Source organism: Streptomyces sp. NPDC046909 (assembly GCF_040644695.1).
GTDB lineage: Bacteria > Actinomycetota > Actinomycetes > Streptomycetales > Streptomycetaceae > Streptomyces.
In genome coordinates this window covers 790,091-847,761 of record NZ_JBEYXC010000002.1, presented here as the reverse complement: position 1 = coordinate 847,761, position 57,671 = coordinate 790,091, and the positions used below count along the sequence as shown (strand labels likewise).

52 protein-coding genes (2 of these 52 running past the window's edge) are annotated in these 57,671 nt (G+C 70.1%); 28 read left to right on the top strand and 24 right to left on the bottom strand.

Annotated features, from left to right (window positions below):
* Window positions 1-746, top strand: partial view of an FxSxx-COOH system tetratricopeptide repeat protein gene (gene fxsT / locus ABZ928_RS08080; protein ID WP_361515934.1) — the 3' portion only. Its footprint begins 3,328 nt before the window's first position; 746 of the gene's 4,074 nt are visible here — the last part of the coding sequence; its start codon lies beyond the left edge, outside the window; it ends in the stop codon at window positions 744-746.
* An 11-nt stretch (window positions 747-757) separates the two neighbouring features.
* Here fxsT and ABZ928_RS08075 read toward each other — a convergent pair whose 3' ends face one another.
* The 10 genes from ABZ928_RS08075 to ABZ928_RS08030 all read right to left on the bottom strand — a co-directional run bounded on the left by ABZ928_RS08075 (window position 758) and on the right by ABZ928_RS08030 (window position 14,291).
* Window positions 758-1,651 carry an alpha/beta hydrolase gene (locus tag ABZ928_RS08075; protein WP_361515932.1) on the bottom strand — a complete coding sequence of 298 codons (894 nt, stop codon included), beginning with the start codon at window positions 1,649-1,651 and terminating at the stop codon, window positions 758-760.
* Between the two features lie 140 nt (window positions 1,652-1,791).
* Entirely contained in the window at window positions 1,792-2,613 is an 822-nt protein-coding gene (locus ABZ928_RS08070; protein WP_361515930.1) for a PaaX family transcriptional regulator C-terminal domain-containing protein, read from the bottom strand.
* A 23-nt stretch (window positions 2,614-2,636) separates the two neighbouring features.
* Entirely contained in the window at window positions 2,637-3,491 is an 855-nt protein-coding gene (locus ABZ928_RS08065; RefSeq protein WP_361515929.1) for a hypothetical protein, read from the bottom strand.
* Complete coding sequence (locus ABZ928_RS08060; RefSeq protein WP_361515927.1) at window positions 3,491-5,164, bottom strand: histidinol-phosphatase; 1,674 nt, start codon at window positions 5,162-5,164, stop codon at window positions 3,491-3,493. Before ABZ928_RS08060 ends, ABZ928_RS08065 begins: the two co-directional genes overlap by 1 nt.
* A gap of 11 nt (window positions 5,165-5,175) precedes the next feature.
* Window positions 5,176-7,002 (bottom strand): LamG-like jellyroll fold domain-containing protein, encoded by a 1,827-nt coding sequence (locus ABZ928_RS08055; RefSeq protein WP_361515925.1) that lies wholly within the window; start codon window positions 7,000-7,002, stop codon window positions 5,176-5,178.
* 49 nt (window positions 7,003-7,051) lie between these two features.
* A complete protein-coding gene (locus ABZ928_RS08050; RefSeq protein ID WP_361515924.1) occupies window positions 7,052-10,078 on the bottom strand; it encodes a glycoside hydrolase family 2 TIM barrel-domain containing protein in 3,027 nt (1,008 codons plus the stop codon).
* Window positions 10,075-10,914 (bottom strand): carbohydrate ABC transporter permease, encoded by an 840-nt coding sequence (locus ABZ928_RS08045; protein ID WP_361515922.1) that lies wholly within the window; start codon window positions 10,912-10,914, stop codon window positions 10,075-10,077. Before ABZ928_RS08045 ends, ABZ928_RS08050 begins: the two co-directional genes overlap by 4 nt.
* A 12-nt stretch (window positions 10,915-10,926) precedes the next feature.
* Entirely contained in the window at window positions 10,927-11,877 is a 951-nt protein-coding gene (locus ABZ928_RS08040; RefSeq protein ID WP_361515921.1) for a sugar ABC transporter permease, read from the bottom strand.
* The gene (locus tag ABZ928_RS08035; RefSeq protein WP_361515919.1) at window positions 11,877-13,163 is read right to left on the bottom strand and encodes an extracellular solute-binding protein; all 1,287 of its coding nucleotides are present in this window, start codon (window positions 13,161-13,163) and stop codon (window positions 11,877-11,879) included. Before ABZ928_RS08035 ends, ABZ928_RS08040 begins: the two co-directional genes overlap by 1 nt.
* Before the next feature lie 81 nt (window positions 13,164-13,244).
* Window positions 13,245-14,291 carry a carbohydrate kinase family protein gene (locus ABZ928_RS08030; RefSeq protein ID WP_361515918.1) on the bottom strand — a complete coding sequence of 349 codons (1,047 nt, stop codon included), beginning with the start codon at window positions 14,289-14,291 and terminating at the stop codon, window positions 13,245-13,247.
* Between the two features lie 128 nt (window positions 14,292-14,419).
* On the opposite strand from ABZ928_RS08030, the gene ABZ928_RS08025 reads away from it, so the two are divergent.
* Genes ABZ928_RS08025 through ABZ928_RS08010 form a run of 4 tightly spaced genes read left to right on the top strand, consistent with a single transcriptional unit; the run spans window position 14,420 to window position 20,882 of the window.
* On the top strand, window positions 14,420-15,184 hold the full coding sequence (locus tag ABZ928_RS08025) for a DeoR/GlpR family DNA-binding transcription regulator (protein WP_361516160.1): 765 nt from the start codon (window positions 14,420-14,422) through the stop codon (window positions 15,182-15,184).
* Window positions 15,181-16,518 (top strand): 6-phospho-beta-glucosidase, encoded by a 1,338-nt coding sequence (locus ABZ928_RS08020; RefSeq protein ID WP_361515917.1) that lies wholly within the window; start codon window positions 15,181-15,183, stop codon window positions 16,516-16,518. Before ABZ928_RS08025 ends, ABZ928_RS08020 begins: the two co-directional genes overlap by 4 nt.
* A gap of 50 nt (window positions 16,519-16,568) precedes the next feature.
* Window positions 16,569-19,628, top strand: a complete 3,060-nt coding sequence (locus ABZ928_RS08015) for a glycoside hydrolase family 38 C-terminal domain-containing protein (RefSeq protein ID WP_361515915.1) — start codon at window positions 16,569-16,571, stop codon at window positions 19,626-19,628.
* Between the two features lie 3 nt (window positions 19,629-19,631).
* Window positions 19,632-20,882: an alpha-L-fucosidase gene (locus tag ABZ928_RS08010; protein WP_361515913.1), complete on the top strand. Its 1,251-nt coding sequence runs from the start codon at window positions 19,632-19,634 to the stop codon at window positions 20,880-20,882.
* A gap of 71 nt (window positions 20,883-20,953) precedes the next feature.
* Here ABZ928_RS08010 and ABZ928_RS08005 read toward each other — a convergent pair whose 3' ends face one another.
* Together ABZ928_RS08005 and ABZ928_RS08000 are read right to left on the bottom strand one after the other, a co-directional pair.
* Window positions 20,954-22,633: a carbohydrate binding domain-containing protein gene (locus tag ABZ928_RS08005; protein WP_361515912.1), complete on the bottom strand. Its 1,680-nt coding sequence runs from the start codon at window positions 22,631-22,633 to the stop codon at window positions 20,954-20,956.
* A 144-nt stretch (window positions 22,634-22,777) separates the two neighbouring features.
* Entirely contained in the window at window positions 22,778-23,911 is a 1,134-nt protein-coding gene (locus ABZ928_RS08000) for an ATP-grasp domain-containing protein (protein WP_361515911.1), read from the bottom strand.
* A 334-nt stretch (window positions 23,912-24,245) separates the two neighbouring features.
* Here ABZ928_RS08000 and ABZ928_RS07995 point away from each other — a divergent pair, with 334 nt between their 5' ends.
* A complete protein-coding gene (locus ABZ928_RS07995) occupies window positions 24,246-25,154 on the top strand; it encodes a metallophosphoesterase (RefSeq protein WP_361515909.1) in 909 nt (302 codons plus the stop codon).
* Window positions 25,102-25,776: a 4'-phosphopantetheinyl transferase superfamily protein gene (locus ABZ928_RS07990; RefSeq protein ID WP_361515907.1), complete on the top strand. Its 675-nt coding sequence runs from the start codon at window positions 25,102-25,104 to the stop codon at window positions 25,774-25,776. Before ABZ928_RS07995 ends, ABZ928_RS07990 begins: the two co-directional genes overlap by 53 nt.
* 48 nt (window positions 25,777-25,824) lie before the next feature.
* On the opposite strand, the gene ABZ928_RS07985 is transcribed toward ABZ928_RS07990, so the two are convergent.
* Complete coding sequence (locus ABZ928_RS07985; RefSeq protein WP_361515906.1) at window positions 25,825-26,052, bottom strand: hypothetical protein; 228 nt, start codon at window positions 26,050-26,052, stop codon at window positions 25,825-25,827.
* 223 nt (window positions 26,053-26,275) lie between these two features.
* Between ABZ928_RS07985 and ABZ928_RS07980 the strand changes: the two genes are divergently transcribed.
* Window positions 26,276-27,319, top strand: a complete 1,044-nt coding sequence (locus tag ABZ928_RS07980; RefSeq protein WP_361515904.1) for an alpha/beta fold hydrolase — start codon at window positions 26,276-26,278, stop codon at window positions 27,317-27,319.
* Between the two features lie 78 nt (window positions 27,320-27,397).
* On the opposite strand, the gene ABZ928_RS07975 is transcribed toward ABZ928_RS07980, so the two are convergent.
* Together ABZ928_RS07975 and ABZ928_RS07970 are read right to left on the bottom strand one after the other, a co-directional pair.
* Window positions 27,398-27,928, bottom strand: coding sequence for a toxin-antitoxin system, toxin component (locus ABZ928_RS07975; RefSeq protein WP_361515902.1), 531 nt, complete (start codon window positions 27,926-27,928; stop codon window positions 27,398-27,400).
* 32 nt (window positions 27,929-27,960) lie between these two features.
* On the bottom strand, window positions 27,961-28,617 hold the full coding sequence (locus ABZ928_RS07970; RefSeq protein ID WP_361515900.1) for a helix-turn-helix transcriptional regulator: 657 nt from the start codon (window positions 28,615-28,617) through the stop codon (window positions 27,961-27,963).
* 237 nt (window positions 28,618-28,854) lie between these two features.
* On the opposite strand from ABZ928_RS07970, the gene ABZ928_RS07965 reads away from it, so the two are divergent.
* The 3 genes from ABZ928_RS07965 (at window position 28,855) to ABZ928_RS07955 (ending at window position 32,427) form a co-directional block, all read left to right on the top strand.
* Entirely contained in the window at window positions 28,855-29,511 is a 657-nt protein-coding gene (locus ABZ928_RS07965; protein ID WP_361515899.1) for a hypothetical protein, read from the top strand.
* Between the two features lie 147 nt (window positions 29,512-29,658).
* On the top strand, window positions 29,659-30,723 hold the full coding sequence (locus ABZ928_RS07960) for a substrate-binding domain-containing protein (RefSeq protein WP_361515897.1): 1,065 nt from the start codon (window positions 29,659-29,661) through the stop codon (window positions 30,721-30,723).
* A gap of 102 nt (window positions 30,724-30,825) precedes the next feature.
* Entirely contained in the window at window positions 30,826-32,427 is a 1,602-nt protein-coding gene (locus tag ABZ928_RS07955; RefSeq protein ID WP_361515895.1) for a beta-N-acetylhexosaminidase, read from the top strand.
* Here ABZ928_RS07955 and ABZ928_RS07950 read toward each other — a convergent pair.
* Complete coding sequence (locus ABZ928_RS07950) at window positions 32,421-33,182, bottom strand: hypothetical protein (protein WP_361515893.1); 762 nt, start codon at window positions 33,180-33,182, stop codon at window positions 32,421-32,423. The two genes, ABZ928_RS07955 and ABZ928_RS07950, sit on opposite strands and share 7 nt — an antisense overlap.
* A 42-nt stretch (window positions 33,183-33,224) precedes the next feature.
* Complete coding sequence (locus tag ABZ928_RS07945) at window positions 33,225-33,983, bottom strand: GntR family transcriptional regulator (RefSeq protein ID WP_361515891.1); 759 nt, start codon at window positions 33,981-33,983, stop codon at window positions 33,225-33,227.
* Window positions 33,984-34,086: 103 nt separating this feature from the next.
* On the opposite strand from ABZ928_RS07945, the gene ABZ928_RS07940 reads away from it, so the two are divergent.
* The 16 genes from ABZ928_RS07940 to ABZ928_RS07865 all read left to right on the top strand — a co-directional run bounded on the left by ABZ928_RS07940 (window position 34,087) and on the right by ABZ928_RS07865 (window position 51,976).
* A complete protein-coding gene (locus ABZ928_RS07940; RefSeq protein ID WP_361515889.1) occupies window positions 34,087-35,136 on the top strand; it encodes an ABC transporter ATP-binding protein in 1,050 nt (349 codons plus the stop codon).
* Window positions 35,137-35,188: 52 nt separating this feature from the next.
* The gene (locus tag ABZ928_RS07935; RefSeq protein ID WP_361515887.1) at window positions 35,189-36,385 is read left to right on the top strand and encodes an ABC transporter substrate-binding protein; all 1,197 of its coding nucleotides are present in this window, start codon (window positions 35,189-35,191) and stop codon (window positions 36,383-36,385) included.
* A gap of 4 nt (window positions 36,386-36,389) precedes the next feature.
* Window positions 36,390-37,253, top strand: coding sequence for an ABC transporter permease (locus ABZ928_RS07930; protein ID WP_361515886.1), 864 nt, complete (start codon window positions 36,390-36,392; stop codon window positions 37,251-37,253).
* A 10-nt stretch (window positions 37,254-37,263) separates the two neighbouring features.
* A complete protein-coding gene (locus ABZ928_RS07925; RefSeq protein ID WP_361515884.1) occupies window positions 37,264-38,079 on the top strand; it encodes an ABC transporter permease in 816 nt (271 codons plus the stop codon).
* A 79-nt stretch (window positions 38,080-38,158) separates the two neighbouring features.
* Window positions 38,159-39,319: an FAD-binding oxidoreductase gene (locus tag ABZ928_RS07920; protein WP_361515882.1), complete on the top strand. Its 1,161-nt coding sequence runs from the start codon at window positions 38,159-38,161 to the stop codon at window positions 39,317-39,319.
* Complete coding sequence (locus tag ABZ928_RS07915) at window positions 39,316-39,618, top strand: (2Fe-2S)-binding protein (protein ID WP_361515880.1); 303 nt, start codon at window positions 39,316-39,318, stop codon at window positions 39,616-39,618. The genes ABZ928_RS07920 and ABZ928_RS07915 overlap by 4 nt, the downstream gene beginning before the upstream one ends.
* On the top strand, window positions 39,608-41,008 hold the full coding sequence (locus ABZ928_RS07910; protein WP_361515878.1) for an NAD(P)/FAD-dependent oxidoreductase: 1,401 nt from the start codon (window positions 39,608-39,610) through the stop codon (window positions 41,006-41,008). The genes ABZ928_RS07915 and ABZ928_RS07910 overlap by 11 nt, the downstream gene beginning before the upstream one ends.
* Before the next feature lie 31 nt (window positions 41,009-41,039).
* Window positions 41,040-41,936, top strand: a complete 897-nt coding sequence (locus tag ABZ928_RS07905) for a dihydrodipicolinate synthase family protein (RefSeq protein WP_361515876.1) — start codon at window positions 41,040-41,042, stop codon at window positions 41,934-41,936.
* Window positions 41,937-41,991: 55 nt separating this feature from the next.
* Complete coding sequence (locus ABZ928_RS07900) at window positions 41,992-42,993, top strand: proline racemase family protein (RefSeq protein ID WP_361515874.1); 1,002 nt, start codon at window positions 41,992-41,994, stop codon at window positions 42,991-42,993.
* A 54-nt stretch (window positions 42,994-43,047) separates the two neighbouring features.
* Window positions 43,048-43,755, top strand: a complete 708-nt coding sequence (locus ABZ928_RS07895) for a GntR family transcriptional regulator (protein ID WP_361515872.1) — start codon at window positions 43,048-43,050, stop codon at window positions 43,753-43,755.
* A gap of 69 nt (window positions 43,756-43,824) precedes the next feature.
* On the top strand, window positions 43,825-44,820 hold the full coding sequence (locus ABZ928_RS07890) for a LacI family DNA-binding transcriptional regulator (RefSeq protein ID WP_361515870.1): 996 nt from the start codon (window positions 43,825-43,827) through the stop codon (window positions 44,818-44,820).
* A 144-nt stretch (window positions 44,821-44,964) separates the two neighbouring features.
* Window positions 44,965-46,314: an extracellular solute-binding protein gene (locus ABZ928_RS07885; protein ID WP_361515868.1), complete on the top strand. Its 1,350-nt coding sequence runs from the start codon at window positions 44,965-44,967 to the stop codon at window positions 46,312-46,314.
* Between the two features lie 5 nt (window positions 46,315-46,319).
* Window positions 46,320-47,276 carry a sugar ABC transporter permease gene (locus ABZ928_RS07880; RefSeq protein ID WP_361515866.1) on the top strand — a complete coding sequence of 319 codons (957 nt, stop codon included), beginning with the start codon at window positions 46,320-46,322 and terminating at the stop codon, window positions 47,274-47,276.
* Complete coding sequence (locus tag ABZ928_RS07875) at window positions 47,276-48,136, top strand: carbohydrate ABC transporter permease (RefSeq protein ID WP_361515864.1); 861 nt, start codon at window positions 47,276-47,278, stop codon at window positions 48,134-48,136. Before ABZ928_RS07880 ends, ABZ928_RS07875 begins: the two co-directional genes overlap by 1 nt.
* A 32-nt stretch (window positions 48,137-48,168) precedes the next feature.
* Complete coding sequence (locus ABZ928_RS07870) at window positions 48,169-49,740, top strand: glycoside hydrolase family 13 protein (RefSeq protein ID WP_361515862.1); 1,572 nt, start codon at window positions 48,169-48,171, stop codon at window positions 49,738-49,740.
* A 73-nt stretch (window positions 49,741-49,813) separates the two neighbouring features.
* The gene (locus tag ABZ928_RS07865; RefSeq protein WP_361515860.1) at window positions 49,814-51,976 is read left to right on the top strand and encodes a discoidin domain-containing protein; all 2,163 of its coding nucleotides are present in this window, start codon (window positions 49,814-49,816) and stop codon (window positions 51,974-51,976) included.
* Here ABZ928_RS07865 and ABZ928_RS07860 read toward each other — a convergent pair.
* Genes ABZ928_RS07860 through ABZ928_RS07845 form a run of 4 tightly spaced genes read right to left on the bottom strand, consistent with a single transcriptional unit; the run spans window position 51,945 to window position 55,307 of the window.
* Window positions 51,945-52,757 (bottom strand): ABC transporter ATP-binding protein, encoded by an 813-nt coding sequence (locus ABZ928_RS07860; RefSeq protein ID WP_361515858.1) that lies wholly within the window; start codon window positions 52,755-52,757, stop codon window positions 51,945-51,947. The genes ABZ928_RS07865 and ABZ928_RS07860 overlap by 32 nt on opposite strands.
* Before the next feature lie 20 nt (window positions 52,758-52,777).
* Window positions 52,778-53,557: an ABC transporter permease subunit gene (locus ABZ928_RS07855; protein ID WP_361516158.1), complete on the bottom strand. Its 780-nt coding sequence runs from the start codon at window positions 53,555-53,557 to the stop codon at window positions 52,778-52,780.
* Window positions 53,558-53,565: 8 nt separating this feature from the next.
* Complete coding sequence (locus ABZ928_RS07850; protein ID WP_361515856.1) at window positions 53,566-54,339, bottom strand: ABC transporter permease; 774 nt, start codon at window positions 54,337-54,339, stop codon at window positions 53,566-53,568.
* On the bottom strand, window positions 54,336-55,307 hold the full coding sequence (locus ABZ928_RS07845; protein ID WP_361515855.1) for an ABC transporter substrate-binding protein: 972 nt from the start codon (window positions 55,305-55,307) through the stop codon (window positions 54,336-54,338). Before ABZ928_RS07845 ends, ABZ928_RS07850 begins: the two co-directional genes overlap by 4 nt.
* Before the next feature lie 138 nt (window positions 55,308-55,445).
* Between ABZ928_RS07845 and ABZ928_RS07840 the strand changes: the two genes are divergently transcribed.
* Window positions 55,446-56,300: an IclR family transcriptional regulator C-terminal domain-containing protein gene (locus tag ABZ928_RS07840; protein WP_361515853.1), complete on the top strand. Its 855-nt coding sequence runs from the start codon at window positions 55,446-55,448 to the stop codon at window positions 56,298-56,300.
* Here the strand turns inward: ABZ928_RS07840 and ABZ928_RS07835 are convergent.
* The 3 genes in view from ABZ928_RS07835 to ABZ928_RS07825 are tightly spaced (each overlapping or abutting the next) and all read right to left on the bottom strand, a layout consistent with a single transcriptional unit that may run on beyond the window.
* A complete protein-coding gene (locus ABZ928_RS07835; RefSeq protein ID WP_361515851.1) occupies window positions 56,215-57,159 on the bottom strand; it encodes a PDR/VanB family oxidoreductase in 945 nt (314 codons plus the stop codon). The genes ABZ928_RS07840 and ABZ928_RS07835 overlap by 86 nt on opposite strands.
* A complete protein-coding gene (locus ABZ928_RS07830) occupies window positions 57,156-57,329 on the bottom strand; it encodes a hypothetical protein (protein WP_361515849.1) in 174 nt (57 codons plus the stop codon). Before ABZ928_RS07830 ends, ABZ928_RS07835 begins: the two co-directional genes overlap by 4 nt.
* Window positions 57,326-57,671, bottom strand: the 3' end of a protein-coding gene (locus tag ABZ928_RS07825; protein ID WP_361515847.1) for an aromatic ring-hydroxylating dioxygenase subunit alpha. Its footprint extends 728 nt past the window's final position; the window shows 346 of its 1,074 coding nt (coding positions 729-1,074); the start codon falls outside the window, past its right edge — the gene reads right to left on this strand; the stop codon is at window positions 57,326-57,328. Before ABZ928_RS07825 ends, ABZ928_RS07830 begins: the two co-directional genes overlap by 4 nt.

The following is a 57,671-nucleotide window of genomic DNA, read 5'->3' as shown; positions in this document are numbered from 1 at the left end:
TGCGCTCCGGATTCCAGTCCTACGTCGCCCTGTTCGGCGAGGCCCATCCGGACACCCTGCGCATCGCGAAGTGCCTCGCCGTGTCGTTGCGCAAGGCCGGCCTTGTGGACGAGGCGCGCGCGGTGACCCAGCAGACCCGTGAGCACTATCGGCTGCGGGGTACGCCACCGGCCACCCCGGACGTGCTGGACTGCGCCCTGAACTACGCGACGGACCTGTACGCCACCGGGGCCCGCGACGAGGCGCTCAAGCTGGCCCAGAGCACCGTGAGCAAGTACCGGATAGCGCCCGGCGACCGGCATCCGGCGACCCTGGCCGCCGCCAACAACCTCGGCATCTTCCAGCGCGGAGCCGGAGAGGCGGGCAAGGCGAGGAACCTGCTGGAGAAGAACTACACCCTGCTGCGCGAGGTGCTCGGCGACCAGCACCCCTACACCCTGTCCTGCGCTGTCAACCTCGCGAACACACTGGCGGAGCTGGGCGTGCTGCGGGAGACCGAGGACCTGGAGCGCAAGGCCATCGCGGGGTTCCAGGCGGCCCTGGGAATCGACCACCCGGACACGGTCGTCGCCCGCGCCAACCTCTCCGTGACCCTGCGGGCCCTGGGCCGCATCCCGGAGGCGGACCAGCTCCAGTCCAGTGCGCAGGAGGATCTGGCCCGCAGGCTCGGAGCGGAGCATCCGCATACGGTGACGGTGCGCGGGGGCAAGCGGATCCACCGGGATCTGGAGCCGCTGACGGTCTGACCCGAGCAGGCTCAGGCGTGGTCGGCCGCCAGCGGGGAGCGGCCGCCCAGCAGCCAGGTCACCATCTGCGGCAGGACCCGGAGCGACGCGAAATGCGCCTCCTTCGGATGCAGCACGGCCCGCACCCCGGGAATGTGCTCGGCCAGCCACTTGGTGTGGCTGGCCGGTGAGAACACGTCCTGTTCTCCGTGCCACAGCAGCACCGGTACGGAGATGTCGTCCAGGGAGAAGCCCCAGGAGGTGCAGAAGGACAGGGCGTCGTCGACCCAGCCGTCGGCCGAGACGCTCAGCGCCTCCCGGTAGTTGCGCTCCAGCATGGCCCGGATGGCGGCGTCGGCGACGACTCTGAGGTCGGACTCGGTCAGCTCCCACCGCAGTTGGTCGAGGAGCTGACGCGGATCGGCGCGAATGCCGTCGGAGCGCTTGCGCAGACTGTCCGCGAGCTGATCCGGGCCGCTCAGGGCCTCGGCGTACTCCTTGACGTTGGAGGCGGTCATACCGGCGAACCAGTCGAGACCGTCGGCGTCGCAAGGAGCGAGGCTCACCAGGACCGCGACCCGGGTCACCCGGTCGGGCAGCAGCGCGGCACAGGCCAGCGCGTGGGGACCGCCGCCGGAGCGGCCGACCACGGCGAAACGCTCGATACCGAGGGCGTCGGCGATGGCCGCGACATCGGCGGAGACATGGGAGACCTGTCGTCCGGGCAGCCGGTCGGAGGCGCCGTAGCCGGGGCGGTCGTAGGTGATCAGGCGGACCTGCTGGTGGTAGAGCCGCATGGGGCGGGGTGCCGGGCCGAGCCGACTGCCGGGTGTGCCGTGCAGGAGGAACACCGGGGTGCCCGTGAGATCGCCCGCTATCTCGACGGCTAATCGTCGCCCGTCGCCCGCATACACCTCGGTGCGCATCCGCGGCCTCCTCGAAGCCCCCGTCAACTGCGGTATGCCTGCTGGTCGTGCAACGGCCATTCCCCCTAGAGTCCCAGATCATCCCGGTGCGCGGGGCATTTACGACAGTCCGCGCCATCAAGGTGCGCCGCCGTCACAGCTCAGTCGTGCGCGGGCACCAGATCGATCAGCTCCCGGGCCGCCGCGTCCGCGAGCGGGGTGAGGCGTTCGTGCACGTGGCGGAACGTCTTCTCCGCCTCTTCGGCCGGCCAGTCGTCCGGCAGGTGCTTCACCGGGAGCCGGGGGTCGCGGCGGATGACGCGCAGCCACTCCGCCTGGAGCAGCAGCCGTTGGGCGAGCGCCTCGTCGGCCTCGGGGGCCCTGGTCTCCCAGGGCTGCCAGCGTCGTACGAACTGCTCGTAGCGCTCGGCCAGTTCGGCCAGTTCCCAGGTCTCCTCGATCATCGCGCCGATGTCCATGCCGGAGTCGGCGTGCGCGCGGAAGACCTTCACATGGGCCGACAGGCCGAGATCGGCGACCAGTTCGGCCACGTCGACCTCGCCGGGGGCGATCCACAGGCCGCTGAAGAGGGGGCCGAAGCCGCTCCAGGTCAGCTTGGAGCGCAGGTCGTGGCGCTGGCGCTGCCAGGACTCGGGGAGGGAGAAGCCGAGGAGGGTCCAGGTGCCGTCCCAGTGGCGGTTCACCGCTCCCGTCTGCCAGATGCGGCGTTCGCCGTCCCGCAGGACCGCCGCCGAGTGCTCGGTCAGACCGAAGTACATGCGGCGGCCCTCGCGCTGGCGGCGCAGCAGGCCGCGGTTGACCATGCGGGTCAGCGTGGAGCGCGTCGCCTGCTCGCCGACGCCGACCCGGGCGAAGACGTCGATGACGCTGCCCGAGTACACGCAGACGTCACGCCCGAGCACCTGGTCGCCCAGGAACGTGAGCATCAGGGACTGGGGCCGCAGCGACTCTTCCGTGGTCACGCGGCCACCGTACCTCGCCCCGATCAGCCTGTGAGCTGCCGGTACGAGTACACGGCCGTCGCCACCGCGCAGACGCCCGGCGGAATCACCTCCGCGCGGAGCGTGCCGGTGTGCGCGTCGTAGTCGACGCCCTCCGTCTCGAAGGTGCCCGTGCACACGCTGCGCTGCGGCAGGGCGAACAGGCTCTTCACGGCGCCCGTGATCGGCTGCCCGTCCAGCTTGCGGGGCAGGTCGACCTGGAGGAGCGGGCGGAGCTCAGGGAAGAGGGTGCCCGTCGCGTCGTTCGAGGCGCACACCAGGCGGGTGTCCGTCACGAAGTCACAGCCCTGGATGTCGCGCACCGGCTTGTCCAGGGTGATCTGCCAGGCTTCCTTGAGCGCCCCGCCGGTGGGCGGAGTGGCCGGGTTCAGGAGGGGAGCGGGGAAGACCTGGAGTCGGTTCTGGTCGCCCCACTCGCCCGACACCAGCCACTGCCCGTCCGGCGAGACGGTCGCGAAGGAGTTGTTCAGCTTCTCGCCCGGGTTGAGCTGATGGACGTACTCGTACCGCTGCCCGGCCGGTGTGGTGACCGCGAACATCTTCGACGTGGCCGTGTCCGGGCCCTGGTAGGCGTCGAACGTGTAGCCGTTCCGCGAGATGTCCGGGTCGCCCACGTGGTTCCAGCCCTTGAGGCGCAGGTCCAGCGGGATGGAGGCGAGCCCGCGGTACAGCAGGGTGCCGTCCGCGCGGCTCGCCAGCCCCTGGCCGCCGCCGAGGGTGTCGGTGTAGGCGGTGCCGGTCTCCACCCAGCGCGGGTCACCGGTCGCCGACGCGGTGCCCGCCGCTCCGAGCACGAGTGACACCGATAAGCAGCCCAGAGACAGTAGATGACGCTTCATCAGGCACCTGCCACGTCGATGAATACGGGGTTGGAATAGAACCACGTATCCGCCCACGGGTCACCGTTGCCGGGCTCGTGCGGGATGGGCCCGTTCGGGTCGATCGAGGCGCCGAGGTAGCCCGCACCATGGCGGTTGCCGTCGCTGCCGCGCAGCCGGACGTAGAAGGACTCGTCCCCGGCGGTCAGCGGGATGCGCAGGGTGTACGTCCCCTTGCGGCCGCTGACGTCCTTTGTCTGTACGACCTTGGTGTCCGGCGCCTTCCAGGAGTCCCGGTCGGTGACGGGGCCGCGCACCGCGCCGCGGATCACGTCGACGTGCGCCAACTCGGGCAGGATTCCCTGCGCGTTGGGGCGGGACGCGGTCGTGACGGTGACGTACAGGCTGATCTTCTCGCCCTTGCGGACGCGCAGCCGGCCGCCCAGGGTGACGCCCCGGCCGAAGTCGCAGTCCCGCTTGACCCGGACGTCGAGTCCGTCGAGCAGATGCCCGTGGTCGAGCCAGACGCGGCCCGCGCGCAGGCCCGCCATGACCGCGCGGTAGCCGTAGCGGGTGACGCCGACGTGGGTGCGGCTGAACTGGCCGGGCCAGAAGTCGCTGCCGGGCTGCGGGGTGTCGGTGTTCACCGGGTCGGGGAGCTTGCCGGTGTTGTCGAAGTTCTGGCCGGTCGGCCAGTCGCCGTTCTTCCAGGTGTCGAAGACCGTGCGGTGGTTGTCGGAGTTGGTGGTGATCGAGAACAGGCTGCCTTCCGCCAGCATCGAGTCCCACAGCCCGCCGACGGTCGCCGTCGCCCAGTCGAAGCCGCCGTACGTCAGATACGCGTCCGTCGGATAGCCCGCCCAGGACTGGGCGGACGGCTTGTTCTCGTACTCGCCGCGGATGGAGGTCGTACCGCGCCAGCCGGGGATGGCCGCGCCCTGGGCGCCCGGTGCGCCCTCCATGCCGATCATGATCTCGGGGGCCGCGTCCCGCCAGTTGCGCATCTCGCGCGGGGAGTCGATGCCGAGCCGGAGGGGGTGGTTGGCGAGGACGAGGACGTCGTCCACATAGCCCGAACGGCGTTGCTCCGCGAGCCACTTGATCGCCTTGACGGCGTGCGCCTCGTTGCGGGCGGTGTCCGTGCCGGTCGCGGAACCGTCGGTGTAGCCGAGCAGCTTGCCGTCGTAGGCGAGCTCGAACTGCGTGAGCAGGTCCACCTCGTGGGGGCCGGGCGCGGCGAACACCGTGCAGTGCTCGGCGGCCGGGATGTACCACTCCAGACCCTGGAAGATCAGCTGACGCGGGTTCTCCGCACGGGCCTTGAGGATCTCCTCGTGCTCCAGCTTCGCGCCGTAGGAGGCGTGTCCGAAGTTGGAGTGCTCGTTGAACACCATCCAGTCCAGGCCGTAGGTCGCGGCGGCCTTCGCCTGCTGGGAGAACGTGTACTTGGCATCGTGGCTGTAGACGGAGTGGACGTGGTGGTCGCCCACCAGGTACGCCAGCCGCGGGTCGTCCTGGTTGTCGTCCGCCGCCATGGGGGTGGCCGCCGCGGGGGTCGCCGCCGACCCCACGGCGAAGGCGGCACCGAAGAGTCCGGCGCGCCGAAGAAGTTGGCGCCTCGACATGCCCTGGGCGTCGAGGAAGGCAGGGGAGACGGACGGATCGGCCCAGGCGGGCAACTGTTGCTTGGTCATCGTGGTCCCTGTCAGTGATTCATGAAGGAGGTGACGGGCAGCGCCCGTTCGACGATGCGCACGTCGCCGAGGCGGCCGTGCAGGATCTGGTCGATCTGGCCGCCGTACTCGTAGCCACCGAGCAGCCACGGCAGCCCGACCGAGGTGATGCCGGTCGAGACCGCCTTCGGATTGCGGACCACCGGGCAGCCCTCGACGTACAGCGTGGTGTGGCGGCCGTCGTTGACGACCGCGAGGTGCCACCAGGTCTCCAGTGGTGTCTCCTGGCCCCAGTTGGTGGCGATGCCCTCCTGGTTGAGGGGGCGCATCGCCCACTGCGGTTCGCGGTCGTTGGAGAGCGACAGCGTGGCCAGCGGCTCGTCGGGGTCGTCGCCTGTCTTTCCGGCGGCGCCGCCCGTGCCGGTGCGGCTGACGATGCCGGACCAGGCGTGGTGCGAGGGGTCCCAGTCGGCGGGGAGACGGTAGAACGCCTCGATGGTGTAACCCGCCCTGAACGTCGCCGAGTTGAGGGGCGCCCCGTCGACCGTGCGCAGATACGCGCCCTTCAGCGGGGACTTGTAGCCCTGGAACTCCAGGCTGCCGTGCCCCGGTTGGTCGGGATGGTGGTCGGAGGACCAGCCGAGCGTGCCGCCGCCGACCGTGACCAGGGAGAGGTCGTTGCCGCGGCCCGAGAGGTCACGGACGGTGTCGCTCGCGGCACTCTCGAACCGCCAGTAGGCGACCGTACCCGGGATCAGCATCTTCGACGCGGGGCGTGCCGGACGCGCGGGCACCGGGTCGAACCCGGAGAAGCGGTCGGCGAAGTCGACCTCGACGGTGAACCGGTCGGCGTCACCGCTGAGTTCGATCTCCTGCCGCTCCAGCTCGTTGAGGCCCTTCCCGGCCCGGCCCAGGATCCACGGCGAGACCGTCTCGACGTCGATGACGTTCCGGTCGAGGTCGAAACGGTAGAGGCGGATCATCGCCGCACCGCCGAAGTAGCGGTTCTGGTAGTTCGTCAGATGCAGGTGGACGTCGTTCCCCGCCGCATTCTTGCGGGTCGCCCGTCCCGCGGGCCAGTAGTGGCCGTTGAGGGTGAGGAAGATCTGGTCGTGGTCCTCGATCAGCTGGTCCCACAGCTGCTGACCGTAGGCCGACAACGTGTCGTCCTCGACGACCAGTTCGTGGGTGGTGAGGATGACGGGCGTCCTCGGGTGCTGGGCGAGGACGTCCTTCGCCCACGCGTAGCCCTTCGCCGAGAGCCGCCAGTCCAGCGCCAGGACCATCCACTCCCGGCCCGCGGCCTTGAAGAGGTGGAAGGTGTTGTATCCGTCCGAAGAGGCGCCGCCGTACGTCGGCTTGCCCTTGAAGCGGTCCGGCCCGAAGGCGTCCAGATACGGCGTCGCACCGCGCTGGTCGTCCGTCGAGGACTTCACGTCGTGGTTGCCGGCGAGGACGCTGTAGCCCACCCCGCGCCGGTCCAGCAGCCTGAACGCCTCACTGATCGCGACGACTTCGGCCGTGGCGCCGTTCTGGGTGAGGTCGCCCAGGTGGGACAGGAAGACGAGGTTCTCCTCCTTGCCCTGCTCCAGCAGATAGCGCAGGGACGCTTCGACGGGCGCCTTGTCGATGCTCGGCCCGTCGAAGAGGTACTGGGTGTCGGGCATCACCGCGAGGGTGAAGCGCCGGCTGTCGGTGTCGGGTTTCCAGCGGCTGCCCGACGTGGCGGCCTCGGCCACCGTCGGTACCGCGATGCCCGCCGTGGCGGCGGCACCGAGCAGCGCGGTGGCTCTCAGGAAACTGCGTCGTCCGGCGCCCGCCTGGGCATGCTCGGACCCGTGTTCAGGCGAAGTGCACACGTGTGCTCCGTAAAGGGGGGAAAGCAAAGGGGGTGAAAACAGCGGGAGTTCAGAGCGCGCGCAGGGTCCAGCTCCAGCGGTGGGTGCCCGGTGCGACGAGGTAGGAAGGGAAGGTGTCGGGGCCGCACGACGCCGTGCCGAGACCCCGGTGTGCCGCGTCGAGGTGCACCACGCACCCGGCTCGCGGGACCAGTTGGTCGTGATGGGTGACGGCGGTGAGGTCCTCGGTCCGGTAGCGGGTCACCGATACCTGGCGCGGTTCATCCAGCGTGACCGCGAGACCGGTCGCGTCCGGCGCCGACAGCGTGAAGCGCCGTACGCCGTGGCGACCGCCGCTCTCCTGCGGACGCAGGTAAGGGGTGAACAACTCGTCGACGGGGACCGAGTGATGGCCGACGGGCGCGCTGCTCCGGTCGGGATACGACTCCCAGGGCCCCTGCCCGAACCACTCCAGCAGGTCGAGCCCGGGTACGGTCTCGAAGACCGAGCCGACGCGTGCCACGTCGTCGAACTCCGGGGGCAGCTCGGCCTCTTCGTCGACGCGGATGCCGCCCTCGACCGGCGTGAGGACCTGCCGGTGCCGCACGACACCGACGGTGCCGGCGTACTCGGCGTCCACGGTCACCCGGCCGCCGTCCTCGCGCACCGACACCGCCTTGCGGACGAGCGAGTCGAGCCCCCAGGTCCGCCAGCGCAGGGCCATGCCGCCGAGCTCGTCGTTGTCGGTGGGCGCACGCCAGAGGGAGAGGGTGGGGGCGGCGGTGAGGAGGGGGTGGACGAGCAGGCCGTCGGCGTCGACCTCGACGGAGGTGAGGGCAGACGCCGAGGAGGGCGTGGACGTGGAGGCGAAGGCGGAGGTGGAGGCGGACGCGGAGGCGGAACGATTCGCCACAGCCGGGGGCCCGGCGACCGGCACCGCCCCCTGCACCGCCCCCCGCTCCTCCCGCAACCGCACCTGCGGCAGACACACCACCGTCCCTCGCGGCGCCCACGCCTCGTCCCACGCGGTCGTCACCCGCAGCGTCAGCCACGCCTCGCCACCGTCACGCGGCACCTCGAAGGGCAGCGGCACGGCCGCCGTCTCCCCGGGCCGCAGCTCCGGGAGCTCGGCGGGCGCGGTCAGCGTGCGGCCGTCGGCCAGGGACAGCTCCCACGCACCGGCCAGCCAGTCAAGGCCGCGGAAGTGCTGGTGGTTGCCGAGCACGATGCCCTCGTGCCGGAAGCACTCGATCCGCAGCGGCGCCGCGATCTCGCGGTGCTCGTACATCGCCGGCTTGGGCGTGCGGTCGGGGAAGACGACCCCGTCCGCGATGAACGCGCCGTCGTGGATGGTCTCGCCGAAGTCGCCGCCGTACGCCCAGCGCAGGCCGGGCGCGGCGACACCGTTGTCATAGAGCCCGGCGCCCCCACGCCCGACCGGTCTTCCGTCGTTCACACGCTGGAGAATGCCGTGGTCCCAGAACTCCCAGATGAACCCGCCCTGAAGTCCCGGCGTTGACTCGATGGCCGCCCAATGGTCCGCGAGCGTGCCGTTGCTGTTGCCCATGGCGTGCGAGTACTCGCACTGGATGAGCGGCCGGGTCTGCTCGCCGGACAGCGCGTGCGCGACACAGTCCTCAAGGGGCGCGTACATGGGGCAGGCGATGTCGGAGGCGTCGTCCGTCGCCGCCCAGTCGAGCTTGGCCGCGCCCTCGTACTGGATGGGGCGGGTCGGATCGTGCCGGCGCACCCAGCCCGCGGCGGCGTCGTGGTTGGCGCCGTAGTCGGACTCGTTGCCGAGCGACCAGATGATGACCGAGGGGTGGTTCTTGTCGCGCAGCACCATTCGTGAGACGCGGTCGACGAAGGCGTTCAGATAGCGCGGGTCGTCGGCGATCTCATGGGCGTGGTCGTGGGACTCGATGTCCGCCTCGTCGACGACGTAGAAGCCGAGCTCGTCGGCGAGGTCGTAGAGCGTGGGGTCGTTCGGGTAGTGGGCGGTGCGGATCGCGTTGAAGCCGAAACGCTTCAGCAGGACGAGGTCCGCGCGCATGTCGTCGTACGACACCGTCCGCCCGGTCAGTGGATGGAAGTCGTGCCGGTTCACGCCCCGGATGTACACGCGCTCGCCGTTGACGAGGAGGTCCCGGCCGACGATCTCGACGTCCCGGAAGCCGATGCGGTGCCGCGAGGTGTCGGCGACGGTTCCGTCGGCGCGGTGGAGGCGGACGGTCAGGTCGTACAGCTCGGGTGTCTCGGCGTTCCATGGATGCACATCACTGACGACTGTATGCAGTCGTGCTTCACCCAGGAAGTCGGAGATCCGGTCGTCCTCGATGTTGGCCCGGTCGAACTCCGCGTCCTGGGCGAGTACGTCGTCGTCGAGCTCGCCGGTGACGTACCACCCCTCGGGCAGGGCACCCGTGCCACTGGCGTCCCGCACCCGGCAGTCGACCCGCAGCTCCCCGCTGTACGCGGCCCGCACGGTCACGTCCGCGAGATGGAGGGGGTCGGTGGCGTACAGCAGCACCGAGCGGGTGATCCCGCCGTGCCACCACTGGTCCTGGTCCTCGATGTGGGAGGCGTCGGACCATTTGACGACCGTGAGCCGCACCGTGGCGGGCGAGCCGGGGCGCACCACCGGGGTCAGGTCGAATTCGGCGGCGAGGTGGGAGTCCTTGGAGATGCCGACCGGGCGTCCGTCCACCTGGACGAGCAGCACGCTCTCGGCGGCGCCGACCTGGAGCACGATCCGGCGGCCGGTCCACTCGGCGGGGATGTCCACCGTGCGCTCGTACACACCCGTCGGGTTTCTGTATGCGGGCGACAGTGGCGGGAATTCCGTATACGGCATACGGACGTTCGTGTACTGCGGAAGGTCGTCGGTGTCCTGCATGGTCCAGGCACCCGGCACCTGGGCCGTGGACCACGCACCGCCGACCGGCGCGTCCGGAGCCGGAAGCAACTGGAAGCGCCAGTCGCCGTCCAGGGGGAGTACTCCGGAGCGCCGGTCGACGGCGTTCATGGGCAGCCGCCCCCAGGAGGTCACCTCGGGTGCCTCCCAGGGGCGCAGGGCGAGCAGCGGTTCGCTCGTCATCCGCGAACGGCTCCCTTCGCGAGGTCGCCGATGATCTGCTTGGCGCCGACCGCGAACACGATCAGCAGCGGGATGAGGGCGAGCAGGGCGCCGGTCATCACGATGCCGTAGTCGGTGGTGCCGTGGGTGCCGTTGAGCTGCGAGAGCGCCACCTGGAGGGTGACGTTGTCCGGGTTGGTGAGGGCGATCAGCGGCCAGGCGAAGTCGTTCCACTGGCCCATGAAGGTGAAGATGCCGAGGAAGGCGAGGCCGGGGCGGACCACCGGCAGCGCCACATGCCAGTACTGGCGGAGGAAGTTCGCGCCGTCGAGCTTGGAGGCGTCGAGGAGTTCGTCGTGGATGGCGCTCTTCATGTACTGCCGCATCCAGAAGATGCCGAAGGCGTTGGCGGCGGCCGGCACGATCAGCGCGGTCATCGAGCCGATCCAGCCGATCTTCGCCATGATCACGAACTGCGGGATGACGGACAGCTGCGCGGGCACCATGAAGATGACCATGAGGAGCCCGAACAGCACGTTCTTGCCGGGGAACTCGAACTTGGCGAAGACGAAGGCCGCGAGTGAGTCGAAGAGCAGGACCAGGAAGGTCACCGAGGCCGCGACGAGGAACGAGTTCCACATCGACCCGAAGAAGTCGATGGCGTCGAACAGGTTGCGGACGTTCTCCAGGAAGTGCGTGCCCGGCAGCAGCTTGGGCGGGTAGGAGAAGATCTCCGTCGAGCTGTGCGTCGACATGATCACGGCCCAGTAGAACGGGAAGGCCGAGATCAACGTGCCCACGATCAGCGGGAGATGCAGCGCGATCCCTCTGCGGCGGGACCCCTTGATGGAAGACATGGCGGGCCCTTCCTAGTCGCCCCGGCGCTGCACGAGGCGCCAGTTGATGATCGAGAAGAGGACGACGACGAGGAAGATGCCCCACGCCACGGCGGCGCCGTACCCGAAGTCGTTGTTGTCGAAGGTCTGTTGGAAGAAGTAGAGGACCATCGTCTGGCCGGAGTGGCCCGGACCGCCCGCGAACGTCGAGTCGTTGGAGGAGGTCTGGAGCAGGACCTGCGGTTCGGAGAAGCTCTGGAGGCCGGTGACCGTCGAGACGACGAGCACGAAGAGGAGTGTGGGGCGCAGCAGCGGGAGGGTGATCCGGAAGAAGGTCTGGATCGGTCCGGCGCCGTCCATGCGGGCCGCCTCGTAGAGGTCGCTCGGGATGGTCTGGAGGCCGGCGAGGAAGATGATGGCGTTGTAGCCCGTCCACTGCCAGGTCATCAGCGCGGCGATGGTGACCTTGATGCCCCACGGTGTGTTGAGCCAGGCCACCTGGTCGATCCCGAACCCGTGCAACACGGCGTTGATCACACCGTTGTTGGTGGAGAAGATCGAGCCGAAGACGATCGCGATGGCGACGACCGAGGTGACGTTCGGCAGGAAGTACGCGACGCGGTACAGGCCCTTGAAGCGGACCGCGGAGTTGAGCATCACGGCCGTGACCATCGCCAGGAAGATCATGGGGAAGGTGGCCAGCGCCCAGATGATGACCGTGTTGCCGATCGAGTTCCAGAAGTCGCTGTCGCTCAGCAGGTATTGGTACTGCGAGAGCCCGGCCCACTCCATCGTGCCGAGGCCGTCCCAGCGGTGGAAGGAGAGGTAGAGCGAGAAGCCGACGGGGAAGAGGCCGAAGCCGAGGAAGATCAGATAGAAGGGGGAGATCGCGGCATACAGGTGCCAGTACTTGCGGAAACCCTTCTTGGGCCGGGACGGGGAGGGCTGCGCGACAGCGGGCGGGGTCTGCTCCAGTACGGCCATCAGTAGCTCACCCCCAGGTGCTTCGCGATGCGACGGCATTTGCTCATGGCGTCACTCCAGGCCTTCTTGGGGTCCTTGCCGAGGACGCCGACGTTCTTGATCTCGTCCTTGATGGGCTGCCCGAGCGCGACATCGAACGGGCTGTTGTAGGCGACGGCGATCTTCTGCGCGGCAGGTCCGAAGATGTCGGTCGTGACCTGGCCGCCGAAGAAGTCGTCCGGCTCCTGCATCTGCTTGAGGCCGTACGAGGCGGGCGTGGAGGGGAAGAGGCCCGCGTCGACGTAACCCTGCGCCTGGTTGGCCGCGTCGAGCATCCAGGTGATGATCTGGAAGGCCTGCTCGGGCTCCCGGCACGCCTTGGTGATCGACAGGAACGAGCCGCCGTTGTTGGCGGGCCGCACCGGCATGTCGGCGACCCGGTACCTGCCCTTGGTCTTCGGCACACCGTTCTTGATGTCGAAGGCCGCCCAGGAGGCGCCCAGTTCGCTGGGCAGCTTGCCGTCCTGCTTGGCCGACAGCTGGTCCGGGGTGCCGTTCACGAGGTCGGAGACGATCCCGCGGCGCTTGGCCTCCACGGCGAGCGCCCAGGCGTCGCGCACATGCTCCTGGTCGCCGATGAAATGACGGTCCTTGTCGACGTACCGCTTGGAGCCCTGCTGCACGACGTTCTCGAAGACGGAGTTGACGTCGGTGAGGAGCATCGTCCCCGGGAGCCGCTTCTTCAGCTGCTCACCCGCGGCGAAGAAGTTCTCCCAGGTGTTCAACTCCCGGGACACGTCCGCCGGTTCGTACGGCAGTCCGGCCTTCTGGAAGATGTCGTACTGGTAGAAGTGCGCCACCGGCCCGCAGTCGATCGGGAAGCCGACCATCGTGCCGTCGTCGGCGATGCCCTGGTCCCACTTCCAGGACAGGTACTGGCTCTTGTACTTCTCCGCGCCCAGCGTCCGCAGATCGATGAACTGGTCCGCGTTCGGGAGGTAGGCGGCCATGTCCTCGCCCTTGAGCCCCGCGATGTCGGGGATGTGGGCCCGGCCGGTGATGGTGGTGATGAGCTTGGAGCGGTACTGGCCGCCGATCTGGATGGCCTGGAGATCGACCGAACTGTCGTACCGGGCCTTGGCGTTCTTCACGACGGTGTCGCTCAGACCGCCGCTCCAGTACCACAGGACCATGTTCCGGCCGGTCGAGCCGGTCGGAACGGCACAGCCGGACGCCAGGCCGCCGAGCGCCGTGGCGGCCGTACCGGCCAGGCCCGCGCGGAGCAGGCCTCTTCGTGAGAGCCGCACAGCTCCCACCGCCTTTCGGGTCTTTTCGGGTCTTCGCATGAGGGGCGTTGAGTGGGGGGCGTTGCGTGGGGCGTGGGGGAGTCAGAGGTGCCGTGCGGGTGGGGTCACGGGGGCGTACCGGACGGGAGGGCCGGGATCCGCCGGGATCCGGTCCGACAGAAAACCGTATGCAGTCTTCAGTTCACGGTCGGCCGCGGACAGTCCACGGTCGGCCGCCGACAGCGACCGCCACCAGCGGTCGACGCCGTACCAGCCGGGCGCGGCCAGCGCCCCGCCCGCCCGCTGGACGGACAGCCCGGCCGCGAGCACCGCGAACCGCAGCCGCTCCGCCAGCGGCCAGCCGCCGAGCGAGGCGGCGACGAAGCTCGCGCCGAACACGTCACCGGCGCCCGTCGCGTCCAGGACATCGATGTCAAGGGCCGGGACGTCCGCGTACTCACCGGTCGTCTGGTCCACGGCGACCGCGCCGTCCCCGCCCCGCGTGACCACCGCGACCGGCACCAGCTCGGAGAGCGTGCCGAGCGCCGCGACCGCGCTGTCGGTGCGGGTGTAGGCCATCGCCTCGGTCTCGTTGGGGAGGAAGGCGTGGCACAGCTTCAGCTGGTCCAGCAGGTCCGTGGACCACTGCTGGGTGGGGTCCCAGCCGACGTCGGCGTAGATGTGGGTGCCGTTCGCGGCGGCCCGGGCGATCCACTCGCGGGGTTCGGCCTCGAGGTGGACGAGGGCGGTGCGCGCCTCGGGCGGGTCGCCCATCAGCGTGTCCTGCGAGTACGGGGGTTCCTGGCCGTGGGTGACCAGGGCACGGTCGCCGCCGTGCGCGAGGGAGACGGTGACGGGGGTGGGCCAGCCGTCCGCGGTGCGGGAGAGCGAGAGGTCGACGCCCTCCTGGTCGTCGAGGACGTCACGGCAGTACTCGCCGTAGAAGTCGTCGCCGAAGACCGTCGCCAGGGAGGTCTTCAGGCCGAAGCGGGACGCGGCGACCGCCAGGTTGGCGATGCCGCCCGGCCCGCAGCCCATGCCGGCCGTCCAGATCTCCTCGCCCGGGGTCGGGGGCTTCCCCAGCCCGGTGAGGACGAGGTCGTAGAAGAGCAGCCCGGTCAGGAGCACGTCGGGCCTGTCGTCGTCCACGCGCACAGCCTCTCGTCAAAACGCGTCAATTTCGATGACCGGAATCGTGCGCCGCTCTGCGAGATTGGTCAATACCCGAGCAGAACTGAGCATGGATTTGATTGAAGATGACGAGTAGTGTTCACGGCGTGCTGGCAGAACGACGACATCAACTCATCCTGCGGGCCCTGCGCTCCGGCGGCCCCGCGGCCGTGACCGACCTCTCCGAGCAGCTGGGTGTGAGCCCCGCCACGATCAGGCGTGACCTGGTCAAACTCGAGGAGGACGGGCTGCTCACCCGGGTCCACGGCGGCGCCCGCGCCGAGGAGGGCGACCAGCCCTTCGCGGAGGTCGCCGAGGTCCGGGTGGCCGAGAAGGACGCCATAGCCGTGCGCGCGGCGGGACTGATCAAGGACGGTCAGTCGGTGCTGCTCGACATCGGCACCACCGCGTACCGGCTGGCCCGCCAGCTGCACGGCCGCCGGCTCACCGTGATCACCAGCAACCTGGTGGTCTACGAGGAGCTCGCCGACGACGAGGGCATCGAACTGGTCCTGCTCGGCGGCATGGTCCGCCGCGAGTACCGCTCGCTGGTCGGCTTCCTCACCGAGGACAACCTCCGCCAGCTGCACGCCGACTGGCTCTTCCTCGGCACCAGTGGAGTGCGCCCCGGTGGGCAGGTGATGGACACGACGGTCGTCGAGGTGCCGGTCAAGCGCGCCATGATCAAGGCGAGCGACAAGATCGTGCTGCTCGCCGACGCGGCGAAGTTCCCGGGTACGGGGATGGCGAAGGTCTGCGGTCCCGAGGACCTGGACGTGGTGGTGACGAACGCGCCGGTGGACACGGCGACGCGGGCCTCCCTGGAGGAGGCGGGCGTCGAGGTGGTACTGGCAGGAAAGGCTCAAGTGTGAAGCTGACGATTCTGGGCGGCGGCGGATTCCGTGTGCCGCTCGTGTACGGGGCGCTTCTGACGGACCGCGCCGAGGGGCGGGTCACGGAAGTCGTTCTGCACGATCTGGACGACAGACGACTGTATGCAGTCGCCCGTGTACTGGCTGAACAGGCGTCGACCGTCGACGACGCCCCCACGGTCACCGCCACCACCGACCTCGACGAGGCCCTGCGCGGCGCCGACTTCATCTTCTCCGCGATCCGCGTGGGCGGCCTGGAGGGCAGGGCGAACGACGAGCGGGTGGCCCTCGCCGAAGGCGTCCTCGGCCAGGAGACGGTCGGCGCCGGCGGCATCGCCTACGGCCTGCGCACGGTCCCGGTCGCCGTCGACATCGCCCAGCGCGTCGCCCGCCTCGCCCCCGACGCCTGGGTCATCAACTTCACCAACCCGGCGGGCCTGGTCACCGAGGCCATGTCCCGGCACCTCGGCAACCGCGTCATCGGCATCTGCGACTCCCCGGTCGGGCTCGGCCGCCGTATCGCCCGCGTGCTCGGCGCGAACCCGAAGGAGGCCTGGATCGACTACGTCGGCCTCAACCACCTCGGCTGGGTCCGCGGCCTGCGTGTCGCCGGGCGCGACGAACTCCCGCGCCTGCTCGCCGACCCCGGACTGCTCGGTTCCTTCGAGGAGGGCAAGCTGTTCGGCGTCGACTGGCTCCAGTCCCTCGGCGCGATCCCCAACGAGTACCTGCACTACTACTACTTCAACCGCGAGGCCGTCCGCGCCTACCAGCAGGCCGACAAGACCCGCGGCGCCTTCCTGCGCGACCAGCAGGCGAGCTTCTACGACGAGGTCGGCGCCCCCGGCGCGAAGGCACTGGACCTGTGGGACCGCACCCGCGCCGAGCGCGAGGCGACCTACATGTCCGAGAACCGCGAGACCGCCGGCGCCGGCGAGCGCGACGCCGACGACCTCTCCGGCGGATACGAGAAGGTCGCCCTCGCCCTGATGCGGGCCATCGCCCGCGACGAGCGCACCACCCTGATCCTCAACGTCCGCAACCAGAGCACCCTCTCCGTGCTCGACAACGATGCCGTGATCGAGGTCCCGTGCCTCGTCGACGCCAACGGCGCCCACCCGGTCGCCGTCGACCCGCTGCCCGACCACGCCTCGGGCCTGGTCTGCGCGGTCAAGGCGGTCGAGCGCGAGGTGCTCGCCGCCGCGGAGTCCGGGTCCCGTACGACGGCGGTGAAAGCCTTCGCGGTGCATCCGCTCGTCGACTCCGTGAACGTCGCCCGGCGGCTGGTCGAGGGCTATGCCGAGGTCCATCCGGGACTGGCGTACCTTAAGTGAGCCCCTCGCAGTAAGCGCTTTCCCCTCTCTTCTCCTCTCTGGAGCTCTCCATGCACGACGAACGCCGCCGCATCGAGGAGCGCGTAGAGCGCCTCCACACCCAGCGCATCAAGCCCGCGATCTACGCGGCCACCGTCCCCTTCGAGGTGGAGGCCTGGCAGGCGCCGGGGGAGCCGGTCTCCTTCGAGGAGGCGGCCGCCGCCCGGTACACGCCCTTCGCGATGGACACCCCGTGGGGCCCGCCGTGGGGCACCACCTGGTTCCGGATGCGGGGCGAGGTGCCCGCCGCGTTCGCCGGGAAGCGCGTCGAGGCGGTCATCGACCTCGGCTTCGTGGGCGACTGGCCGGGGAACCAGGCCGAGGCGCTGGTCCACCTGCCCGACGGCCGCCCCCTGAAGGCGGTCAACCCGCTCAACCAGTACGTGGCGATCGCCAACCCGGCGACGGGCGGTGAGCGGATCGACTACCTCGTCGAGGCGGCCTCCAACCCCGACATCCTGGCGAACAACTTCGCGCAGCCGACGCCGCTCGGCGATGTACTGACGGCAGGCGACCGTCCACTGTATACATTCCGCCGCGCCGACATCGCCGTCCTCGACGAGGAGGTCTGGCACCTCGACCTGGACATCCAGGTCCTGCTCGGCGTCATGACCCACCTCGGCGACCACGAGCCCCGCCGCCACGAGATCATGCACGCCCTGGACCGGGCCATGGACGCCCTCGACCTGGACGACATCTCCGGCAGCGCGGCGGCCGTCCGCGAGGTGCTCGCCCCGGTCCTCGCGAAGCCCGCCCATGCGAGCGCCCACGTCATCTCCGGCGTCGGCCACGCCCACATCGACTCCGCCTGGCTCTGGCCGATCCGCGAGACCAAGCGCAAGACGTCCCGCACCTTCTCCAACGTGACGTCGCTGGCCGACGAGTACGACGACTTCATCTTCGCCTGCTCCCAGGCCCAGCAGTACGAGTGGGTCCGCGACAACTACCCGCACGTCTGGGCCCGCATCCAGGAGTCCGTGAAGAAGGGCCAGTGGGCGCCGGTCGGCGGCATGTGGGTCGAGTCCGACGGCAACCTGCCGGGCGGCGAGGCCATCGCGCGTCAACTCATCCACGGCAAGCGGTTCTTCATCGAGCACTTCGGCATCGAGACCAAGGGTGTCTGGCTCCCGGACTCCTTCGGCTACAACGCCGCCTACCCGCAGCTCGCCAAGCTCGCCGGCAACGACTGGTTCCTCACCCAGAAGATCTCCTGGAACCAGACCAACAAGTTCCCCCACCACACCTTCTGGTGGGAGGGCATCGACGGCACCCGCATCTTCACCCACTTCCCGCCCGTCGACACCTACAACGCCCGCTTCTCCGGCGAGGAGATGGACCGCGCGGTCCGCAACTACGCCGAGAAGGGCGCCGGTACGCGCTCGCTCGCCCCCTTCGGCTGGGGCGACGGCGGTGGCGGCCCCACCCGCGAGATCATGGAACGCGCCCGCAGGCTCGCCGACTTGGAGGGCTCGCCCAAGGTCGTCGTCGAGCACCCCGACGAGTTCTTCGCCAAGGCACGCGCCGAGTACGAGGACGCCCCCGTCTGGCAGGGCGAGCTCTACCTGGAGCTGCACCGCGCCACCTACACCTCCCAGGCCCGCACCAAGCAGGGCAACCGCCGCAGCGAACACAAGCTCCGCGAGGCCGAGTTGTGGGCGACGACGGCCGCCCTGCACGCGCCGGGCTACGCCTACCCGTACGAGAAGCTCGACCGACTCTGGAAGACGGTCCTCCTCCACCAGTTCCACGACATCCTGCCGGGCTCGTCCATCGCCTGGGTGCACCGCGAGGCCGAGGCCGAATACGCCCGCGTCGCCGGGGAGTTGGAGGCACTGACGGCCGAGGCGGTCGCGGCGCTGGGCGGCGGCGGGGCACGGGTCTTCAACACCAGCCCGTACGACCGCGCCGAGGTGGTCCGGGACGGCTCGGGCGCACCGGCGTTCGTGACGGTCCCCGCGAACGGCAGCGCGCCCCTCGCGGCCGACGCGCCCGAGCCCGCGCACCCGGTGACGGTGGACGGCCGCGTCCTCGACAACGGCCTCGTCCGTGTACAGGTGGCGGAAGACGGAACACTGTCGTCGGTATACGACATCCGCGCGCACCGCGAAGTCCTCGCCGAGCCCGGCAACCTCCTCCGCCTCCACACCGACCTCCCGAACTACTGGGACGCCTGGGACATCGACAAGCACTACAGGAACCGTTTCACCGACCTGCTGGAGGCATCCTCGGTCGAGGTCGTCTCGGAGGACCCGCTGCTCGGTGCCGTCCGGGTCACCCGCGCCTTCGGCAAGGGCTCGAAGATCACCCAGACGATCAGCGTCCGCGCCGGCAGCCCCCGGATCGACATCGAGACGGACATCGACTGGCACGAGGTGGAGAAGATCCTCAAGGCGGGCTTCCCGATCGACATCCGGGCCCCGCACTCCTCCGCCGAGATCCAGTTCGGCCACATCCAGCGCCCCACGCACACCAACACCAGCTGGGAGGCGGCCCGTTTCGAGGTCTCCGGCCACCGCTGGGTGCACGTCGGCGAACCCGGCTACGGTGTCGCGGTCATCAACGACTCGACGTACGGCCACGACGTGACCCGCACGGTCCGCGAGGACGGCGGTACGACGACGAAGGTCAGCCTCAGCCTGGTCCGCGCCCCGCGCGTCCCGGACCCGGAGGCCGACCAGGGCAGGCACCGCTTCACGTACTCCCTGCTGCCCGGCGCGAGCATCGAGGACGCCGTCGCCGAGGGATACGCCCTCAACCTCCCCCTCCGCGTGGCCGATTCGGCGGGCGAGCCCGAGCCGGTCGTCTCCGTCGACGGCGAGGGCATCACCGTCGAGGCGGTCAAGCTCGCCGACGACACCTCCGGCGACGTGGTCGTACGCCTCTACGAGTCCCGCGGCGGCCGCGCCCGGGGCGTCCTGCGCACCGGATTCCCGCTCGCCGGCGCCAAGGTGACCGACCTCCTGGAGCGTCCGCTGACCGAGGACGAGGCCGCCGTCGACGGTGCTGTCCCCGTGGCCCTCCGCCCCTTCCAGATCCTCACCCTGCGACTGAAGCGTGCCGAGGTGAACTGACCCATGCCGATGCAACCCTGGTTCACCGACGCCAAGTTGGGGATCTTCATCCACTGGGGCATCTACGCCGTCGACGGCGTCCAGGAATCCTGGTCGTTCTACGACGACATCGTCCCGCACGACCAGTACATGTCCCAGCTCCACCGCTTCACGGGCGCCCGGTACAACCCCCGTGAATGGGCCGACCTGTTCGCCCGGGCCGGAGCGAGGTACGCCGTGCTGACGACCCGTCACCACGACGGAGTCGCCCTGTGGGACACGGAGTTCGGCGACCTCAACCTCGGCAAGGACTACATCGGCCCGTACGCCGAGGCGCTGCGCGAGAAGGACCTCAAGGTCGGCTTCTACTACTCGCACTCCGACTGGAGCCACCCCGACTACGCCACCACCCGCAAGCCGGGGCGCCCGCCGGAGCAGGAGGACAACCGCTACTCCGAATGCTCGGCGGAGGACGAGGACTTGGTGGCCTGGGGGCGTTTCATCGCCTACCGGGACGGCCAGATCCGCGAGCTGTCCTCCCGCTACCGGCCCGACCTGATGTGGTTCGACGGCGAGTGGGACCGCAGCGAGGAGCAGTGGCGGATCCCCGAACTCGCCGCGCTCATCCGCTCGTACAGCCCCGACGTGGTCTTCAACGCCCGCATGCTCAGCGAGGGCGACTACGCCACCCCCGAACAGGGTGCCCCCATCGAACCCCCCGAGGGTCCCTGGGAGTTGTGCCTCACCATCAACGACTCGTGGGGCTACCAGCACAAGGATCACAACCACAAGTCGCTCGCCCAGCTGATCCGCTACTTCACCGAGACCATCGGTGGCGGCGGCAATCTGCTCCTCGACGTCGGCCCGATGGAGGACGGCACCATCCCGCAGCCGCAGGTGGAGCGGCTCGAAGGGCTGGGGGAGTGGATCGCGAAGCACGCGGAGGCGGTGTACGGGACGGTGCGCGGGCTGCCCGCCGGGCACCACTACGGGCCCAGCACCCTCTCCGCCGACGGCCGGACGCTCTACCTCACCCTGTTCGACATCCCGCGCGCCGAGATCGGCCTGCGGGGACTGGTCACCCCGGTCCGCGAGGTCACCGTCCTCGGCACCGGCACGGAACTCGGCCACCGGAAGGTGGGCGGCCTGCACGACGCCGTCGGCATCGTGTGGATCGACCCGCCGGCCGCGGCCGACCTCGACCCGTACGCCACGGTGCTCAAGGTCGAGCTGGACGGGGAGCTGGAGCTGTACCGGGGTTCGGGCCGGTTCTGACACCGCGGCGGTGCCTGCCGGTTCAGGGACCGGCAGGCACCGTTGGTTGCGGGACTGGCGGGACCGCCCGATCAGCCGGTGAAGCCGGCCGTGATCGAGGTGAACTGCCAGTTGTTCTGGCTGATGCCGGAGCAGTTGCTGACCACGCCGCCGCCCGCGCACGGCCGGTCACGGTTGACCGACCAGAAGGCGAGTCGCGCGATGTGGTGGGAGTTCGCCCAGTCCTTGATCGAGGTCCAGATCGCGGGAGAGGTGAGCTCCTGCTGGTCGGAGAGACCGTTCATGCCGGAGATGCCGATGTGCGCGTAGGCCGTCGCGTCGTCCCAGCCGAAGGTGGACTTCAGCTTGGTCTTCAGCCCCTCCGTCGCGTTCACGGTGTTGCCGTACATGTCGGAGCCGCCGCCGAAGTCGAACGGCATGATGGTGAAGACGTCGATGTCGGCGCCGAGCGACTTGGCCTGCTCGATCAGCCGGTTGCCGTAGTAGGTCGGTCCGGTGGTCGAGGTGCCGAAGGTGACGATGGTCTTCAGGCCGGGGTTGTTGGCCTTGACCGTCTTCAGGGCGGTGAGGATCTTCGCCTGCACGGCCTCGTTCTCGAACTCGTCCGTGTTCTCGATGTCCATGTCGATCGCCTTGAGCGAGTAGGCGTCGATCACCTTCTGGAGCGCGGCGGCGAGCGCACTGGCGGAGGAGCAGTTGGCGCCGAGCTTGCTGCCCTGCCAGCCGCCGAACGAGGGCACGATGTCCCCGCCCGCCGAGCGGATCTGGTTGATGACGGTCTGGTCGACCCCGCCGGTCAGCGGCCGGGCGCTGTCCCACATCGGGTTGCAGCCGCCGCCGTCCAGCATGAACGCCATCGTGAACCACTTGATGCCGGTCGAGCTCATCACGGTCGACACGCTCGGCGGATCGCCCCAGCCCTCGTACAGATAGGGCGCGGCCTGCTTGAACCCGGTACCGCCCCCGGTGCCCGGATCCGTCGTGACGGACACGGAGTTGGAGGCCGCCGAGGAGTTCCCGGCCGCGTCCCGCGCCCGCACGGTGAACGTGTAGGCGGTGCTGCCGGAGAGTCCGCTCACCGTGGCGGTCGTACCGGAGACGCTGAGCACCTGGTTCGACCCGCTGTAGATGTCGTACGCCGTGACGCCGACGTTGTCCGTCGAGGCGTTCCACGCCAGCGACACGCTCGACGAGGTCTTCCCCGTGGACCGCAGACTCGCGGGCGCGGTCGGCGCCTGGGTGTCCGAACTGCCGCCCGGGCCGTCGAGGTTGATGTCGTCGGCGTAGTAGGTGCCCTGCGCGTACCACCCGTGGACGTACACGGTGGCGCTGGTCTGCGAGGCGCCGGTCGTGAAGGAGACGCTCAGCTGGCTGTACGCCGACGGCGATGTGGTCCAGGTGGAGGAACCGCCGTCCACGCCGAGGTAGACGTAACTGCCGCGCACCCAACCGCTCAGTGTGTACGCGGTGTTGGGCCGCACGGCGACGGTCTGGCTGCACTTGGCGTTGTCGCTCGAACTCACCGCGCCGGCCAGCGCCTTGGTGCCGCCGTGCACGGGGGAGGAGACGACGGACCCGAGGTTGCCGGTGCAGGACCAGGGGCTCGGCGAGCCCGACTCGAATCCGGGGTTGGTCAGTACGTTGGCCGCCTGGGCGGTACCGGGGAGGGCGACGGCACCGGCGAGTGCGAGCGCGGCGGTGCCGAGGAGGGCGAGGAGGCGTCTGGGACGTCGTATGAGAGGGGTGCGCACGTGATCTCCCTGAAGAATGGGGGTGTTCGGGAGTGCGGAGGAGAGTGCGCAACCAAGTTGGTATGGACCAATCCGCCTGTCAAGGGTGAGCGGGGGAATTGGTCCATACCGGTGGGATGAAGTTGTCTTCCGGAGCGGTGCTGTCTAGAGCGGCAGAGCCTGTCCGGCCGTCTCGACGACGACCGACTCCGCCGCCGCGGGGGCGGGAACCGCGGGCAGCGGCTCGGAGACCTCCGCGCGCTGATGCGGAATGGTCACCGGACGCAGCTGGCGCGGTCCCGACACCACCGTGTAGTCCGGTCCGAGGAACGGCGGAACCATCTCCCCGGGGTCCTCGCCCAGCGCCAACTGCACAGCCGCCCAAGGCGCGTTGACCCCGCACAGCGACAGCTGGTGCAGTCCGCCCGCGGGCCGTGTGTTGACGTCCATCAGCACCGGTGTGTCACCGAACATCCGGAACTGGATGTTGGACAGGTAGTGCAGCCCGAACCCCTCCGCGATCAACCGCGCCGGCTCCAGCCACTGCTCGTGCAGCGTGAACCCGCGACGGCGCCCGTTCTTGGTCCGGCCGATCGCGAGCCGCACCCGGTTGTCGGGCCCGGTGAGGCAGTCCACCGACACCTCCGGCTGCTCGAGGCGCGGCATCACCAGCCAGTCCACGGACTCCTCGGCCTGCTCCAGCGCCGTCACGACCATCTCGAGCGGCACATACGGACCGGGGAAGCCGTTGAGGTGCATGAGCGAGAAGGGGGCGCGCGTGATGACGCGGAAGCCCACCCCGCCCGCACCCGACGCCGGCTTGAAGCACGCCTTGTGGCCGCCCGCCTCCAACTCCTCGACGGCGACGACGAGTTCCTCGGCCGACCGCACCCGGTACCACGGCGGCACCGGCACCCCGACGGCCTGCACGGCCTCGTAGGCGATCACCTTGTCCTCGAAGACGGCCACGCCCTCCGGCGGCGGCGCCAGCAGCGCCGTACCGGCCGCCTCGAACTCCGCGCGGTGCGCCACGACCGCCGACTGGTGCAGCCGGGGCACGAACACGTCGATACCGCGGCGGGCGCACTGGTCGAGGGCGTACTCGACGTACGCGGCCGGGGACAGCCCCTCCGGCTCCAGCTCGGCGGTGTCGGCGGCGGCCAGCACGGGGGAGTCCGCGTCGCCGTGCGTCGCATGGATCTCGACGGCGCGATCACTCGGATTTCGGCGCAGCTGATCCATGAAGAACACATTCTCCGCGTACGTGCGGTTGAGCCAGACGCGTACGCGAGAGATCATGCAGGCCGCCTTTCGGGGTATTCGGGCACGGCGAAGCAGGCCGAGCCCGGCCAGGGTGTGTGGAGGGTCACCAAACCGCCCTGTGCGAAGGGAAGTTCGTAGCGGTGGTGTTGGGGCGATCATACGGCTTCCCGGAGCCCCGGCGTGCAACGTGCGTGTTACGGATTCCTGGATCTTGAACGGAGGCCGGGATCTTGTGACGGACACCCCCGGATCCTGTGACCGGCGCTCACGCATGGTGCGGCGGATGCCCTTCGAGCCGAGCCCGGCCCGTTGTCCAGGGGCCGTGAGTATGCTGTCGGGGTCGCGTTCATGAACTCGGAGGGGGCGAGCGGTGACGTCGAGGGCCGGTGCCGCCGGGCAGTTGCTGGCCATCAGCGATCTGCACATCGGCTACCCCGAGAACCGCGCCCTGGTCGAGAAGATGCACCCCGAGACGGACGACGACTGGCTCCTCGTGGCCGGTGACGTAGCGGAGAACTCCGCCGACATCCGCTGGGCCCTCGAAACCCTCGCCGGCCGCTTCCGCAAGGTCGTCTGGGCCCCCGGCAACCACGAACTGTGGACCCACCCCAAGGACGAGATCACCCTGCGCGGCGTCGAGCGCTACGAGCACCTGGTCACCATGTGCCGCGAGCTCGGAGTGACCACCCCCGAGGACCCCTACCCCGTCTGGGACGGCCCCGGCGGGCCGGTCGTCATCGCCCCGCTGTTCCTGCTCTACGACTACACGTTCCTGCCCGAGGGCTGCGCCACCAAGGAAGCGGGACTGGAGTACGCGCACGGCACCGGCATCGTCTGCACCGACGAGTTCCTGCTGCACCCCGACCCCTATCCGACCCGCGACGCGTGGTGCCGGGCCCGGGTCGAGCTGACCGAACGCCGACTCGCCGAGCTGCCCGACGACCTGCCCACAGTGCTCGTCAACCACTACCCGCTCGACCGCCATCCCACCGAGGTGCTCTGGTACCCCGAGTTCGCCATGTGGTGCGGCACCGAGCTCACCGCGGACTGGCACCGCAGATTCCGTGTCCACACCATGGTCTACGGTCATCTCCACATCCCCCGCACCACCTGGCACGAGGGGGTCCGCTTCGAAGAGGTGTCGGTCGGATACCCCCGCGAGTGGCGCAAGCGCGCCCACCCGCCGGGCCGGCTGCGCCGCATCCTGCCCAGGGAGGTCGTGCCCGGTGATCGAGGAGCTGCTGCCGGACTCGGCGGTGGCCGTGGAGACGTACGGTGACGACACACCCGCACCCCTCTTCCCCGAGGAGGCCGCGGTGGTGGCACGGGTCGCGGAGAAGCGGCGGCGCGAGTTCACCGGAGTGCGCTCCTGCGCCCGGCGGGCCATGGAGAAGCTCGGCGTCCCCCGGCAGCCCGTCCTGCCCGGCCCCAGTGGCGCCCCGCAGTGGCCGGCCGGCCTGATCGGCAGCATGACCCACTGCGACCGCTTCCACGCGGCCGCCCTGGCCCGCGCCACCGACCTGGTCTCCCTCGGCATCGACGCCGAGACCCACGAACCGCTCCCCGACGGGGTCCTCGCCTACGCCTGCGTACCCGCCGAGGCGGCCCGGCTGCGGCGGCTGGCCGCGGACCGGCCCGACATCCACTGGGACCGGCTGCTGTTCAGCGCCAAGGAGTCCGTCTACAAGGCGTGGTTCCCCCTCACCGGCCAGTGGCTCGACTTCACCGAGGCCGACATCGAGCTCTTCACGGACCCCGGGGAACGGTTCACCGGTGGACTGCGCGCCGAACTCCTCGTACCCGGCCCGATCGTGGCCGGACGGCGCCTCGGGACCTTCGAGGGCCGCTGGACGGTCCAGGGCGGGTTCCTGGCGACGGCGGTCGTCGTGCCGCACGCCTGAGCCGGGCGGGGGCGCGGCCACGGGAGCCGCGCCCCTGAACGGCGGCCCTCACGCTCGCGGGACCCAGCTCTGGAGCAGCCGGAAGAACGCCTCCTCGTTGCCCGTCAGTCCCGCGTCCGCCAGCGCCTGCTCCGCCTCGGCGAGCACCGAGGGCGGCACGACGGGTGGTCGCCGGCTGTCCGGCGGACCGTCGAAGGCGGCGCGTACGGTGTGCAGCAGCCGGAGATAGGCCTGGACGGCGGTGCGCTCGCGATCGGTCAGTACGGCGGTGGGCATCGGTCGGCTCTCCCCAAGTCGGCTCGTCGGTCTCGCACCCGCACAAGGGGTGCATCTCCAGCTTGCCGCCCACCACTGACAATGAGGGTTCGCTACACCCCGGTTCGCCCGCTTAGCGGAGGCGAAACCTCCTTGAAATCGCCTGTGGGAAAGCAGTTCTACGCTGGAGGCAAGGGCTTTCGGCCGCTGCCCCGCGGCGGCCATGGAACGGGGAGGCACGTGCGTGGTCGACGTCCCGCACCGGCGCCCGGCGCGCACCGTACGGCTGCGCTCGGTGGGCGACGGTGAACTCGAAGTGCAGTACCGGGTCGTGCACGGGTACCGCCGTGCCTTCCGCATGGCCGGCGAGGGCCCCGCGCTGGTGCTCATCCACGGCATCGGGGACTCCTCGGCCACCTGGGCCGAGCTGATCCCCGACCTGGCCCGCACCCACACCGTCATCGCCCCCGACCTGCTCGGCCACGGCGCCTCCGACAAACCGCGCGCCGACTACTCGGTCGCCGCCTACGCCAACGGCGTCCGCGATCTGCTGACCACCCTCGGCATCGAGTCGGCGACCCTCGTCGGGCACTCCCTGGGCGGCGGCGTGGCCATGCAGTTCGCCTACCAGTTCCCCGAGCGCACCGAGCGGCTCATCCTGGTCAGCGCGGGCGGCGTGGGACGCGAGGTCAACCCCGTGCTGCGGCTGGTGTCGCTGCCGGGCGCCCATCTGATGCTGTCCTCGCTGCGGCTGCCGGGCATGCGGCTCCAGGTGGGGCTCGCCGTGCAGCTCATGAAGCTCCTGGACACCGACCTCGGCCAGGACGCCCCCGACCTGCTGAACCTCGTCGACGCGCTGCCGGACGAGACCTCCCGCAACGCCTTCATCCGCACCCTGCGCGCGGTCGTCGACTGGCGGGGGCAGGTGGTGACGATGCTCGACCGCTGCTATCTCACCGAGGGCATGCCGACGATGCTGCTGTGGGGCGACCGGGACAGCGTGGTGCCGGTACGGCACGCGTTCGGGGCGCACGAGGCGATGCCGGGGAGCCGGCTGGAGATCTTCGAGGGGGCGGGCCACTTCCCGTTCCACGCCGACCCCGGCCGATTCGTCTCCCTGGTCGAGGAGTTCACCGCCACGACGGACCCCGCCGACTGGAGCCGCGAGCACTGGCGCGACCTCCTGTGCGAAGGCCGCCCGGGTACCGCCGCCGGGCGGCCCGACAATGTACGCAACCGTGCGGTGGAACGTGACCTGCGCGAGGCGAGCGAGCGCAGCGCCACCTGACCGGCGAGGGCAGCGGTGTCACGTGACCGTGCGATGCCGCCGGTACTCGCCGTGGCCCGGTACGCGCGGTGCCTTCGGTCAGCTCTGCGGCCCCAGATACCCCAGCGACGCCTCGATCCGCCCCGCCAGCCGGTCCCGCTGGATGGGACCCCGTACCGACGAACCGTCCAGCCAGGTACGGCACTTGCTGGCGAGGAGCAGGCCGAAGCGCTCGGCCTCCCGCTCGTCGGCCTGGTCGAAGCGGCTGCGCGCGGCGACCTTGAGGACGGCCGCCCGCAGATCCCCGTCGTCGCTGAGCATGCGCGCGGCGACGGCGGCACCCTCGACATGATGGCCGCAGTGACCGGCCTTCATGTGCCACAGCTCATGGCCGAGGATCACCAACTGGTGCGCGGGCGCGGTGCGTTCCTCCACGACGACGAGGTCCTGGTCGGCCATGTCGAGCCACAGTCCGCTCGCGGTGCCGACCGGGAACGCGGCCGTACGGAAGTGGACCGGGCGGCCCCGGCGCCGGCTCATCGCCTCGCAGAGGGCGGTGTACAGGTCCGTGGGGGGCGCCGGTGCGGGCAGGGTCAGCTCCGCCACCAACTCGCCGCTCAGGCGGCGCATTTCCCTGCCGATGCCCACAGTTATCCCCCGGCTCACGACTCGGGCCGCTTGACGCTCTCCAGGAGCATGTCCAACCACTCGGCGACCTTGTCGCGATGCTGGTCGGTGGGAAGCTGCGCGGCCCGCCAGGCGATCCCGCGCACGCCGTGGTCCTGCAACAGCCGCTCCAGCGGATCACCGGCCGCGGCCGCCGCCTCGTCGTCGCGGTCGGCCAGCTTCTGGAGCAGCTCCTGCTCGGCGCGTTGCAGGGCCCCGGCGAGCGCCTCGGGGTCCTCGGCCGTGAGGAACCCGGCGTGCACGCGGAAGAAGCGCTGGAGGGCGTCGCAGTGCTCCATGGTGGGCCGCCGGTCGCCGTTGATGAGGGCACCCGCCTGCTGCCGTGACATGCCCGCGCCGTCGGCGATCTCCTGCTGGGTGTACTTGCGCCCGTTGGGCTTGAGCCGGGTGCGGCGCAGCAGGTCCAGGCGTTGCAGGAAGCGGGCCTGGACGTCGGGCTCGCCTGCCGGGCGGCCGCTCAGCAGGGCCTTGACCACGGGCTCGGGGACGCCGGAGGCCACGGACAGGCGGCCGGTGTGGAAGACCTCCGCGTGCGGTACGCCGAGCCGGTCGGTGAGCGCGGTGACGCGGGCGACGACGGCCGGCAGCACAGCCGTTGCCGTGGCGCCCGGACTCGCGAAGCCATCCGTCACCGACAGATCTCCTACGTCTCTCACAGGCTTCTCACAAGAAGATCATCACAAGCGGTTGCCGTGAACTCCCGGGAGAGTAGCCCCTTGTTCGAACCCACAGCCAGGTCTCGCCACAACTGTGGCCAATTTCAGCCGTCAACAGGCACGAAATGCCACGATAGTTGACACGACTCGCTCCCGGGCAGCAGGATCGGGGCGCCGCGTGAAGGCCGCATAGGCAAGAGGGGTGACCTCCCGATGGCACAACAGGCAGGAGGGCAGCGGCCGCAGCCGCGGCCTGTCCCCGACAGTCTTGAGGCCCGGGCGTATCTGCAGGACTACGCCACCCTCCTGGAAGCGATCCCCTTTCCCTCCGTGGTGCTCGACCACTGCTGGGACGTCGTGCTGTCCAACACCGCTTTCGAGACACTTTTCCGCGGTGTGGGCCCGCATCCCACGGCCATGCCCGGCGACAACTTCCTCCGCTTCGTCCTCTTCCACCCGGACGCCGCCCATGTGCTCGGCGATCACGAGTCCAGCTGGTTCCTCCCGACGCTGGCCCACTTCGCGGCCGCCGTGGAGCGCGACGGCCAGGACCACGGCCTGCAGGCCATCCGCCGGGACATCGCCCAGGACCCGATCATGGACGCCGCCTACCGCTACGGCCTGCCGCACTGGATCCGCGTGGTCGGCGAGCGGGCCCGCGTCCACGACGGCGCGGTCCGCCCGGTCCTGCACCCGGACCCGCGCTGGGGCGCCACCGACTGCCGGGTCGTGGACGAGACGCCCGGCACCCTGAGCGAGCTCGGCTACACCCGTCTGACCCTGGTCCTCCGCGAGACCCGCACCCCGTCCCGCTCCCGCGCGGCCCGCCGTTCCGCCGCCCATCTGAGGGTGGTCCCCGTCGGCGAGTGAGCCGACGATGCTCGGTGACTCTTCGTACGTTCGATCGCCAAGCGTCAGAGGTGGCCCCCTGGATGTCCGATCGGACAGAAACATTCACATCCGATCCCTCGCGGGCTAGACTCCCGACCCCACACATCGAGGGGAACGGGGCCGCCCATGCACGCCGAGGAGAGGCACCAGGCGATTCTGCGCCGACTGCGCGACAGCGGCTCGATCAGGGTCAGCGACGTCGCCGAGGAACTGGGCGTCTCGTCCGTGACCGTCCGCCGGGACGTCGAGGCCCTGGACGAACGGGGCCTGCTCGCGCGGGTGCACGGCGGGGCCGTCCTGCGGGAGACCCGCACCGGGACCGGCGCCGAGCCCTGGCGGCCCCCGGGCGGCCAACTGCCGCGCACCTTCGGCATGATCGTGCCGGACGCCACCTACTACTACCCCGAGGTCATCAAGGGCGCCCGTGAGTCCGCCGGACGGCACGGCGTCCGCCTGGTCCTCGGCATCTCCCGCTACGACGAGTCCGAAGAGCGCGCCCAGGCCGAGCAGTTGCTCGCCGACGGCGTCGACGGCCTCCTCCTCACCCCGACCGGCACCGGCGACGGCCCGCCCTGGTACGCCGAACTGCCCGTCCCCGTCGTCCTCGTGGAGCGCCGGCGCGGCGACGAGACGGCCACCGAGCACGTCGTCAGCGACCACGTCCACGGCGCGCGTCTCGCCGTACGCCACCTCGCGGGCCTCGGCCGCAAGAACATCGGCCTCATCCTGCGCGAGGACAGCCCGCACGCCGACGCGGTCCGCGACGGCTACGAGGCGGCCCTCGCGTCAGCGGGCCTCCCCGCCCCCGAGTCGGCCCGGTTCGTCGCGCCCGCCCCGCCGGACGCCGTCCGCCGCGACTACGACCAGCGCCTGGACGCCTACCTCGACCAGGTCACCGACGGCCGGGTCGACGCGGTCCTCGTCCACAACGACCACGACGCCTTGCTCCTGCTCAACAAACTGCGGGCGCGCGGCATCGGCGTCCCCGGCGACCTCGCGATCGTGGCCTACGACGACGACCTGGCCGCCCTCGCCGACATCCCGCTGACCGCGGTCGCCCCACCCAAACAGGCCGTGGGCGCCTCGGCGGTGGACCTCCTGCTGCAACGGGTCGGCGACCCCGACCGACCGCCGCACCGGCTCTCCATCCTGCCCGAGCTGCACATCCGCGAGTCCTCGGGCCGCACCTGACGCACCGGCGCGTGGAGTGCCGCTTTGGATGCCACTTTCGTTTGTGATCGATTGCGCGTTCGCTCTTGACTCCGATCGAACGTGCTCGCCACATTGTTCGGCATGATCCCTCACCCGTCCCGGCTCTCCTACGGCACCGGCTCCTTCGCGCTGACAGCCCGCACCGCCGTCATCGCGGACGCGGCCACCGAACGCGCGGCCGCCTGGCTGGAGTCCACCCTCACGCGCTCCCTCGGCCGCCGCACCCCCGACGGCGGCCCGGCCGTCCGCCTCACCGGCGCCGAGGGGCTCGGCGACGAGGGCTACCGCCTTCACGTGAGCCCCGACGGCGTGCTCATCGAGGCATCGGCCCACGCGGGGGCGTTCTACGGCTGCCAGAGCCTGGTGCAGCTCCTGCCCCCGCAGATCCACCGCGCCGCCGCACCCGACCGCCCCGACGCCTACGAGATCCCGTCCCTCACCATCGAGGACCGGCCCCGCTTCCGCTGGCGAGGCGTCCTCATCGATGTGGCCCGGCGCTTCCTGCCCCAGCGTGAACTCCTGCGTTACGTGGACCTGTTGGCGCTGCACAAGCTGAACACCCTGCATCTGCACCTCACCGACGACCAGGGCTGGCGCATCGAGAGCGAACGCCACCCGCGCCTGACCGAAGTCGGCGCCTGGAGACGCGAGTCGACCGTCGGCTCCTCGATCCGGGGACACCTCGACGGACGCCCGCACGGCGGCTTCTACACCAAGGCCGACCTGCGCGAGCTCGTCGCCTACGCCGCCGACCGAGCCGTCACCGTCGTCCCGGGGATCGACCTCCCCGGGCACACGCAGGCCGCGATCGCCGCGTACCCCGAACTCGGCAACCTGGGCCGCCCGATCGAGGTCGCCACGGCGTGGGGCCCCTCCGAACACGTCCTGAACGCCGAGGAGTCCACGGTCCGCTTCTTCCTCGACGTCCTCGACGAGGTCATGGAGGTGTTCCCGTCCCCGTACCTCCACATCGGCGGCGACGAGTGCGTGCGCCGGCAGTGGAAGGCGTCGGCGCGGGTGCGGGAGCGGATCCGGGAGTTGGGGCTGTGCGACGAGGACGCGTTGCAGGGCTGGTTCATCGGGCGCCTGGCCGCCCATCTCGCCGCGCACGGAAGGAAGTTGGTGGGCTGGGACGAGATCCTCCAGGGCGGACTCGCCGAGGGGGCGACCGTGATGTCCTGGCGCGGGATGCGGGGCGCGATCGAGGCGGCCCGCGCCGGACACGACGTCATCGCGACCCCCCTCACCCACACCTACTTCGACTTCCGCCAGTCGGAGCACCCCGACGAGCCCATCCCGCTCGGCTGTGTCACCTCACTGCGCGACGCCTACGCCTTCGACCCCGTACCGGAGGAACTCGACGCGGAAGCGGCCCGTCATGTTCTGGGCGGGCAGGCCCAGTTGTGGGGGGAGCCCCTCGACGGACCCCGCTCCCTCGACTACCTGGCCTTCCCCCGTCTGTGTGCCTTCGCGGAGGCCGTATGGGGTCAAGGGCCGCGCGCGTACGAGGAGTTCGCGGCCCGGCTCGTACCCCATCTGGAACGGCTGGACGCGCTGGGTGTGGAGTACCGGCCCCTCGACGGCCCCCGCCCCTGGCAGTCCCGCCCCGACGCGAAGGGCTGGAAGCGGGACCGGGAGGCCGTACTCGCCGATGTGCTCGGCGGTCCCGAGCACGCTCACTGAGCGGCGGTCACCAGCACCAGGGGCACCCCGTCGCACGGCACCAGGCGCAGCCCGCCGGCGTGCTCCGGCCGGCCCGACGCCAGCGCCCGGGCGAAGTCCGGCCCCTTGCTGAGCGAGCCGACCAGATGGCGGGGGTCGGTGGAGGCGGCGACCCGGCCGCGCGCGTTCACCAGCCGCGCCGGTCCGGGCAGCCGGCGCAGCATCGGCATGACGGCCGCCTCGAAGTGCCGCAGATACACGTCCGCGGCGGCCACCCCGGCGAACCGTCCGTCGATCTGGACCGGCGCGGACAGGGTGAGGCTGTACTCGTCGGAACAGAGGTAGTCGACATACGGACCGGCCACCGCGCGCTCCCCGGTGTCGCGGGGGAGGGCGAACCAGTCCCAGTGCGTGTAGTCGGCGTACGCCGAGTGCTCGGGATCGAGGTCCAGGAGCAGTGGCCGTACGTCGCCGTCGCGCCCCGACTGCCACCACTCCAGCCATGCCGGTACGTCGCTCAGCAGGCCCGGCGCGGCGACGAAGCCGACGCCGGACACCAACTCCTCGCGGGCGAGCCGCAGATGGAGGCCCGGGCGGAGTGCGGCGAGGTCGACGGTGGCGGGGCGGCGGCCGTCCGCGGTCACCCGTCGCAGCAGGGCCGTGGTGTCGGCGCGCGTTGCGGACACGGCGTCGAACACCGCCTCCAGGGCGCCGCGGACCCGGGCGGCGACCGATTCCTCCGCCGCCTTGTCGCGTGTTGCCGTCGCGAGGCTCATGGCTGCCCTCCAGCGGACGGGGGACCGGCCCGACCGGTACGGCTACAGCGTCAGACGCAGGGCGATCAGCCGCGACGTCGACTCCAGGACGCACCGCTCGGCGAGTTCCCTGGCCGATTCGTGGCCCCCATCCTGCACGGCCGAGATTACGAATCGGAGTCGCTCGGACACCTCTTCACGATATTCGTCGTCCCCGAGCACAAGACACAGCAGCGCCCCGACCTCCGTCTGCAACGCCACCTGCTCCCGGGTCAGCCGCGCCGACTGCGCGGCCGCGGCCAGCTCCACATGGAACCGCCCGTACACGCGACTGCGCGCGGCGGCGTCCCCGGCTTGCGTCAACTCCTCCGCCGTACGCCGTAGTTGTACGAGATCGTCGGGCTCCGTGCGCTCCGCCGCGAGCCTCGCCGCCGTACCGGAGAGGGCTGCCCAGTGGTCGCCCAGGTCGCGGAGTTCCTCGGTGCTCCAGCCGCGCAGCCGGACCTTGAGGCGGTCCTCGCCGGGGAGTTCGGGGAGGGAGACGAAGGAGCCGCCGCCGCGGCCCCGGCGGGTGGTGACCAGGCCCTGCTGGCGCAGTGCCATGAGCGCCTCGCGCAAGGTCACCGTGGACACGCCGAGCTGTCCGGCCAGCTCGCTCTCGCCTGGCAGTTGCTCCCCGTCGGCGAGCAGCCCGAGCTCGATGGCGTCGCCGATCCGGCGCACGACCGTGTCCACGCGCGCGCGGCTGTCGACCGGGGCGAAGACGGCTCTGCGGGCGCCGCCGTTCATGTGCTGCTGCTTCACGGGCACCACCTTGCACATTGACTCAAGCTTTACCCTAAGGGGGCCTTGAGCTTTGAACTATGACTTCATATGTTTCCCGTCAACAGTTCAACGCAACAGAGCACCAGAAAGGTTCCCGCCCATGGAGGGAATGGCGATCCGGCTGCACGGGCTGCGGAAGTCGTTCGGGGAGACGACCGCCGTCGCCGGGGTCGACCTGGAGATCCGGGACGGGGAGTTCTTCTCGATGCTCGGCCCCTCCGGGTCCGGCAAGACCACGGTCCTGCGCATGATCGCCGGGTTCGAGGCCCCGAGCGGAGGCCGGATCGAGCTCGCCGGGCAGGAGGTCACCGGGCTCGCGCCCTTCGAGCGGGACGTCCACACCGTCTTCCAGGACTACGCCCTGTTCCCGCACATGACCGTGGAGCAGAACGTCGCCTACCCGCTGAAGGTCCGCAAGGTGCCCAAGGCGGAACGGCTGGTCCGCGCCCGCAAGGCCCTCGCCGAGGTACGCCTTGAGGGCTTTGGGAAACGCCGGCCCGGCCAGCTCTCCGGCGGCCAGCGGCAGCGCGTTGCCCTCGCCCGCGCCCTCGTCGGCCGCCCGCGCGTCCTGCTCCTCGACGAACCGCTCGGCGCCCTCGACCTCAAGCTGCGCGAGCAGATGCAGGTCGAGCTCAAGGCGCTCCAGCGCGAGGTCGGCATCACCTTCGTCTTCGTCACCCACGACCAGGAGGAGGCCCTGACGATGAGCGACCGCATCGCCGTCTTCCACCAGGGCCGTATCGAACAGATCGGCACCCCGGCCGAGATCTACGAACGCCCCGCCAGCCCCTTCGTGGCGTCCTTCGTCGGCACCTCCAACCTCCTCGAAGGCGAGTCCGCCCACCGGATCGTCGGCACCCCGGGCACCTACAGCATCCGCCCCGAGAAGATCCGCGTCCTCAAGGAGTCCGCCGAGGCCGACGAGCCGGAGCACTCCACCGCCGTCGGCACCGTCGCCGAGGTCGTCTACCTCGGCGACGCCACCCGCTTCCTCGTCGACCTCGACGGCGGCGGCCGGCTCACCGCGCTCCAGCAGAACCTGGAGACCTCCTCCGAGGACGTGGCCGCCTACCGCGGCACCCGGGTGCGATTGCAATGGCACCGCCGCCACGCCGTCGCCGTGCCGGTGCCGGTCCCCCCGAATGACTGACCCCGCCCCCAACGACTGACCCCGCTCGTCACCCTCACCTCTGGAGTACGTCGTGCGCGTCACCCTCAAGGCGGCCGCGGCCGCCGCACTGCTCCTCGTCGTCACCGCCTGCGGATCCTCCGACGACGGCGACAACGGCTCCTCGGCCACCGGCCTCAACCCCCCTGACCTGAAGGCGCAGTCGAAGCTCGGCGCCACCGAGGGCGAGGTCAACCTCATCGCCTGGGCCGGCTATGTCGAGGACGGCTCCAACGATCCGAAGGTCGACTGGGTCAGCGACTTCGAGAAGCAGACCGGCTGTCAGGTCAACGCCAAGACCGCCGCCAGCTCCGACGAGATGGTCAAGCTGATGAAGACCGGCCAGTACGACGCCGTCTCCGCCTCCGGCGACGCCTCCCTGCGCCTCATCGCCTCCGGCGACGCGGCCCCCGTCAACACCGCCCTCGTCCCCAACTACCAGGACATCTTCAGCGGGTTGAAGGACGGCGACTGGAACTCCGTCGACGGCCAGATGTACGGCATCCCGCACGGCCGCGGCGCCAACCTGCTGATGTACAACACCGAGAAGGTCACCCCGGCGCCGACCTCCTGGGCGGCCGTCTTCGACGACGCGTCCAAGTACCAGGGCCATGTCACCGCGTACGACTCACCCATCTATATCGCGGACGCCGCCCTGTATCTGAAGGCGACCAAGCCCGACCTCGGCATCAAGGATCCCTACGCCCTCGACCAGAAGCAGTTCGACGCGGCCGTGGACCTCCTGAAGCAGCAGAACGCGAATGTGGGCGAGTACTGGAGCGACTACCTCAAGGAGATCTCCGCGTTCAAGAGCGGTGACTCCGTCGTCGGCACGACATGGCAGGTGATCGCCAACCTCGCCACCGACGAGGGCGCCAAGGTCAAGGCCTTCGTGCCGGCGGAGGGTTCGACCGGCTGGTCCGACACCTGGATGGTCTCGGCGAAGGCCAAGCACCCCAACTGCGCCTACAAATGGCTCGACTGGATCGTCTCCCCGTCCGTCAACGCCCAGGTCGCCGAGTACTTCGGCGAGGCACCCGCCAACTCCAAGGCCTGCGCCCTGACCAGCGACAAGAACTTCTGCGCCACGTACCACGCCGAGGACGAGAGCTACTGGAAGAACATCGCCTTCTGGAACACGCCCATCGAGCAGTGCCTGGACGGCCGCACCGACGTCAAGTGCGTGCCGTACGCCAAGTGGGTCCAGGCCTGGACCGAGATCAAGGGCTGAGGCGTTGACCGTACTCAACCGGACCGCGGGGGCGCTGCACCGCCGCCCCCGCCTCCGTCTCACCCTGCTCCTCACGGCCCCGCTGCTGTGGCTGGCCGTGCTCTATCTCGGTTCGCTGAGCGTGCTGTTCGTCTCCGCGTTCTGGACGACGAACTCCTTCACCTCGGAAGTCGTGAAGGTCTGGTCGACCGACAACTTCCATGAGCTGTTCACCACTCCGGTCTTCCGGCAGGTGATATTGCGCAGTGTGGGCGTGGCCCTCGCGGTGACCGCCCTGTGCGCGGTGATCGCCTTCCCGCTCGCCTTCTACACCGCGCGCGTCGCGAAGCCGAGCCGGCGTCCGCTGCTCGTGGTCGCCATCCTCACCCCGCTGTGGGCGAGTTACCTGGTCAAGGTGTACGCGTGGCGGCTGATCCTCTCCGAGGGCGGGCTCGCCGATTGGATGCTGAAGCCGTTCGGGCTCGGCGGACCGGGGTACGGACTCACGGCAGCCGTGCTGACCCTGACGTACCTCTGGCTGCCGTACATGATCCTGCCGATCCACACGGCGCTGGAGCAGCTGCCCGCCAACCTCCTCGACGCGTCGGCGGACTTGGGGGCGAGGGGCTGGCGGACCTTCCGGTCGGTGGTGCTGCCGATGGTGCTGCCGTCGGTGGCGGCGGGGTCGGTGTTCACGTTCTCGCTGAGCCTCGGCGACTACATCACCGTGCAGATCGTCGGCGGCAAGACCCAGCTGATCGGCAACCTCGTCTACTCCAACATCGAACTCAACCTGCCGATGGCCGCCGCGCTGGGCACGGTGCCGGTCGTCGTCATCGTGCTGTACCTGCTGGCGATGCGCCGCACCGGCGCCCTGAGCAGCCTGTAGAGGAGCCCCCGTGCAACTTTCCCGCTCCGCGCGGATCGCGCTGCGTGTCGCCGCCGGGTTCGGCTTCGCGGTGATCTACGTCCCGCTCGTGCTCGTCCTCGTCAACTCCTTCAACCCCGACCGGAGCGCGAGCTGGCCCCCGCCGGGGTTCACCGCGCACTGGTGGTCGGTCGCCCGGGAGAACGAGGGGGCACGGGAGGCGCTGTGGGTCTCGGTCAAGGCGGGGCTGGGTGCCACTGCAATAGCACTCGTGCTGGGCACGCTCATCGCGTTCGCCGTCGCCCGGCACCGCTTCTTCGGCCGGGACGCGATCTCGTTCGTGGTCGTGCTGCCCATCGCCCTGCCCGGCATTGTCACGGGCATCGCCCTCAACTCGGCGTTCAGTACGGTACTTGAGCCGCTGGGGGTCGGGCTCGGGCTGTTCACCGTGGTCGTCGGACACGCCACCTTCTGCATCGTCGTCGTCTTCAACAACGTCGTCGCCCGGCTCCGGCGCACCTCCGCGTCGTACGAGGAGGCGGCGATGGACCTCGGCGCCAACACCTTCCGCGCCTTCGTCGACGTCACCTTCCCGCTGGTCCGGTCGGCGCTGCTCGCGGGCGGGCTGCTCGCCTTCGCGCTCTCCTTCGACGAGATCGTGGTGACCACCTTCACCGCCGGACCGGGCGTCGAGACCCTGCCGATCTGGATCTTCAACAACATGACCCGGCCCCAGCAGGCGCCGGTGGTGAACGTGGTGGCGGCGGTGCTGGTACTGCTGTCGGTGCTCCCGATCTACCTCGCCCAACGGTTGTCCTCCGACACGGCGACGGGGAGCCGCGTCTGAAGAACGCTGGTGCCGCCGCCGGCGGGGTGCGCTCGTGGCGGGCATTCCCCCGTGGAGAGGTATGTGACATAGTACTGATGTGAGCGAGCGACTGACCTGTGACGTCGTGGTCGTCGGAGCCGGAATGGTGGGCGCGGCCTGCGCCCTGTACGCGGCCCGGGCGGGCCTCCGTGTGATCGTGGTGGACCGTGGCCCGGTGGCCGGCGGTACGACCGGGGCCGGTGAGGGCAACCTCCTCGTCTCCGACAAGGAACCAGGCCCGGAACTGGACCTCGCCCTCCTCTCCGGACGCCTCTGGGCGGACCTCGCCGACGAGTTCGGGGCGGCCGTCGAGTACGAGGCCAAGGGCGGTGTGGTCGTCGCCGCCACTCCGGACGGGCTCGCCGCCCTGGAACGGTTCGCCGACGGACAGCGCGCCGCCGGGGTCGTCGCCGAGACCGTCGTGGGGGAGGAGCTGTACGACCTCGAACCCCACCTGGCACCGGGACTTCCCGGCGCCGTCCGCTACCCCCAGGACTGCCAGGTCATGCCCGCGCTGGCCGCCGCCCACCTGGTCCGCGCCTCGGGGGCGCGGCTGTTCACGGGCCGGACCGTGACGGGCGTACTGCTGACCGAGGTCGGCGCGGTGCGCGGTGTCCGTACGGATCAGGGCGACCTTCACGCTCCGGCGGTCGTCAACGCGGCGGGCACCTGGGGGTCCGAACTGGCCGCGCTCGCGGGCGTACACCTCCCCGTCCTCCCGCGACGCGGCTTCGTCCTGGTCACCGAACCCCTGCCTCGCATGATCCGGCACAAGGTGTACGCCGCCGACTACGTGGCCGACGTGGCCAGTGACTCCGCCGCGCTCCAGACCTCGCCGGTCGTCGAAGGGACGGCGGCGGGGCCGGTGTTGATCGGGGCGAGCCGCGAACGGGTCGGCTTCGACCGGTCGTTCTCGCTGCCGGTGATGCGAGCGCTGGCGGCGGGCGCGACCCGGCTGTTCCCGTTCCTGGCGGACGTCCGGGCCATGCGCGCCTACCTCGGCTTCCGCCCGTACATGCCCGACCACCTCCCCGCGATCGGCCCCGACCCGCGCGTCCCCGGGCTGCACCACGCGTGCGGTCACGAGGGTGCGGGCATCGGACTCGCCACCGGCACAGGCCAGTTGATCGCCCAGGCGCTGACAGAGAAGACGCCCGAGCTGGACCTGGCGCCGTTCCGGCCCGACCGCTTCCCCGCCGCCGAGGAGGAGACCGAGTGAGATCCCCGCTCGAACTGGCCGACGCCCACCCGGACCCGTCCTTCACGGTCACCCTCGACGGCCGTGACATCGAGGCGCTGCCCGGCCAGACGGTCGCCGCCGCGCTCTGGTCGGCCGGTGTGACGTCCTGGCGCTCCACACGCGGCGAGGGCCGTCCGCGCGGCGTCTTCTGCGGCATCGGCGTCTGCTTCGACTGCCTGGTGACCGTCAACAACCGCCCGAATCAACGGGCTTGCCTCGTGCCCCTGCACCCGGGCGACGCGATCCGCACGCAGGAGGGAACGGGCCATGGCGCATGACCAGCCGCATCTCGCGGTGATCGGCGCGGGCCCGGCAGGCCTGGCGGCCGCAATCGCCGCCGCCGCACGGGGAGTTCGGGTCACCCTGATCGACTCCGCCCCGGAGGCCGGCGGCCAGTTCTACCGTCGCCCGTCGCCCGGACTCGGCGCCCGTCGCCCGCAGACCCTGCACCACCAGTGGCGCACATGGGAGCGGCTCGACGACAGTCTGCGTACTCACGTGCAGGCAGGCGCCGTACGTCACTTGACGGATCATCATGTCTGGTTCGTCGAACGGCAGTCGGCCGCCGGTTTCACCGTGCACGCCCTCCTCGGCCCCGAGCAGGAGGAACCGGTAGCCGTACGCGCCGACGCCGTGCTCCTCGCCACCGGCGGCTACGAGAACGTGCTGCCCTTCCCCGGCTGGACCCTCCCCGGAGTCGTCACCGCGGGTGGCGCCCAGGCCATGCTCAAAGGCACCCTCGCCGTCCCCGGACGCACCGCCGTGGTCGCCGGTACCGGGCCCCTGCTGCTCCCCGTCGCGACCGGCCTCGCCGCGGCCGGTGTCGAGGTGGCCGCCCTCGTGGAGTCGGCGGACCCGAAGGCATTCGTACGGCGGTCCCGCGCACTGGCGGCTCAGCCGGGCAAGGTCGCCGAAGGCGCCCAGTACGCGGGGCAGTTGCTCCGGCACCGGGTGCGCACGCTCATGCACCACACGGTCGTCGAGGCGCACGGCACCGAGCAGTTGACGGGCGTGACCGTCGCCGCGCTCGACGCCGACGGGCAGGTCAGGCCCGGCACCGAGCGCCGAATCGCCTGCGACACCCTCGCCGTGGGCCACGGCATGCTCCCGCACACCGACCTCGCCGAGACGCTGGGCTGCGGCCTCGACGGCGCGGCCGTGCACGTCGACGACGAGCAGCGCACCGACGTCCCCGGCGTCTGGGCGGCGGGCGAGACCACCGGCATCGGCGGCGCCGCCCTCTCCCTCGCCGAGGGGCACATCGCGGGCCGGTCGATCGCGGCCCGTCTGCACGGTACGGCACCCGACCCGGGAGAGTGGGCCGCGGCCGCGCGGACCCGTACCCGGCTGCGGGCGTTCTTCGCCGCCCTCGACGGGGTCTACGCGTCGCCCGCGCACTGGACCGAGCAGATCACCGACGAGACCGTCGTCTGCCGCTGCGAGGAGGTCACCGGCGGGGAGATCCGCGAGGCGGTGGCGGAGCTGGGCGCGGGTGACATGCGGACCGTGAAGCTGTTGACGCGGGCCGGGATGGGCTGGTGCCAGGGGCGGGTGTGCGGGCCCGCGGTCGCGGGGCTGGCCGGGTGTGAACTCGCCCCGGGGAGGCGGCCGTTCGCGCGACCGGTACCACTCGGGGTGCTGGCCCGGGCCGGAGAGACCGAACAGTAATATGTCACATCTCGTAGAGAGGGCCTCTTCCATGGCCGCCACCGCACATCGCCCCTGGCACGGTGTCCTCGTCGCCACCGCGCTTCCGCTGAACAGCGACCTCTCCGTCGACTACGCCAGGTACGCCGACCACTGCGCCTGGCTCGTCGAGAACGGCTGCGACGGCGTCGTACCGAACGGGTCCCTCGGCGAGTACCAGGTGCTCACCCCCGAGGAGCGCGCCAAGGTCGTCGAGACCGCTGTCGCCGCGATCGGCGGCGAGCGCGTGATGCCGGGAGTCGCCGCCTACGGCTCCGCCGAGTCCCGGCGCTGGGCCGAGCAGGCGCGGGACGCGGGGTGCGCGTCCGTGATGCTGCTGCCGCCGAACGCCTACCGTGCCGACGAACGCTCGGTGCTCGCGCACTACGCGGCGGTCGCCGAGGCGGGGTTGCCGATCGTCGCCTACAACAACCCCATCGACACCAAGGTCGACCTCGTCCCGGAGCTGCTCGCCAAGCTGCACGCCGAGGGGTGGATCCATGCGGTGAAGGAGTTCTCCGGCGATGTCCGCCGCGCCTATCAGCTGGCCGAACTCGCCCCGGAACTCGACCTGTTGATCGGCGCCGACGACGTCCTGCTGGAGCTCGCGATAGCGGGTGCCAAGGGCTGGGTGGCCGGTTACCCGAACGCGCTGCCCCGCGCGAGCGTCGACCTGTACCGGGCGGCCGTCGGCGGTGACCTCGGCACCGCGCGGAAGCTCTACGAGCAGCTGCACCCGCTCCTGCGCTGGGACTCCAAGGTCGAGTTCGTGCAGGCCATCAAGTTGTCCATGGACATCGTCGGCCGGCACGGGGGACGCTGCCGTCCGCCGCGGCAGCCGCTGCTGCCGGAGCAGGAGGCCGCGGTCCGCTCCGCCACCGAGAAGGCCGTCGCCGCCGGGCTGGCGTGACCGTCGGCCGGAGTGGCCGACGGACCGGCGTACCCGTGAGGAGAGGATCGGATCCATGCGCAGCAAACTCGTCCTGCACGCCGTCGACTCGCACACCGAGGGCATGCCCACCCGGGTGATCACCGGCGGTATCGGCACGATCCCCGGGGCGACCATGGGGGAGCGGCGGCTGTACTTCCGTGAGCACCGCGACCACATCAAGCAGCTCCTGATGAACGAACCCCGTGGTCACTCGGCGATGAGCGGGGCCATCCTCCAGCCGCCCACCCGCCCGGACTGCGACTGGGGTGTCCTGTACATCGAGGTCTCCGGGTATCTGCCGATGTGCGGGCACGGGACCATCGGGGTGGCGACCGTGCTGGTGGAGACCGGGATGGTCGAGGTCGTCGAGCCCGTCACCACGATCCGCCTCGACACCCCGGCCGGCCTCGTCGTCGCCGAGGTGACGGTCGAGAACGGGGCGGCGAAGCATGTCACTCTCCAGAACGTGCCGTCGTTCTCCGTAGGCCTCGACCGCAAGATCACGCTCGCCGACGGGCGGACGGTGACATATGACCTGGCGTACGGCGGCAACTTCTACGCCATCCTGCCGCTGGACGAGTTCGACCTGCCCTTCGACCGCGACCGCAAGGACGACATCCTCGCCGCCGGGCTGTCCCTCATAGAGGCGATCAACGCCGAGGGCGAGCCCGTCCACCCGGAGGACCCGTCCATCCGCGGCTGCCACCACGTCCACCTCATCGCCCCCGGTGCCACCGCCCGGCACTCACGGCACGCGATGGCCATCCACCCCGGCTGGTTCGACCGCTCCCCCTGCGGCACCGGCACCAGCGCCCGCATGGCACAACTCCACGCACGCGGTGAACTCCCCCTCGACACCGAGTTCGTGAACGAGTCCTTCATCGGGACGAGCTTCACCGGCCGCCTCCTCGGCACCACCGAGGTCGCCGGCCGCCCGGCCGTCCTGCCCAGCTTCACCGGGCGGGCCTGGATCACCGGGACCGCGCAGTACCTGCTCGACCCGAGCGATCCGTTCCCGGCCGGGTTCATCCTCTGAGACCGGGATAATGCGCGGTGTCGCGTGACATTGCACCACTAGGAGATGCCCCCCATGGCCGCCCAGCGCAGCACCAGCGCCCCCGCCTCCGCCGCTGCCCCCGCCCCGGCGCTCCCCGTCCTCGGCGGAAAGAAGAGCAGCTACCGGGAACGGGTCGCCGACGCGCTGCGGGCCGCGCTGATCGCCGGTGAACTGCTCCCCGGCGAGGTGTACTCGGCGCCGACGCTCGCCGCCCGCTTCGGCGTCTCGGCGACCCCGGTGCGGGAGGCCATGCTGGACCTGGCGAAGGAGGGCCTCGTCGACACCGTTCCCAACAAGGGATTCCGGGTCACCGCGGTCTCCGACAAGCAACTCGACGAGTACACCCACATTCGGGCGCTCATCGAGATCCCCACGGTGGTGGAGCTCGCCCGGACCGCCGACCCGGTCTCCCTGGAGGCGCTGCGTCCGGCCGCCCGGGAGATCGTCCAGGCCGCGGCGGCGGGCGATCTCGTGGGGTACGTCGAGGCGGACACGCGTTTCCACCTCGGGCTGCTGGCCCTCGCCGGGAACGGGCATCTCGTCGAGGTGGTCGGCGATCTGCGCAAGCGGTCCCGGCTCTACGGGCTGACCGCGCTCGTCGAGGCGGGCCGGCTGCTGGCCTCCGCCGAGGAACACCTTGAGCTCATCGACGCGTTGATCGCGCGGGACGAACAGGCGACGCGTGAGGTGATGACCCGGCATCTGGGACACATCAGGGGGCTGTGGGCAGCGGGCCAGTGAGAACAGAGCGAGACGGCTGCCGTAACCGCTACGCAAGCCGCTTGCAGTTCTTGCGCTATTCTTGCGCGCATGACGCGACGACTTGCCGAGGTTGCCAAGAAGGTCGGGGTCAGTGAGGCCACGGTCAGCCGGGTGCTCAACGGCAAGCCCGGGGTCTCCGAGGCCACCCGGCAGGCGGTGCTGAGCGCCTTGGACGTGCTCGGCTACGAACGGCCCACGCAGCTGCGCGGCGAACGCGCGCGGCTCGTGGGCCTCGTGCTGCCGGAACTGCAGAACCCGATCTTCCCGGCGTTCGCCGAGGTGATCGGCGGGGCGCTCGCGCAGCTGGGGCTCACCCCGGTGCTGTGCACGCAGACCAAGGGCGGCGTCTCCGAGGCGGACTATGTGGCGCTGCTGCTCCAGCAGCAGGTCTCCGGTGTCGTGTTCGCCGGTGGGCTGTACGCCCAGGCCGATGCCCCGCACGATCACTACCGGCTGCTCGCCGACCGGAACATCCCGGTCGTCCTCGTCAACGCGTCCATCGACGACCTCGGCTTCCCCGGGGTGTCCTGCGACGACGCGGTGGCCGTCGAGCAGGCCTGGCGGCATCTCGCCTCGCTGGGGCATGAGCGGATCGGGCTGGTGCTGGGGCCTGACGACCATGTGCCGTCGGCCCGGAAACTCGCCGCCGCCCGGGCCATGGCGGAGATCCCCGACGAGCACGTGGTTCGCGCGATGTTCTCCATCGAGGGCGGTCACGCCGCCGCCTCGCGGCTGATCGACCGGGGGGTCACCGGCATCATCTGCGCCAGCGACCCCCTCGCCCTGGGTGCGATCCGGGCCGCCCGCCGCAAGGGGCTCGACGTCCCCGCGCAGGTCTCGGTCGTCGGTTACGACGACTCGGCGTTCATGAACTGCACCGAGCCCCCGCTGACCACGGTCCGCCAGCCCATCGAGGCCATGGGCCGGGCGGCCGTGGAACTGCTGAACACGCAGATCGGCGGCGGTTCCGTGACCCCCGAGGAGCTGCTCTTCGAGCCCGAGCTGGTGGTCCGGGGGTCCACGGCGCAAGCGCCCCGCCCCTGAGATCCGTCCGGCTGTCGAATAATTACAGATCCTGCGCGACATCTTGCGGAGAGATGTCGCCGGTGCTTGAGTGTGCGGCGCCGCACGGTTGGTCCGTACCACCCGCCGCCGTGCCCTCCTTGCTCCTGCCACGAGGGGTCTTTGATGAGAAGCACCGGGTTCCGCCGCACATTCGTCGCGCTCAGCGCCTGCTCGCTCGTCCTCGCCGTGACCTCCTGCGGGTCCGGCGACGAGGACTCCGCGAGCGGCAAGACCCGTATCACGGTCAACTGCATGCCGCCCAAGAGCGCCAAGGTCGACCGGGCGTTCTTCGAGGAGGACACCGCCGCCTTCGAGAAGCAGAACCCGGACATCGACGTCGTCGCCCACGACGCCTTCCCCTGCCAGGACCCGAAGACCTTCGACGCCAAACTCGCCGGCGGCCAGATGGAGGACGTCTTCTACACGTACTTCACCGACGCCAAGCACGTCGTGGACATCAACCAGGCGGCCGATCTCACGCCGTACGTCAAGGAGTTGAAGAGCTACGACACGATCCAGCAGCAGCTACGGGACGTGTACACGGTCGACGGCAAGGTCTACGGCATACCGCGTACCGGATACTCCATGGGCCTGATCTACCACCGCGCCCTCTTCGAGAAGGCCGGCCTCGACCCGGACCGGCCCCCGGCCACCTGGGACGAACTCCGCACCGCCGCACGGAAGATCGCCGCCCTCGGTGACGGAACCGTCGGCTACGCCGACTACAGCGCCCAGAACCAGGGCGGTTGGCACTTCACCGCCGAGCTGTACTCCCAGGGCGGCGACGTCGTCAGCGCCGACGGCAGAACGGCGACCATCGACACCCCCGAGGGCCGGGCCGTCCTCCAGAACCTGCACGACCTGCGGTGGACCGACGAGGCGATGGGCAGCAAGCAGCTCCTCGTCATCAACGACGTCCAGCAGATGATGGGTTCGGGCAAGCTCGGCATGTATCTCTCCGCGCCCGACAACATCCCGATCCTGGTCAAGGAGAAGGGCGGCGACTACAAGGACCTCGCCCTCGCCCCCATGCCCGGCGGCCAGGGCACGCTCATCGGCGGCGACGGATACATGTTCAACAAGAAGGCGACCCCCGCCCAGATCCGCGCCGGCCTGAAGTGGCTCGACCACATGTTCCTCACCCCCGGCGACGGCTTCCTCGGCGACTACGCCCGCGCCGAGAAGAGCGACGCGCCCGTGGGCCTGCCCGAACCACGGCTGTTCACCGGCGCCGCCGACGCCAAGGACCAGCAGGTCAAGAAGGCCAACGCCAATGTCCCGGTGGAGAATTACCAGGCCTTCCTCGACGGCAACCAGAGCCTCGACATGAAGATCGAGCCGCCGCACGCCCAGCAGATCTACTCCGTCCTCGACGGCGTCGTCTCCGCCGTCCTCACCAAGGAGGACGCCGACATCGACCGGCTCCTGAAGGACGCCTCCGGAAAGATCGACGGCATCCTGGCCCGGAGCTGACCCCGATGACGAAGACGACCCAGCGACGACCGGTCGGGACGATCCCCGTACGACCGGTCCCGGCGCCGCCCCCGGCAGGGGACCGGAGGCGGCGCCGCCTCACCGACCAACTCCGCGCCCACGCCTTCCTGTTCGGGGGCCTGGCCTGCTTCGCCCTGTTCTCCTGGTACCCGGCGCTCCGCGCCATCGTGATCGCCTTCCAGAAGTACACCCCGGGCTCATCACCCGAGTGGGTCGGCACCGCCAACTTCACCCGCGTCTGGCACGACCCGGAGTTCGCGGCGGCCTGGCGCAACACCCTCACCTTCACCGTGCTGGCCCTGCTGATCGGTTTCGCGATCCCGTTCGTACTCGCCCTGGTGCTCAATGAGTTGAGGCACGCCAAGGCGTTCTTCCGAATCGTCGTCTATCTGCCCGTGATGATCCCGCCCGTGGTCAGCGCGCTGTTGTGGAAGTGGTTCTACGACCCCGGCGCCGGCCTCGCCAACGAGGCGCTGCGCTTCCTCCATCTGCCCACCTCGAACTGGTCCAACGGTGCCGACACCGCGCTCGTCTCCCTGGTGATCGTGGCGACTTGGGCCAACATGGGCGGCACCGTCCTGATCTACCTGGCCGCGCTCCAGTCCATCCCCGGTGAGCTGTACGAGGCGGCCGAGCTGGACGGCGCCAACCTTCTCCAGCGCATCGTGCATGTGACGATCCCTCAGACCAGGTTCGTCATCCTGATGCTGATGCTCCTTCAGATCATCGCCACGATGCAGGTGTTCACCGAGCCGTTCGTCATCACGGGCGGCGGCCCCGAGAACGCCACGGTCACCGTTCTCTACCTGATCTACAAATACGCCTTCCTCTACAACGACTTCGGCGGCGCCTGCGCGCTGAGCGTCCTGCTCCTGATCCTGCTGGGCGCCTTCTCCGCCGTATATCTGCGGCTGACCCGGTCCGGAGAGGGGGACCTCTAATGAGCACCCGTACCCTCGTCTCCCCGGCGGCCCTGGCCCGCCCCCGTGGCAAGGCCGCTTACTGGACCGTCTTCACCGGTGTCGTCCTGCTCTTCACGCTCGCCTTCCTCTTCCCCGTCTACTGGATGGTCACCGGCGCGGTGAAGTCCCCCGACGAGGTGGCGCGGACCCCGCCCACCCTCGTGCCCGAGCGGTGGCACCTGGGCGGGTACCGCGACGCCTGGGACCTGATGCAACTGCCCACCCACCTCTGGAACACGGTGGTCCAGGCGGCCGGCGCCTGGGCGTTCCAGCTGGTCCTCTGCGCGGCCGCCGCCTACGCCCTGTCCAAGCTCGACCCGGCCTTCGGCAAGGTGATCCTCGGCGGCATCCTCGCGACCCTCATGGTCCCGGCGCAGGCCCTGGTGGTGCCGAAGTACCTGACCGTGGCCGACTTGGGGCTCCTCAACGACCCCCTCGCGATCTGGCTCCCGGCCGCCGCCAACGCCTTCAACCTCTATCTCCTCAAACGGTTCTTCGACCAGATCCCGCGCGATGTCCTGGAGGCCGCCGAGATCGACGGCGCCGGAAAACTGCGCATCCTGTGGTCGATCGTGCTGCCGATGTCACGGCCGGTCCTCGGCGTGGTGTCGATCTTCGCGCTGGTCGCCGTGTGGCAGGACTTCCTCTGGCCCCTGATGGTCTTTTCCGACACCGGCAAACAGCCCATCAGCGTGGCACTCGTCCAGTTGTCCCAGAACATCCAACTCACCGTGCTCATCGCCGCGATGGTGATCGCCAGCATCCCGATGGTCGCCCTGTTCCTGGTCTTCCAGCGGCACATCATCGCCGGGATCAGCGCGGGCGGCACGAAGGGCTGACAGCGCCCGTACGCCTACCGAAGGGAACCCCCGTGGGACAGCCCACCGAGTGGTGGCGCTCCGCCGTCATCTACCAGGTCTACGTCCGCAGCTTCGCCGACGGCGACGCGGACGGCACCGGCGACCTCGCCGGCGTCCGCGCCAGACTGCCGTATCTCGCCGAACTCGGGGTGGACGCACTCTGGTTCAGCCCCTGGTATCTCTCGCCGATGAAGGACGGCGGCTACGACGTCGCCGACTACCGCGCCATCGACCCGGCCTTCGGCACCCTCGCCGAGGCCGAGAAACTCATCGCGGAGGCACGGGAACTCGGCATCCGCACGATCGTCGACATCGTCCCCAATCACGTCTCCGACCAACACCCCTGGTTCCGCGCCGCCCTGGCCGGCGGACCCGAACGCGCACTGTTCCACTTCCGCGCCGGACGCGGCGAGCACGGTGAACTCCCGCCCAACGACTGGCAGTCCCAGTTCGGCGGCCCCGCCTGGACCCGCGTCGCCGACGGCGACTGGTACCTCCACCTCTTCGCCCCGGAACAGCCCGACCTCAACTGGGCCCATCCGGCGGTGCGTCAGGAGCACGAGGACATCCTGCGCTTCTGGTTCGAGCGAGGCGTGGCGGGGGTGCGGATCGACTCCGCCGCCCTGCCGGCCAAGGACCCGCGGCTGCCGGACTTCGTCGAGGGCCGCGACCCGCATCCGTACGTCGACCGCGATGAACTGCACACCATCTACCGCTCCTGGCGGGCGATCGCCGACGAGTACGACGGGATCTTCGTCGGCGAGGTCTGGCTCCCCGACACCGAACGCTTCGCGCGCTATCTCCGTCCCGACGAACTGCACACCGCCTTCAACTTCTCCTTCATGACCTGCCCCTGGGACGCCCGGCGGCTGCGCGACTCCATCGACGAGACGCTCGCCGAGCACGCCCCCGTCGGCGCCCCCGCCACCTGGGTCCTGTGCAACCACGACGTCACCCGGACGGTGACCCGCTACGGCCGCACCGACACCGGCTTCGACTTCGCCACCAAGGCCTTCGGCATCCCGACCGACCTCGCCCTCGGCACCCGGCGCGCCCGCGCCGCCGCACTGCTGTCGCTGGGGCTGCCCGGGGCGGTGTACGTGTACCAGGGGGAGGAGCTGGGGCTGCCCGAGGCGGAGATTCCCGTCGACCGGATCCAGGATCCGATGCACTTCCGGTCGGGCGGTGTCGATCCGGGGCGCGACGGCTGCCGGGTGCCGCTGCCGTGGGCCGCCGGGGCGCTGTATGCGGGATTCGGTTCACTGGAGACACCGTGGCTACCGCAGCCCGTCGACTGGACATCGTATGCAGTCGACCGTCAGCAGGATGATCCCTCCTCCATGCTCACCCTCTACCGCGAGGCCATCCGCCTGCGCCCCGCACTCGGTGACGGCCCGCTCGTCTGGCTTCCGGCACCCGACGGCGTCCTCGCCTTCACCCGGGGCGCCGACGTGCAGTGTCTGGTGAACCTGGCCGACGCCCCGGTCGCGCTTCCCGCCGACGCCGAACCCATCCTCGCCAGCGGCCCCCTGGACACGGACGGCCGTCTGCCGGGCGACACCGCGGTCTGGCTCCGCGTCTGAGCCCGCCGCACGCACTCTGCTCTCCCTTGCACTCCGCTATCCCCTTGCACCCCCACTCCGAAGGGATCGGCACATGCACAAGCCTGTCAGGCTCATGCCAACCGCCATGGTCGTGGCTCTCTCCGCCGGACTCCTCACCGCCGTCGCCCCCACCGCGCACGCGGCCGCCGGTGCCGCGCTCCCGTTCACCTCCGTCGAGGCGGAGTCGGCCACCACGACCGGCTCGAAGATCGGCCCCGACTACACGCAGGGCACGCTCGCCTCGGAGGCGTCGGGGCGGCAAGCCGTCAGGATCGGATACGGGCAGCGTGTCGAGTTCACCGTGCCGGGCGCGGCCAACGCGGTGAACCTCGCCTACAGCGTCCCGGACGGGCAGTCGGGCTCGCTCGACGTGTACGTCAACGGCCAGAAGCTGGCGAAGACCCTCGCCGTTACCTCCAAGTACTCCTACATCGACACCAGTTGGATCCCCGGCGCCAAGACCCACCACTTCTACGACAACGCCCGCCTGTTGCTCGGCCAGAACCTCCAGGCGGGCGACAAGGTGGCCTTCCAGGCGACCGGTGTCCAAGTCACCGTGGACGTGGCCGACTTCGAGCAGGTCGCCGCGGCCGGGAGCAAGCCGGCCGGGGCCGTGTCGGTCACCGACAAGGGGGCCGATCCGAGCGGGCAGGGCGACTCCACCCAGGCCTTCCGGGACGCGATCGCCGCGGCCCAAGGGGGAGTGGTCTGGATCCCGCCCGGCGACTACCGGCTGACCTCCTCGCTCAGCGGCGTCCAGAGCGTCACGCTCCAGGGCGCAGGCAGCTGGTACTCGGTTGTGCACACCTCCCGGTTCATCGACCAGTCCAGTTCCTCCGGCGGCGTCCGCATCAAGGACTTCGCGGTCATCGGCGAGGTCACCGAGCGCGTCGACTCCAACCCCGACAACTTCGTCAACGGCTCACTGGGCCCGAACTCCAGCGTCTCCGGCATGTGGCTCCAGCACCTAAAGGTGGGCCTCTGGCTGCTGGGCAACAACGACAACCTCGTCGTCGAGAACAACCGCTTCCTCGACATGACGGCCGACGGTCTCAACCTCAACGGCAACGCGCGCGGCGTCCGCGTCCGCAACAACTTCCTGCGCAACCAGGGCGATGACGCGCTCGCCATGTGGTCGCTGTACGCGCCGGACACGAACAGCAGCTTCGAGAACAACACCATCACCCAGCCGAACCTGGCCAACGGCATCGCGATCTACGGCGGTACCGACATCGCCGTGCGGAACAACCTGATCTCCGACACCAACGCCCTCGGCAGCGGTGTCGCGATCTCCAACCAGAAGTTCCTCGACCCGTTCTTCCCGCTGTCCGGCACCATCACCGTCGACGGCAACACCCTCGTGCGCACCGGCGCGATGAACCCCAACTGGAAACATCCGATGGGCGCGTTGCGCGTCGACTCCTACGACAGCGCCATCAACGCGAACGTCAGCATCACCAACACGACCATCACCGACAGCCCTTACAGCGCCTTCGAGTTCGTGTCCGGCGGGGGACAGGGCTATCCGGTCCGCAATGTCACCGTGGACGGCGCGACCGTCCGCAACACGGGGACCGTCGTCGTCCAGGCCGAGGCGCAGGGCGCGGCGGCCTTCCGCAATGTCACGGCGGCTTCGGTCGGCGCGGCCGGCATCTACAACTGCCCCTACCCGGCCAACTCAGGTGCCTTCGCCCTCACCGACGGCGGCGGCAACTCCGGCTGGAGCAGCACCTGGTCGGACTGCTCGACCTGGCCGCAGCCCGGTCAGGGCAACCCGGACCCGGACCCGGCCCGCAATCTCGCCAAGGGGCGTCCGGCCACCGCGACCGGCTCGCAGGACGTCTACACGCCCGGCAAGGCGGTCGACGGGGACGCGAACAGCTACTGGGAGTCCACCAACAACGCCTTCCCGCAGTCCTGGACGGTCGACCTCGGGACGTCCTACGCGGTCCGCCGACTGGTGCTGAAGCTGCCCCCGTCCGCCGCCTGGGGCGCCCGCACCCAGACCGTCACCGTGCTGGGCAGCACCGACGGCTCCACCTATTCGACGGTCGTGGGCGCGACCGGCTACCGCTTCGACCCCGCCACCGGCAACACGGCATCCGTCTCCCTGCCGAGCGGTACGAACCTTCGCTACCTGCGGCTGTCGGTGAGCGCCAACACCGGCTGGCCCGCGGGGCAGTTCAGTGAGGTGGAGGCGTATCCGACTTCGTGACCGCGTCCTGCGGGACCCCGCGCTTCGCCGCCTGGATCTGCTCGTACACATGGGTCCGCAGCTCGGCGAAGCGCGGGGCCACGCGCGTGTGCAACTGGTCGCGCTCGTCCGGGAGATCGACCTTCAGCTGCTCCTGCACCACGGTGGGGGAGGCCGACAGCACGATCACCCGCTCGCCCAGGTACACCGCCTCGTCGATGTCATGGGTGACGAACAGGATTGTGATGCCCCGCTCCCGCCACAGCCGCCGTACGAGGTCCTCCAGATCGGCGCGGGTCTGGGCGTCCACCGCCGCGAACGGCTCGTCCATCAGGAGGACTTCGGGCTCGTACGCCAGCGCGCGGGCGATCGCCACCCGCTGCTGCATACCGCCGGACAGCTGCCAGGGATACGCCCCGGCGGCGTCCGCGAGCCCAACCGACTCCAGGGCGTCGGCGACCAGCTCGCGGCGCCGCTTCTTGTCCAAGTTCTTCTGCTTCAGCGGGAGTTCGACGTTCTCGCCGACCCGCTTCCAGGGGAACAGGCTGCGTCCGTACTCCTGGAACACGAACGCCATCCCGGGCGGCGGGCCGTTCACCTTCTTCCCCGACAGCAGGACTTCGCCGTCGGTCGGTGCGAGGAGGCCGCCCATGCACTTCAGCAGGGTCGTCTTGCCGCAGCCCGACGGGCCCACGAGACAGACGAGTTCGCCCGCCTCGACGGTGAAGGTGAGGTCGCGGACCGCCTCCACACGGCGCCCGGACCCCTCGTAGACCTTCTTCAGGCCGTGTACGTCGAGCATGGACCGCCCTTTCGTGAGCGTCACGGGGACCGCCGGGTCGAGGCCCGCAGACCGTGGTACCAGCCGAGCACCCGTCGCTCCACGAGCTGGAAGACGACGGAGAGCAGGAAGCCGAGCAGACCGAGGACGAGGATCCCGGTCCACATCTCGGGGATCGCGAAACTGCGCTGGAACTGCACGACGGTGAAGCCGAGGCCGTCGCTGGCCGCGAACATCTCGCTGATGACCATGAGGATGATGCCGATCGACAGGGCCTGGCGCAGGCCCGCGAAGATCTGCGGGCTCGCCGAGCGCAGCACCACGTCCTTGAGCCGCGCCAGGCCCGTGATGCCGTACGAGCGGGCCGTCTCCGCCATCACGGAGTCCACCGCGCGGACCCCCTCGACCGTGTTGAGCAGGATCGGCCAGACGCAGCCGCTCGCGATCACGACGATCTTCATGGTGTCGTCGATGCCGGCGAACAGCATGATGACCGGCACGAGGACCGGCGGCGGCACCGCCCGCAGGAACTCCAGGACCGGCTCGCACACCGCCCGCACCCGCCGGTAGGAGCCGATGACCGTGCCGAGCGCGACGCCCACGGCGGCGGCGATCGCGTAACCCGCCAACAGGCGTATCAGGCTGGGCAGTACGTCGTCCTTGAGTCGCTGGCCCGTCCAGACGTCCGGGAAGGTCTTGAGGGTGGTGCGCAAGGGCGGCCAGAACACGTTCGTGCTGCCGTCGGACGCGAACCACCAGCCTGCCAGCAGCAGCAAGGGCAGCGCGAGTACGAAGAAGACCCGCAGCGCAACGCCCTTCAAGCCGCCCTTCACACCGCCACCTCCCCGCGCACCGACTGGTGCCAAGCCAGGGCCCGCCGCTCCACGGTACGCGCGCCCACGTTGATGAGCAGCCCCAGTACACCGGTCACTACGATCAGCGCGTACATGTCGGGGACCGCCTGCGAGTTCTGCGCGACCGCGATCCTGGCGCCCAACCCCGGTGCGCCGATGACGAGTTCGGCGGTGATGGCGAGGATCAGGGCGACGGCCGCGGCCAGCCGGATGCCGGTCATGACGTACGGCAGCGCGGTGGGCCACAGGACATGGCGGACCCGGGCCCAGGTGCCGAGACCGTACGAGCGTGCCGTCTCCTCGGCGACCGGGTCGACGTCCTGGACGCCGTACAGGACCTGGATCAGTACCTGCCAGAACGAGGCGTAGACGACGAGCAGCAGCACCGACTTCAGTTCCGTGCCGTACAGCAGGACCGCGAGCGGGATCAGGGCGACGGACGGGATCGGGCGCAGGAACTCGATCGTGGAGGCCGTCGCCTCGCGCAGATAGGGCACGACGGCGATGGTGACGCCGATGACGATGCCCGCCGTCGACGCGATCGCCAGGCCCACCGCCCAGCCGGTGAGGGTGTCGCCGAGCGCCGACCAGAAGGCGCTGTCGGAGAGTTCGCTGCCGAGGGCGTCGGCGATGCGGGTGGTGGGCGGGAAGTAGGCCTCTTTGACGAGGCCGAGCCGCGGCACCGCCTCGCCGAGGGCGAGGAAGGCCGCGAGCCCGGCCGCACCGAGTGCGAAGTTGAGTCCTTTCACGGCAGCAGCTTGTCCAGGTCGGGCTCGGTCTTGAAGAGGCCGTCCTCCTGGCCGAGCTTCTCCAGCGCGTCGAGGGAGGCCCGGTCCGGTTCGGCCGGCCAGGCCGGGAGGGTCACCTTCGCGAGCACGGCCGCCGGGATCTTGGTGTACGTGGTGACGATCTGGCGGGCCTCGTCCGGGTGGGCGTCCGCGTAGGCGAGGGACTCGGCGGCGGCCTCCTTGAACTTCTTGACCACGTCCGGGTGTTGCTGCTCGTACGAGGTCGAGGTGAAGTACATGGCGACGGTGAGGTTCGGCGCGACGTCGACCAGCGGGGAGGCGATCTCCTTGCCGCCCTGGCTCTTCACCGTGGCCAGCGCCGGCTCCACGACCATCGCCGCGTCGATCTGCCCGCCGTCGAGGGCGGCCGGCATCTGGTCGAAGGCGAGCTCCACGAACTTCACCTTGTCCGGGTCGCCGCCCGCCTTGCGCACCGACTCGCGCACCGCGGTCTCGTTGATGTTCTTCAGGGTGTTGATCGCGACCTTCTTGCCCTCCAGCTGACCGGCCGACTTGATCGAGCTGTCGCCCTTCACGACGAGCGCCCCGAAGTCCTTGCCCTGTACGCCGGTTGAGGCGATGCCGTTGGTGACGACCTTCACCGGCACGCTGTTGGACTGGGCGATCATCAGCGAGGTCGAGTTGGAGAACCCGAACTGGTACTGGCCGCTGGCGACGGCGGGCACGATGGCCGCGCCGCCCTGCGCGAGCGACATCTCCAGTTCCAGGCCGTGCTTCTTGAAGATGCCCTTCGACTGCCCCAGATACAGCGGGGCGACGTCGACGATCGGGATGACACCGACTTTGACCTTGGTGGTGCCGTCGGACGACGACGCCTTGTCCGACGAGCTGGAGTCCCCGGACGAGCCACAGGCCGACACGGTGACCAGGAATGCTCCGGCCGCTAGAGCGGCGAGCAGACGACGCATGGCTCCTCCTGCGCAGACTTCATTGTTCCGACAGGTGTGCGCAGAGCGCACGTTGGTGCACAGCGCGAAAGGTAGAGTTTTTGCTCGCCGCGGTCAATGCCCTCGGCTAACAATATTGTTGACAGTCTGGAGGCGTCGATGCCTGCAGCAGCCCGCGCCCCGCATTTCGTCCGCTCCTTCGAGCGGGGCCTCGCCGTGATCCGCGCGTTCGACGCGGAGCACCCGGAACTGACGCTCAGTGAGGTCGCCCGCACCTGCGGACTGACCCGAGCGGCCGCCCGCCGCTTTCTGCTGACCCTGGTCGATCTCGGATACGTCCACGCCGACGGCCGCGCGTTCCGGCTCACGCCCCGCGTGCTGGAACTCGGCTACTCCTACCTCGCCGGCTTCTCCCTGGCCCAGATCGCCGAGCCGCATCTGGAGCAACTGGTGGACCGTACAAGGGAGTCGTCGTCCCTGTGCGTGCTCGACGGCGACGACATCGTGTACGTGGCACGGGTGCCCGCGCGCCGCATCATGACGGCGGCGATCACGGTCGGGACCCGCTTCCCGGCGTACGTCACATCGGTGGGCCGGGTGATCCTCGCCCATCTGCCGGAGGAGGAGAGGGAGTTGCGCATCTCGCGCATCGAGCTGCGGCCGCTGACCCCGCGCACGATCACCGACGCGGACCTGCTGCGGGCCGAGCTGGAGAAGGTGCGGGCGCGCGGATACGCCGTCGTGGACCAGGAGTTGGAGGAGGGGCTGCGCTCGCTCGCCGCCCCGGTGCGGGACCGGGGCGGCGAGGTGGTGGCGGCGGTGAACATCCCGGTGCACGCCAGCCGCAACACCCTGGCGTCGGTGCGGCGCGATCTGCTGCCGCATCTGCTGGACACGGTCGCCGGGATCGAACGGGACCTGCGGATGGCTACAGGTCGAGGACGAGCCGCTTCCCCCGACACCGGGACACACAGATCATCATCGTCTCCCCGGCCGCCCGCTCCTCGTCCGTGAGCACCGAGTCCCGGTGGTCCGGGGTGCCTTCGAGGACATCCGTCTCGCAGGTCCCGCAGGTGCCCTCGGTGCACGAGAACAGCACCTCGACGCCGGCGCCGCGCACCGCGTCCAGCACGGAGACGTCCGCCGGCACGGTCACCGTCGTACCGCTCTGCGCCAGCTCGACCTCGAACGCGCTGTTCTCGCCGGTCTCCTGCTCCTTCGGCGTGAACCGCTCCATGTGCAGCACACCCGGCGCCGGGCAGCGCGCCTCCACCGCGTCCAGCAGCGGCCCGGGGCCGCAGCAGTAGACGAGCGTGCCCTCGGGAACGTCGTCCAGCACCGACGCCAGGTCGAGCAGCCCGGTCTCGTCCTGCGGAGCGACGGTGACGCGGTCGCCGTACCGGCTCAACTCCTCCGTGAAGGCGATGGAGTCGCGAGTCCGCCCGCCGTAGAGCAAGGTCCACTCCGCGCCCTGTGCCTCGGCCGCCGCGAGCATCGGCAGGATCGGGGTGATGCCGATGCCGCCCGCGATGAACCGGTAGCGGGGCGCGGACCTGAGGGCGAAGTGGTTGCGCGGCCCGCGCACCCGGACCTTGTCGCCCTGCCCCAACTGCTCGTGCACATGGGCGGATCCGCCGCGCCCGTCCGGTTCGCGCAGCACGGCGATCCGCCAGGCGGCGCGGTCGGCCGGGTCGCCGCACAGCGAGTACTGGCGCTCCAGGCCGGGACCGAGCACGACGTCGATGTGGGCGCCGGGCTCCCAGGCCGGAAGCGGTTCGCCGACGGGGTGGCGCAGGGTGAGGGCGAGCACCCCGTCGGCGGCGAACTCCCGCTGACCGACGACGAGTTCGGCCTCGTACACCTCACTGCTCATGAACTGTTTCCTCGCGGCTCGTGTCCCTGCGGGTGGGCGAGCATCCACTCCCACATCTCGATCGGGTCCTGCGAGGTGTGCTCGCGGCCGCAGTGACAGGTGCCGTGCAGCACATCCGTGCCGGGCAGCCAGTCGATGCGGTAGATCTCGCCGGTCGGGGTGTTGCTCACAGCACCTTCTCCACGGGCTTGTCGCCCTCCTCGACCAGCCGGGCGAGGATACGGCGGGCGGCCAGACCGCCGGTGTCGATGTTGATGCTCAGCTCCTGGTACCCCGTCCGCTCGGTACCGAGCGTCCGCTGGAGCAGGTTGAGCGCGTCCACGTCCTGCATGACCACGGTGTGGTTGTTCTTCCGCAGGAACCCGGTGACCTCGTCGTCCTCGGTCGCCCAGTCCCGCGAGACCATCCAGAAGTCGTACACCTTCCCGTCGGAGGACGGCGTGATCGCGTACGTCACCTCGGTGTGGAAGCCGCCTGGGTCACTGCCGTCCGCCTCGGGCACCACCCCGACG

Coding starts and splice junctions, on each gene's coding strand:
- ABZ928_RS08075 (WP_361515932.1), bottom strand. CDS start 1,651: ATGCGCACCGAGGTGTATGCGGGCGACGGGCGACGATTAGCCGTCGAG.
- ABZ928_RS08065 (WP_361515929.1), bottom strand. CDS start 3,491: ATGAAGCGTCATCTACTGTCTCTGGGCTGCTTATCGGTGTCACTCGTG.
- ABZ928_RS08060 (WP_361515927.1), bottom strand. CDS start 5,164: ATGACCAAGCAACAGTTGCCCGCCTGGGCCGATCCGTCCGTCTCCCCT.
- ABZ928_RS08050 (WP_361515924.1), bottom strand. CDS start 10,078: ATGACGAGCGAACCGCTGCTCGCCCTGCGCCCCTGGGAGGCACCCGAG.
- ABZ928_RS08045 (WP_361515922.1), bottom strand. CDS start 10,914: ATGTCTTCCATCAAGGGGTCCCGCCGCAGAGGGATCGCGCTGCATCTC.
- ABZ928_RS08040 (WP_361515921.1), bottom strand. CDS start 11,877: ATGGCCGTACTGGAGCAGACCCCGCCCGCTGTCGCGCAGCCCTCCCCG.
- ABZ928_RS08015 (WP_361515915.1), top strand. CDS start 16,569: ATGCACGACGAACGCCGCCGCATCGAGGAGCGCGTAGAGCGCCTCCAC.
- ABZ928_RS08010 (WP_361515913.1), top strand. CDS start 19,632: ATGCCGATGCAACCCTGGTTCACCGACGCCAAGTTGGGGATCTTCATC.
- ABZ928_RS08000 (WP_361515911.1), bottom strand. CDS start 23,911: ATGATCTCTCGCGTACGCGTCTGGCTCAACCGCACGTACGCGGAGAAT.
- ABZ928_RS07985 (WP_361515906.1), bottom strand. CDS start 26,052: ATGCCCACCGCCGTACTGACCGATCGCGAGCGCACCGCCGTCCAGGCC.
- ABZ928_RS07975 (WP_361515902.1), bottom strand. CDS start 27,928: ATGCGCCGCCTGAGCGGCGAGTTGGTGGCGGAGCTGACCCTGCCCGCA.
- ABZ928_RS07965 (WP_361515899.1), top strand. CDS start 28,855: ATGGCACAACAGGCAGGAGGGCAGCGGCCGCAGCCGCGGCCTGTCCCC.
- ABZ928_RS07960 (WP_361515897.1), top strand. CDS start 29,659: ATGCACGCCGAGGAGAGGCACCAGGCGATTCTGCGCCGACTGCGCGAC.
- ABZ928_RS07955 (WP_361515895.1), top strand. CDS start 30,826: ATGATCCCTCACCCGTCCCGGCTCTCCTACGGCACCGGCTCCTTCGCG.
- ABZ928_RS07950 (WP_361515893.1), bottom strand. CDS start 33,182: ATGAGCCTCGCGACGGCAACACGCGACAAGGCGGCGGAGGAATCGGTC.
- ABZ928_RS07945 (WP_361515891.1), bottom strand. CDS start 33,983: ATGTGCAAGGTGGTGCCCGTGAAGCAGCAGCACATGAACGGCGGCGCC.
- ABZ928_RS07940 (WP_361515889.1), top strand. CDS start 34,087: ATGGAGGGAATGGCGATCCGGCTGCACGGGCTGCGGAAGTCGTTCGGG.
- ABZ928_RS07910 (WP_361515878.1), top strand. CDS start 39,608: ATGGCGCATGACCAGCCGCATCTCGCGGTGATCGGCGCGGGCCCGGCA.
- ABZ928_RS07905 (WP_361515876.1), top strand. CDS start 41,040: ATGGCCGCCACCGCACATCGCCCCTGGCACGGTGTCCTCGTCGCCACC.
- ABZ928_RS07900 (WP_361515874.1), top strand. CDS start 41,992: ATGCGCAGCAAACTCGTCCTGCACGCCGTCGACTCGCACACCGAGGGC.
- ABZ928_RS07895 (WP_361515872.1), top strand. CDS start 43,048: ATGGCCGCCCAGCGCAGCACCAGCGCCCCCGCCTCCGCCGCTGCCCCC.
- ABZ928_RS07890 (WP_361515870.1), top strand. CDS start 43,825: ATGACGCGACGACTTGCCGAGGTTGCCAAGAAGGTCGGGGTCAGTGAG.
- ABZ928_RS07885 (WP_361515868.1), top strand. CDS start 44,965: ATGAGAAGCACCGGGTTCCGCCGCACATTCGTCGCGCTCAGCGCCTGC.
- ABZ928_RS07880 (WP_361515866.1), top strand. CDS start 46,320: ATGACGAAGACGACCCAGCGACGACCGGTCGGGACGATCCCCGTACGA.
- ABZ928_RS07875 (WP_361515864.1), top strand. CDS start 47,276: ATGAGCACCCGTACCCTCGTCTCCCCGGCGGCCCTGGCCCGCCCCCGT.
- ABZ928_RS07865 (WP_361515860.1), top strand. CDS start 49,814: ATGCACAAGCCTGTCAGGCTCATGCCAACCGCCATGGTCGTGGCTCTC.
- ABZ928_RS07860 (WP_361515858.1), bottom strand. CDS start 52,757: ATGCTCGACGTACACGGCCTGAAGAAGGTCTACGAGGGGTCCGGGCGC.
- ABZ928_RS07845 (WP_361515855.1), bottom strand. CDS start 55,307: ATGCGTCGTCTGCTCGCCGCTCTAGCGGCCGGAGCATTCCTGGTCACC.
- ABZ928_RS07840 (WP_361515853.1), top strand. CDS start 55,446: ATGCCTGCAGCAGCCCGCGCCCCGCATTTCGTCCGCTCCTTCGAGCGG.
- ABZ928_RS07835 (WP_361515851.1), bottom strand. CDS start 57,159: ATGAGCAGTGAGGTGTACGAGGCCGAACTCGTCGTCGGTCAGCGGGAG.